The 57,671-nt window shown below is 35.3% G+C and carries 41 protein-coding genes (2 of these 41 only partly in view); 18 read left to right on the top strand and 23 right to left on the bottom strand.

Annotated elements, in window-relative coordinates; genetic code table 11:
• Together HM990_RS15250 and HM990_RS15245 are read left to right on the top strand one after the other, a co-directional pair.
• Window positions 1-548, top strand: partial view of a hypothetical protein gene (locus HM990_RS15250; protein WP_178989998.1) — the 3' portion only. The gene continues 211 nt to the left of window position 1, outside the view; 548 of the gene's 759 nt are visible here — the last part of the coding sequence; the start codon falls outside the window, past its left edge; its stop codon occupies window positions 546-548.
• 299 nt (window positions 549-847) lie between these two features.
• Entirely contained in the window at window positions 848-1,855 is a 1,008-nt protein-coding gene (locus HM990_RS15245; protein WP_178989996.1) for a hypothetical protein, read from the top strand.
• A gap of 69 nt (window positions 1,856-1,924) precedes the next feature.
• Here the strand turns inward: HM990_RS15245 and gldC are convergent, their stop codons facing one another.
• Together gldC and gldB are read right to left on the bottom strand one after the other, a co-directional pair.
• Window positions 1,925-2,263: a gliding motility protein GldC gene (gene gldC / locus HM990_RS15240; protein WP_178989994.1), complete on the bottom strand. Its 339-nt coding sequence runs from the start codon at window positions 2,261-2,263 to the stop codon at window positions 1,925-1,927.
• On the bottom strand, window positions 2,263-3,225 hold the full coding sequence (gldB, locus tag HM990_RS15235; protein ID WP_229719282.1) for a gliding motility lipoprotein GldB: 963 nt from the start codon (window positions 3,223-3,225) through the stop codon (window positions 2,263-2,265). The genes gldC and gldB overlap by 1 nt, the downstream gene beginning before the upstream one ends.
• A gap of 98 nt (window positions 3,226-3,323) precedes the next feature.
• Here gldB and nadE point away from each other — a divergent pair, with 98 nt between their 5' ends.
• Both nadE and HM990_RS15225 read left to right on the top strand, forming a co-directional pair.
• The gene (gene nadE / locus HM990_RS15230) at window positions 3,324-4,112 is read left to right on the top strand and encodes an NAD(+) synthase (protein WP_178989990.1); all 789 of its coding nucleotides are present in this window, start codon (window positions 3,324-3,326) and stop codon (window positions 4,110-4,112) included.
• Between the two features lie 134 nt (window positions 4,113-4,246).
• Window positions 4,247-4,876, top strand: a complete 630-nt coding sequence (locus HM990_RS15225; RefSeq protein ID WP_178989987.1) for a response regulator — start codon at window positions 4,247-4,249, stop codon at window positions 4,874-4,876.
• Window positions 4,877-4,880: 4 nt separating this feature from the next.
• On the opposite strand, the gene dnaG is transcribed toward HM990_RS15225, so the two are convergent.
• Window positions 4,881-6,845, bottom strand: a complete 1,965-nt coding sequence (gene dnaG / locus HM990_RS15220; RefSeq protein WP_178992029.1) for a DNA primase — start codon at window positions 6,843-6,845, stop codon at window positions 4,881-4,883.
• A 215-nt stretch (window positions 6,846-7,060) separates the two neighbouring features.
• Between dnaG and HM990_RS15215 the strand changes: the two genes are divergently transcribed.
• The gene (locus tag HM990_RS15215) at window positions 7,061-7,387 is read left to right on the top strand and encodes a DMT family transporter (RefSeq protein ID WP_178989985.1); all 327 of its coding nucleotides are present in this window, start codon (window positions 7,061-7,063) and stop codon (window positions 7,385-7,387) included.
• A 60-nt stretch (window positions 7,388-7,447) separates the two neighbouring features.
• Here the strand turns inward: HM990_RS15215 and HM990_RS15210 are convergent, their stop codons facing one another.
• The 7 genes from HM990_RS15210 to HM990_RS15180 all read right to left on the bottom strand — a co-directional run bounded on the left by HM990_RS15210 (window position 7,448) and on the right by HM990_RS15180 (window position 22,113).
• Window positions 7,448-7,639: a cold-shock protein gene (locus HM990_RS15210; RefSeq protein WP_020895249.1), complete on the bottom strand. Its 192-nt coding sequence runs from the start codon at window positions 7,637-7,639 to the stop codon at window positions 7,448-7,450.
• A gap of 137 nt (window positions 7,640-7,776) precedes the next feature.
• A complete protein-coding gene (locus HM990_RS15205; protein ID WP_178989982.1) occupies window positions 7,777-9,453 on the bottom strand; it encodes a SulP family inorganic anion transporter in 1,677 nt (558 codons plus the stop codon).
• A gap of 119 nt (window positions 9,454-9,572) precedes the next feature.
• On the bottom strand, window positions 9,573-10,130 hold the full coding sequence (locus HM990_RS15200; RefSeq protein ID WP_178992027.1) for a DUF4136 domain-containing protein: 558 nt from the start codon (window positions 10,128-10,130) through the stop codon (window positions 9,573-9,575).
• A 28-nt stretch (window positions 10,131-10,158) separates the two neighbouring features.
• Window positions 10,159-12,207 carry a urocanate hydratase gene (locus tag HM990_RS15195; protein ID WP_178989980.1) on the bottom strand — a complete coding sequence of 683 codons (2,049 nt, stop codon included), beginning with the start codon at window positions 12,205-12,207 and terminating at the stop codon, window positions 10,159-10,161.
• A complete protein-coding gene (locus HM990_RS15190) occupies window positions 12,207-12,392 on the bottom strand; it encodes a DUF5522 domain-containing protein (protein ID WP_178989978.1) in 186 nt (61 codons plus the stop codon). Before HM990_RS15190 ends, HM990_RS15195 begins: the two co-directional genes overlap by 1 nt.
• A 433-nt stretch (window positions 12,393-12,825) precedes the next feature.
• A complete protein-coding gene (locus HM990_RS15185; protein WP_178989976.1) occupies window positions 12,826-17,271 on the bottom strand; it encodes a CUB domain-containing protein in 4,446 nt (1,481 codons plus the stop codon).
• 408 nt (window positions 17,272-17,679) lie between these two features.
• Window positions 17,680-22,113, bottom strand: coding sequence for a fibronectin type III domain-containing protein (locus HM990_RS15180; RefSeq protein ID WP_178989974.1), 4,434 nt, complete (start codon window positions 22,111-22,113; stop codon window positions 17,680-17,682).
• 218 nt (window positions 22,114-22,331) lie between these two features.
• On the opposite strand from HM990_RS15180, the gene HM990_RS15175 reads away from it, so the two are divergent.
• The 3 genes from HM990_RS15175 to hemL are packed head-to-tail and all read left to right on the top strand — an operon-like array spanning window position 22,332 to window position 25,366.
• Window positions 22,332-23,252, top strand: a complete 921-nt coding sequence (locus tag HM990_RS15175; protein WP_229719279.1) for a 1-aminocyclopropane-1-carboxylate deaminase/D-cysteine desulfhydrase — start codon at window positions 22,332-22,334, stop codon at window positions 23,250-23,252.
• 5 nt (window positions 23,253-23,257) lie between these two features.
• Complete coding sequence (locus tag HM990_RS15170) at window positions 23,258-24,076, top strand: glucosaminidase domain-containing protein (RefSeq protein ID WP_178989972.1); 819 nt, start codon at window positions 23,258-23,260, stop codon at window positions 24,074-24,076.
• A 3-nt stretch (window positions 24,077-24,079) separates the two neighbouring features.
• The gene (hemL, locus tag HM990_RS15165; protein ID WP_178989970.1) at window positions 24,080-25,366 is read left to right on the top strand and encodes a glutamate-1-semialdehyde 2,1-aminomutase; all 1,287 of its coding nucleotides are present in this window, start codon (window positions 24,080-24,082) and stop codon (window positions 25,364-25,366) included.
• 32 nt (window positions 25,367-25,398) lie between these two features.
• Here the strand turns inward: hemL and HM990_RS15160 are convergent, their stop codons facing one another.
• Together HM990_RS15160 and HM990_RS15155 are read right to left on the bottom strand one after the other, a co-directional pair.
• Complete coding sequence (locus HM990_RS15160; RefSeq protein ID WP_178989969.1) at window positions 25,399-25,734, bottom strand: hypothetical protein; 336 nt, start codon at window positions 25,732-25,734, stop codon at window positions 25,399-25,401.
• A 103-nt stretch (window positions 25,735-25,837) separates the two neighbouring features.
• Complete coding sequence (locus HM990_RS15155; RefSeq protein ID WP_178989967.1) at window positions 25,838-26,281, bottom strand: hypothetical protein; 444 nt, start codon at window positions 26,279-26,281, stop codon at window positions 25,838-25,840.
• Between the two features lie 432 nt (window positions 26,282-26,713).
• Here HM990_RS15155 and HM990_RS15150 point away from each other — a divergent pair, with 432 nt between their 5' ends.
• Both HM990_RS15150 and HM990_RS15145 read left to right on the top strand, forming a co-directional pair.
• Window positions 26,714-27,592, top strand: coding sequence for an alpha/beta hydrolase (locus HM990_RS15150; RefSeq protein WP_178992021.1), 879 nt, complete (start codon window positions 26,714-26,716; stop codon window positions 27,590-27,592).
• Window positions 27,593-27,626: 34 nt separating this feature from the next.
• Window positions 27,627-28,394 carry an alpha/beta hydrolase gene (locus HM990_RS15145; RefSeq protein WP_229719278.1) on the top strand — a complete coding sequence of 256 codons (768 nt, stop codon included), beginning with the start codon at window positions 27,627-27,629 and terminating at the stop codon, window positions 28,392-28,394.
• 246 nt (window positions 28,395-28,640) lie between these two features.
• Here HM990_RS15145 and HM990_RS15140 read toward each other — a convergent pair whose 3' ends face one another.
• The 6 genes from HM990_RS15140 to HM990_RS15115 form a co-directional block, all read right to left on the bottom strand.
• Window positions 28,641-31,127: a zinc-dependent metalloprotease gene (locus tag HM990_RS15140; RefSeq protein ID WP_229719441.1), complete on the bottom strand. Its 2,487-nt coding sequence runs from the start codon at window positions 31,125-31,127 to the stop codon at window positions 28,641-28,643.
• 115 nt (window positions 31,128-31,242) lie between these two features.
• The gene (locus tag HM990_RS15135) at window positions 31,243-32,499 is read right to left on the bottom strand and encodes a fibronectin type III domain-containing protein (protein ID WP_178989963.1); all 1,257 of its coding nucleotides are present in this window, start codon (window positions 32,497-32,499) and stop codon (window positions 31,243-31,245) included.
• A 290-nt stretch (window positions 32,500-32,789) separates the two neighbouring features.
• Entirely contained in the window at window positions 32,790-36,875 is a 4,086-nt protein-coding gene (locus HM990_RS15130; RefSeq protein WP_178989951.1) for a CUB domain-containing protein, read from the bottom strand.
• Between the two features lie 455 nt (window positions 36,876-37,330).
• A complete protein-coding gene (gene lysS / locus HM990_RS15125; protein WP_178989950.1) occupies window positions 37,331-39,019 on the bottom strand; it encodes a lysine--tRNA ligase in 1,689 nt (562 codons plus the stop codon).
• Window positions 39,020-39,427: 408 nt separating this feature from the next.
• Entirely contained in the window at window positions 39,428-39,835 is a 408-nt protein-coding gene (locus HM990_RS15120) for a DUF1573 domain-containing protein (protein ID WP_178989948.1), read from the bottom strand.
• Window positions 39,836-39,944: 109 nt separating this feature from the next.
• Window positions 39,945-41,000 (bottom strand): response regulator transcription factor, encoded by a 1,056-nt coding sequence (locus HM990_RS15115; RefSeq protein WP_229719277.1) that lies wholly within the window; start codon window positions 40,998-41,000, stop codon window positions 39,945-39,947.
• 110 nt (window positions 41,001-41,110) lie between these two features.
• Here HM990_RS15115 and HM990_RS15110 point away from each other — a divergent pair, with 110 nt between their 5' ends.
• The 3 genes from HM990_RS15110 to lipB are packed head-to-tail and all read left to right on the top strand — an operon-like array spanning window position 41,111 to window position 42,786.
• Complete coding sequence (locus HM990_RS15110; RefSeq protein WP_083796616.1) at window positions 41,111-41,269, top strand: YqaE/Pmp3 family membrane protein; 159 nt, start codon at window positions 41,111-41,113, stop codon at window positions 41,267-41,269.
• A gap of 41 nt (window positions 41,270-41,310) precedes the next feature.
• Entirely contained in the window at window positions 41,311-42,078 is a 768-nt protein-coding gene (locus tag HM990_RS15105) for a hypothetical protein (RefSeq protein WP_178989946.1), read from the top strand.
• Window positions 42,079-42,081: 3 nt separating this feature from the next.
• On the top strand, window positions 42,082-42,786 hold the full coding sequence (gene lipB / locus HM990_RS15100) for a lipoyl(octanoyl) transferase LipB (protein ID WP_178989944.1): 705 nt from the start codon (window positions 42,082-42,084) through the stop codon (window positions 42,784-42,786).
• Window positions 42,787-42,864: 78 nt separating this feature from the next.
• Here the strand turns inward: lipB and HM990_RS15095 are convergent, their stop codons facing one another.
• The 5 genes from HM990_RS15095 to HM990_RS15075 form a co-directional block, all read right to left on the bottom strand.
• Window positions 42,865-43,812 (bottom strand): mechanosensitive ion channel family protein, encoded by a 948-nt coding sequence (locus HM990_RS15095; RefSeq protein WP_178989942.1) that lies wholly within the window; start codon window positions 43,810-43,812, stop codon window positions 42,865-42,867.
• Between the two features lie 308 nt (window positions 43,813-44,120).
• Window positions 44,121-44,402, bottom strand: coding sequence for a hypothetical protein (locus HM990_RS15090; RefSeq protein WP_178989920.1), 282 nt, complete (start codon window positions 44,400-44,402; stop codon window positions 44,121-44,123).
• 3 nt (window positions 44,403-44,405) lie between these two features.
• Window positions 44,406-45,455 carry a nucleoid-associated protein gene (locus tag HM990_RS15085; protein WP_178989918.1) on the bottom strand — a complete coding sequence of 350 codons (1,050 nt, stop codon included), beginning with the start codon at window positions 45,453-45,455 and terminating at the stop codon, window positions 44,406-44,408.
• Window positions 45,456-45,535: 80 nt separating this feature from the next.
• Entirely contained in the window at window positions 45,536-47,893 is a 2,358-nt protein-coding gene (locus tag HM990_RS15080) for a ribonuclease HII (RefSeq protein ID WP_178989916.1), read from the bottom strand.
• Between the two features lie 34 nt (window positions 47,894-47,927).
• The gene (locus HM990_RS15075; protein WP_178989914.1) at window positions 47,928-48,530 is read right to left on the bottom strand and encodes a ribonuclease HII; all 603 of its coding nucleotides are present in this window, start codon (window positions 48,528-48,530) and stop codon (window positions 47,928-47,930) included.
• Window positions 48,531-48,746: 216 nt separating this feature from the next.
• Here HM990_RS15075 and HM990_RS15070 point away from each other — a divergent pair, with 216 nt between their 5' ends.
• From HM990_RS15070 to HM990_RS15050, 5 genes are all read left to right on the top strand, one after another.
• Window positions 48,747-52,118: a SusC/RagA family TonB-linked outer membrane protein gene (locus tag HM990_RS15070; protein WP_178989912.1), complete on the top strand. Its 3,372-nt coding sequence runs from the start codon at window positions 48,747-48,749 to the stop codon at window positions 52,116-52,118.
• An 11-nt stretch (window positions 52,119-52,129) separates the two neighbouring features.
• Window positions 52,130-53,623 (top strand): RagB/SusD family nutrient uptake outer membrane protein, encoded by a 1,494-nt coding sequence (locus HM990_RS15065; protein ID WP_178989910.1) that lies wholly within the window; start codon window positions 52,130-52,132, stop codon window positions 53,621-53,623.
• 32 nt (window positions 53,624-53,655) lie between these two features.
• Window positions 53,656-54,624, top strand: a complete 969-nt coding sequence (locus tag HM990_RS15060; RefSeq protein WP_178989908.1) for a substrate import-associated zinc metallohydrolase lipoprotein — start codon at window positions 53,656-53,658, stop codon at window positions 54,622-54,624.
• 21 nt (window positions 54,625-54,645) lie between these two features.
• Entirely contained in the window at window positions 54,646-56,007 is a 1,362-nt protein-coding gene (locus tag HM990_RS15055) for a DUF4302 domain-containing protein (protein ID WP_178989906.1), read from the top strand.
• Between the two features lie 419 nt (window positions 56,008-56,426).
• Window positions 56,427-57,671, top strand: partial view of a putative porin gene (locus tag HM990_RS15050; protein WP_178989905.1) — the 5' portion only. Its footprint extends 747 nt past the window's final position; 1,245 of the gene's 1,992 nt are visible here — the first part of the coding sequence; its start codon is at window positions 56,427-56,429; its stop codon lies off the right edge, out of view.

Here is a 57,671-nt window from a genome sequence, read left to right as displayed (position 1 = left end):
ATGGATGGGCTGCACAAATCCCATTAAACGATATTCCAGAAGGCAAATTTGTTATTGAAGCTAAATTGGTTGATAAAGTTTTCATCTTTGGTATAATGCGATACGATGATCGCGTTGATAAAAACTCGAATAAAAATAATGATATAGCCGAAGGAAAAGGCATGATGTTAGACGAAAGTCTAAATGTGATAAAGAAAACTCCAAATACGAGTATAGCTTTAATTTTAAATGGTTCGAAACCAAAAAAACAGACCTCTGCAAACCAGAAATTTTATTGGGCTGTTACTAAAATTAATAATGAAAGCGGTTCTAGCAAAACCATGCAACTAGTGGATAAGAAAACTGTTGACAGAATGATTCTCAAACATAAGCTAGAGCTCAATAGTCCTTCGGGTAAACTGAACGAATTAATGGTTTGGGAAGTTTATGACACTACAAAATTTATGGAACACCAGGTTTCGAATCCAGACTTTTTCTATTCATTGACATCAGATTTATTTAATACCCAACCCTATTTTTCTACTCATAATAAAGTTGCCAACCTTTAGGGTTCACTTTCAATGCATCTTGTTTAAATGCCGCTATCTATAAGATTACATTTAAGTAATAAGTTATGAAAATCTTATTTGAACAAATAAAAGGTCTCTAAAATCAATATTAATTGCCCTTTTATACCGTATTTTTTGTGTTATAACGACCCTTAATACACATTAACCAAAAAACAAGTAGCGTGTCTGAAATATAAAACAGGATACAAAAAAGCGAATAACTTTGTCGTTAACATGTAAGCAGCCATAGTGGTTTGTTTAGTGTTCAAATTGTTTCCCAAAACAAAAACCTACTTATTATGAGACTACTGTATACACTCGCATTCGTGCTTTTGGCTTCTATAGCTTATGGTCAAAAATCTACCCTATACCAAAACGTAAATGTTAGAGCTAAAGAGCTAAAACATAACCTCAACAACACAGGAGATAACCTTATTTTAAAATGTGAACGTACCATTTATGAAGTCGTAATTTTTAATGACGATTTTGAGCGTGTTATAAAAGTTAGGGATAATGATGTGGTGATTCCAATTGCAGATGTCCCAGTGGGTAGATATATTGTTGAAGCACTTCTTAGCGACAAATTAATCGTAATTACTTTATTGAGAAATGAACCCTTCGGTTTTCGTGAAGCAGCACCTTTAATAACGGATAGTTCAGATCTTTTTGGTACAAAAACAGCTCCAAAAAAAGAGATCATTGCTGATGTTGAACCACCAAAAAGTGAAGAACCAAAATATGAAGCAGAAGTAAAAGTGGCTGTTGATACAAAGAAATCAACTTTACCTCAAAAAGAGACTTATGGGGAAGAAAGTTATATGAAAAAAATTGATTTAGCAGTCGCAGGTAAAAAAGCAACACCAGCTAAAAAAGAAATTAAACTTACTGAAAAAGAAACTATTGCTGAGAAAAAACAACCTATGATGAGCAGTTTATCTCTGTTTAAATCGAAAGCGAAAGTAACAAAAAAAACTGTTGAAGCTTCAATACCTGATATTGAATTAGCAAAATCAAATAGAATTTATAGTACCTATTGGGTAGTTTATAAAATTAATAATGGTCAGAGCTCTGAGAAAATACAAAAAATGAGTGACCAAGATGCGGTTGACCGATTGATTAAAAAGAATGAAATTGACAAGAAAACAAAAACAGGACGATTAAATGAACTTACCGTCTGGACCGTTTATGACCCAACTAAATTTGTGCAACACAAAAGAAAGAATAAAGAGGATTATATGAATATTGCTTCCGAAAGTTTTAAGATTGAACCTTATTACCAAACAGTACATGAAGCAGATAATTTATAAGTAATTGAATAATACCAACAGTAGACATATAAAAATCCCAGATTAAGTTTTAATCTGGGATTTTTTAATTTACTGTTTTTTTAATTCTAACTTTTCAGCAAAATAATCACAAAAATCTTTCATTGTAGCGGTCATTTTTTCGTCTTGTGTAGCTCTTAAAAAGGTATCACTCATAGTGACTAAGGTTTGATGAAAAAAGAGTTTCATCTCATCAACAGGCATATCTTTGGTCCATAAGTCAATCTTTAATGTTTCCTGAGCATTTCCATCCCACACCGATAACATTATGGCTTTCGCTTCTTCGTTGTTTACGCCACCATCTTGTGCAGACCAATTTAGTTTTTCTGGCACGCGGTTTTCATCGAGTTCAACGTTTAATACTATTTTCGATTTTATAACTTTAGACATTATTTTTTGGGTTTAAATTTAGCTTTGTTAAATATAATTTGTGGCTCTGTTTGCATTATGGTCATGATGTCTTCACCTGTTGTTTCAGCGTAAGCCTTTACAATTTGCCAACCTATATATTGTCCTAAACGTCCTGGAGACTCATTATCCAATTCTAAATAAAACTTAGAAAAAGGAGCATCTGCAATAAATCGGTTCGGTAATTTAGGATCTGTATCGTACAGCAATTCCTTTTCAATAAAATAGCTCCATATTTGACTTTCATTGGCTTCCGCCCATTTGATCTGAGCTTCGGAATAGCCTATTTTTTCAGCATCTGTTTTAAACGGAATCATTACATCTTTAAAGTAGAGTAACTTCCCGAAGTAGATCATTTCATCCAATAATGTTTTTCTATCGGTCTGAAAGACATATTTTTTGGCATAATTATCAGTCACATCAGATACAATTTGACTTTTACGCATATTTGCGGCGATAAACATGGGTATGTTCTGATAAAATTGGTGATCAGCTCCTAAATAATTATCTAAAGCAATGAGCACTAAAGAATCATTGACTATGGTTTTGTCTCTGTAAGCGACATCATTTGTCAATGTAATTACTCTTGGGGCAGTAAATGTTTTATCGTAATATTTTAAATGTTGGAATAAACCTTCCAATTCTTGTTTTGAAGTTTTAAAATCTGGAAACGTATTTTGGACTTCTGTTAATAATTCATGTTGTAAAGTGTCCTTCATTCTATGAATCACAATTGAATCTGGTATATGTTTGGAAAAAAAGAAGGGATATGCTTCTTTTAATTTCGGTAAATTTTCAGGTTTTGCTTCAAAAAAAGCCTTGTCAAAACGTTCAACAGTGAAATCGGTTTCAATATTTGCAATTTCTTTTGCAACTTTAGACTCTTCACTACAGGACAGAAACAGCAATCCGACAACTAATAAAACATAAAATTTAATTTGCATTTGGTAAAACATTTTTAATCCTAACACTATTGCGTTATTTTTGTTGTGCAAAGGTACACTTCTTTATAAATGAGTTCTAAAATAAAAAATTAAAAATTATGCAAACGGAAAAGGTAATAAATCATATTGTAGATTGGTTAAAAGATTATGCCACAAAAGCTGGGGTCAATGGTTTTGTTATTGGTATTTCAGGCGGAATTGATTCTGCTGTAACGTCCACACTCTGTGCGAAAACAGGCTTAGATCTTTTGTGTATTGAAATGCCCATCCATCAGGCCCCAAGTCATGTCACTAGAGCCCAAGAACACATTGCACAATTAAAAGAGCGTTTTCCTAATGTAAAAGACACGGTTGTTGATTTGACACCTGTGTTTGAAGAATTTAAAACCGAAGTTAGTTTAGAAGGTAAACAAACTACGGTTGATATGGCTTTGGCAAATACTAGAGCCCGTTTGCGAATGACTACCTTGTATTATCACGCTGGTCTGTTAGGCTTGTTAGTCGCTGGAACTGGCAACAAAGTTGAAGACTTTGGTGTTGGATTTTATACGAAATATGGAGATGGAGGAGTCGATTTGAGTCCGATTGCAGATTTATTAAAGTCTGAAGTTTACCAAATTGGAGCCTATTTAAAAGTGCCAGAATCTATTATGAAAGCGGCTCCTAGTGATGGTTTATTTGGAGATGCACGAAGTGACGAGGATCAAATTGGCGCATCTTATCCAGAATTGGAATGGGCTATGCAAATGAAAGATGAAGGTAAAACAGTTGAAGATTTTGAAGGAAGACAACGTAAAGCCTTTGAAATTTTTATGCGTTACAATACCTCAAACAAACACAAAATGACTCCAATACCGATTTGCGAAATTCCCAACAAATTAAAATAATATTTGCATTTTAGCAAATAATGTTACTAATTTATTTAATTTTTGATTATTTTTGTTTAACAAATCTCCACTGTTGTATTCAATTGCGCCTTTAATTATACATAACCCTAACCAAAAACCAAAATACAATTGTCATGATAAACATTTTGATTGTTGACAGTCATCCAATCGTTAGAACTGGATTAGAATTATTTTTAAATAGTAAACCAGATTTTAAAGTTATAGGCAGTTTAGGCAGTGGAATTGAGATATTTGAATTCGTGAGACGTCATAAAGTTGATGTTATTATATCTGAAATCGATTTACCAGAGCTTAATGGTATTACTGCGCTAAGAGCTATTAAAAAAGAAAATAAATCTGTAAATGTGTTGATGTTTAGCCATCAGCCAGAAGAAATTTATGCCATTAGTACGCTTAAAGCCGGAGCGTCGGGTTATTTGAATAAATCAGCTAGTGTTGAAGAACTAGAAGCTGCTGTGCGTAAAATCAGTACTGGAGAAACGTCACTAAGTGAAAAAATGGACAAACATTTTCGCTATGAAGATACACGCAAGAGTAGGAGCAGAATGTTCAAAAAGCTTTCAACTAGAGAAGTTGAAGTTTTAAAATTACTTTCCATTGGCCGTAAGAACAAAGAAATAGCTCAAGAGTTAGACATTAATGAAAAAACTGTGAGCACGTATAAAGCGCGTTTGTTTAAGAAACTTAATGTGACTAACATTGTAGATTTAATTCATCAGGCTAAGCATCATAACTTGGCATAAGCATTTAGCCAACAACTTTACCTAATTTACGGGACAATAACATTTTAAGACCCACATAGTCTTTCACATCTTCTATGATGGAACGTGTGTCGGCATTTTCGTTTAATGTTTCGTTTTTATATTCCGCTACTTTTTTATCGATAAGATGACAACGCAAACTCAATATGGTTTGACTTACCAATTGTGAAATAGAATCTTTTTTTTCTTTTGGGATAATCTGGTTACGTTGCCAATCATGTAAGTTATAGCGTTCATCCTCCATTAAAATACTGGTTACTGTACTTGCGGCATCTTGATCGAGTTGATTGACGAAGTTTTTAGTCGAAAAATTTTCATCTTGATTCAATTTATCAATAATGGAGTAGTAGAGGACCTTGAATTGTGGGTTAGAAAACTGCATTTCATCTTCCTGAAGGTCTAAGTATATTTTTTCGAAGACGCGTGTTTCGTGTTTTGTGGGTTCTAAAACCAGTTCGCCGGTGGACTCTTCTTCTGTTAGTATTAAATCCTCGAACTGTTCCGTTCTGTCACCATACAACATTAAAATTTCTATGATTTTGCGTTCCAATTCAAATTGAACATCAACTTTTTGCTTCGTTTGAGGTTCATTTTTTACAACTTGAAACGCTTTTTGATCCTGTTTAAAGGTTTTATTGGCATCTTGAGATTCTTTCTTATTGATCTGTGCTAAAGTGCTGAACAATACGTTTTCACTAATATCCATGATTCGTGCACACTCTTGGATATAAATTTCGCGTTTTATCTGGTCAGGGATTTTGGCAATACTATTGACGATTTCGCGAATAGTCTCGGCTTTTTTTATAGGATCATTATCCGCTTCTTTAACTAATAAAGATGCTTTAAACTGAATAAAATCCTTAGCATTATCATTGAGATATGCAGTTAGTTCTTCTAAAGTATTCGATTTTGAAAAACTATCGGGATCTTCGCCATCAGGAAACGTGCAAATCTTCACGTTTACGCCTTGTTCCAAAATTAAATCAATACCTCTAATAGATGCTCTTATTCCTGCAGCATCGCCATCAAAGAGAACGGTGATATTATTGGTGAGCCTGTTGATTAATCGGATTTGATCTGCAGATAAAGCAGTTCCTGAAGAGGACACCACATTTTTTATTCCAGTTTGATGAAACTGAATGACATCAGTATAGCCTTCTACCAAATAACAATTGTCTTCTTTAGCAATGCTTTGCTTGGCATGAAACAAGCCATAAAGCACTTTACTTTTATGGTAGATTTCGCTTTCGGGTGAGTTGAGGTATTTAGCCGCTTTTTTATCGTTGACCAAAATACGACCACCAAAACCGAGTATACGCCCACTCATACTGTGAATAGGAAACATCACTCTGCCTTTAAATCTATCGAATCGTTTGTCGCCTTTAACAATAGTTAAACCGGTCTGTTCCAGAAATTCCAGTTTATAGCCTTTGCCTAAGGCATCATCTGTAAAGGCTTGCCACTCGTCTAACGAATAGCCTAACTGAAACTTTTTAATGGTTTCTTCAGAGAACCCTCGTTCCTTAAAATAACTTAGTCCTATGGCTTTACCTTGATTGGTATGATGTAATACTTTCTGAAAATAGGTATTTGCATATTCGCTAACCAAATACAAACTTTCCCTGGTATCCGCTTGTGCCTTTTCCTCGTCGGTTCGTTCGGTTTCTTCAATCTCAATATTATATTTTTTGGCAAGGTATTTTATGGCTTCAGGATAGGTAAAATGCTCGTGTTCCATCAAGAAGGTGACTGCATTTCCACCTTTGCCACTTGAGAAATCCTTCCATATTTGTTTTACGGGAGAGACCATAAAACTCGGGGAACGCTCTTCGCTAAAAGGACTTAAGCCTTTAAAGTTACTTCCTGATTTTTTAAGTTGAACAAAATCGCCAATAACCTCTTCGACGCGAGCGGTTTCAAAAACTTGTGCTATGGAATTTTGTGAGATCATAACATTCCCCATAAAAATGGGGATCTTTTATATTAAGATATTTGTGATTTAGAAGTTTCCCACTTAACTGAAACAAGTTCAGCATACAATCGTAAAAACTAACGGTAAATTTAAGATAAAGAAATTGTTTTAAAAATTAAACGTTGAAAGTAATTTGATAATCTCCTTAAAAACGGCGAACTTCGTTATTAGAACATTGAATAAATTTCAAAAATATGAACTGGATATTACTGATCATTGCAGGTTTATTCGAAATCGCTTTTGCAGCCTGTCTCGGAAAAGCAAAAGAATCAACAGGTCCTGAAACCACCTATTGGTACATTGGTTTTTTGTTGTGTTTGGCAATAAGCATGTATCTACTTGTCAAAGTAACGCAAGAATTACCTATTGGGACGGCTTATGCAGTTTGGACAGGAATTGGAGCTGTAGGTACTGTTCTCGTAGGAATATTTGTATTTAAGGAACCCGCTACGTTTTGGCGTTTATTTTTTATATCTACTTTAATTATGTCAATTGTGGGACTTAAATTCGTAGCAAATTGAACAAAAAAAACCTATCTAAAAAGATAGGTTTTATACTTAAAAAGATTGTAAGATATATAATTATATAACCTTTACATTTACTGCATTTAACCCTTTTTTTCCTTCTGCTAAATCGAATTCTACATTATCACCTTCTCTAATCTCATCGACTAAACCAGAAATATGTACAAAATGCTCTTTGTTGTTTCCTTCTTCTGTTATGAATCCAAAACCTTTAGAGTCATTAAAAAATTTTACTGTACCAGTACTCATATTAAAATATATTAAATTAAGTGGCAAAGATAGTTTAAATAGTTGAATGTCAATTATTTTAAGGCGCTTATTTTAAAAATCAATTAATAGTTGTTAACTATCTAAGGCTTAGTTTATAATTTAGCTTAAAATGACGATTAAACATCGTACTCAGATAATGGCTTCGTAAATTTTTCAGGATCAGCCGCTAAATGGTAACGAGGATCGTCAATGGCATCAATAATGACCTCCTTAAATTTTGGACTGGCTTTGTACATTAAAGCCTTGCAATCTTCACTTAAATGCTTCAGCTTAATCGATTTTCCTTCAGCTTCATATTTATTGACCAGATTAAAGATAGCTTCCATTGCAGAATGATCACTCACACGAGACTCAACAAAGTCAATTTCAACTTTGTCAGGATCGTTTTTAGCATCGAATTTTGAATTGAAATTCTGAATGGATCCAAAAAATAATGGGCCCCAAATTTCGTAGGTTTTTGTGCCATCTGGCTGCATACGTTTTCGAGCTCTAATCATAGTCGCATTTTTCCACGCAAAAACTAATGCCGAAATGATAACGCCAGCAATAACGGCAATGGCTAAATCTTGCCATACCGTAATTGCCGAAACGGCTATTAATACAATAGCATCTGATAATGGTATTTTTCTTATGACTCTAAAACTACTCCAAGCAAATGTACCAATAACCACCATAAACATAACACCTACCAATGCTGCAATTGGAATTTGCTCAATTAAAGGCGCACCAAATAAAACAAAGCAGAGTAGGGCAATTGCTGCCACAGCGCCAGACAGTCTACCGCGACCACCGGAATCTACGTTGATAATGGATTGCCCAATCATGGCACAGCCTCCCATACCACCAAAAAGGCCGTTCAACATGTTAGCGCCACCTTGGGCTATACATTCCCTGTTGCCGTTTCCTCGTGTTTCGGTCATTTCATCTATGAGGTTCAAGGTCATTAGTGATTCAATTAAACCAACGGCTGCTAAAATAAAAGCGGTAGAGAGGATTAAGCTCCAATGTCCAGAAAGTGTGTTGAATAAGCCAAATATTTGATCTTGAAAAGTAGGAAGTCCGCCTTCTAATCCTTCGCCACCACCTTCAGCTATAAAAGAACCCACTGTACTTACTTCAATATGTCCAAAAATAGTAATACATGCTACTACAATGATGGCGATTAAAGCAGCTGGAATTTTCTTAGTCAATTTAGGCAAACCATACATGATTCCCATGGTCAACCCAATAAATCCCATCATTTTCCAGAATATTGCATTAGAAAAAAGAGCAGAAAACCATGCTGATGTGTTATCTAAAAAGGAAATATCTTTTGGAACCGCATTAGGAAACAAGCCTAATTGCGATAGGAAAATAACAATGGCCAATCCATTAACAAAACCCATCATCACAGGATGAGGTATTAGGCGCACAAATTTTCCAAGTTTAAAAACTCCTGCGAGAATTTGAATGCCACCTACAAATAGTAAGGTGATAAAAAGCCATTGCAAACCAAGGTTTTCAATAGGATTTTCAAGATTTAAGCCAACTTCATTTCCTTTTTGGATAAGATGCACCATAACAACTGCCATCGCTCCCGTAGCCCCAGAGATCATTCCTGGTCGTCCTCCGAAAAGGGCCGTTACAATACCCATCATAAATGCACCGTATAGTCCAACTAATGGATCTACGCCAGCTACAAATGCAAAAGCTACGGCCTCTGGTACTAACGCTAAAGCCACAGTTAATCCTGAAAGAATATCATTCTTTGGGTTTTGTGTAAAGTTTTTTCGGGTTTGTTGACCTAGTATCATAATATATGCTCTTAAAAGTCGGCAAAGATATAGTATTTAGATTTAAACACTATGCGAATGATAGAAACAAAAAGAGCATCGATTAATCGATGCTCTTTTTGTTGTAATTCAATTGTATATTATTGTGCTGGTGGAAATTGCTCCATTGTTTTAGATACAAATTCTTTGATTCTCGCTTCTTTCTTGTCAACATTTCTAGTTACCAAATAACCAGTACCAGAACCTTGCCAGACTAATTCTTTTTTATTGGCGTCTATAAAATCAATAAATAGCATTCCTTCAGTTGTAGTGGAAACATTGTTTCCTCCCCAACCCATACCAGGACCCCAGCCCCAACCCCATCGGTTGAAACCTCCCCAGCCCCAAGCACCAGCGCCCCAAGAATTGTTGTAGATATCAACACGTTGGTTCGATTTTGTAAAAATGCTCACTAGCATATCAGGATTTTCAGATTTTGTCATACCCTTTGCCATGAGCTCTGCTTCAATTGCTCTAAGGATTCTGCGCTTATCTATGTCATTAATTTCTGCTTTATCAATTCCTGGCTTAAAAAACGCAAAAGTTTTATAAGTATCAAAATTGGCTTCTCTATCATAATCCGCTGCAACTTTAACTGAGCTACATGATGAGAGCACCACCAATAAAAGTAGTGCAGGTAAAATTTTAAGTGGTTTCATTAATTGTTTCATATCGCTTTTTTTTTAATTATAAATATTCTAATAAATCATCATCCACATAATTTGGCAAGGTTACTTTTAAGTTAGGTTCTGATGCCATAGCACGTTTTATCGCAAATATGGCTCCTTCATTTCTCGCCCAACTGCGTCTTGAAATTCCGTTGTTAACGTCCCAAAACAGCATTTGTTTTAACCGGTTTGATGCCTCTTTAGTACCATCAAGAACCATACCAAAACCACCATTAATTACTTCTCCCCAACCAACACCTCCGCCGTTATGAATACTGACCCAAGTTGCGCCTCTAAAACTATCTCCAATAACATTGTGGATCGCCATATCTGCCGTAAAACGTGAGCCATCATAAATATTACTCGTTTCTCGGTATGGCGAATCGGTACCTGAAACATCGTGATGATCTCTACCTAAAATTACCGTTCCAATTTCATTATCTGCAATGGCTTGGTTAAAGGCTTCTGCTATTTTCATTCGGCCTTCGGCATCTGCATAAAGGATTCTGGCTTGTGAACCTACGACGAGTTTGTTTTCTTGTGCGCCTTTAATCCATTGAATATTGTCTGCCATTTGCTGCTGAATTTCTTCAGGCGAATTCTTTTTGATATCCTCTAAAACTTGGCAAGCAATCTCATCAGTTTTTGTTAAATCTTCTGGTTTTCCCGAAGCGCAAACCCAACGGAATGGCCCAAAACCATAATCAAAACACATAGGTCCCATAATATCCTGGACATAACTAGGATATGCCCATCTCTCGGTCTCTTCCCCAAGGGAAGAGAGGGTAGATTTGCTAACAAAATTTCCTGTTGAATCTTTGTAAATGGCAGCTCCTGCACGTGATGCTTCGAGTAGAAAGGCATTTCCATAATCAAAGAAATAAGTACCTTTTGCGGTGTGTTTATTAATCGCATCCGCATGACGACGTAAAGTTTCTTGAACTTTTTCTTTAAATAATTCGGGTTGACTTGCCATCATTTCATTAGCCTCTTCAAAAGACATGTCAACTGGATAGTAACCTCCTGCCCATGGATTATGAAGCGATGTTTGATCGCTTCCTAAGTCGATATGGATATTAGCTTCATCAAATTTTTCCCATACATCCACTATGTTTCCTAAGTAAGCAATGGAAATGGTTTCTTTTTCAGCTTTAGCTTTATTTACTCTTACAACAAGATGATCTAAATCGGTAATTTTTTCGTCAATCCAACCTTGATCTATTCGAACTTGTGTGATTTTAGGATTGACTTCTGCACAAACTGTGATACAACCCGCAATATTTCCAGCTTTAGGTTGGGCACCAGACATGCCTCCTAATCCTGAAGTTACAAATAAATTCCCTTTGGGCTCTTTGTTAATTTTCCTGAAACCATTTAGAACCGTTATTGTTGTACCATGTACAATGCCTTGTGGCCCAATATACATATAGCTTCCAGCTGTCATTTGACCATATTGCGTCACACCAAGAGCGTTGAATTTTTCCCAATCATCTGGTTTGGAATAGTTAGGAATCATCATGCCATTTGTGACGACAACCCTTGGTGCTTGTTTGTGAGAAGGAAACAATCCCATAGGATGACCAGAATACATCACTAAGGTTTGCTGGTCATTCATTTCCGCCAGATATTTCATGGTTAAGCGGTATTGTGCCCAATTTGAAAACACAGCACCATTCCCACCATAAGTAATCAATTCGTGCGGATGTTGTGCTACGGCATGATCCAAATTATTCTGAATCATCAGCATAATGGCTGCGGCTTGTTTAGATTTTGCAGGATATGCTGAAATTGGACGTGCATACATTTTATAATCGGGTCTTAAGCGATACATGTAAATACGACCATAAGTATCCAATTCATTCTTAAATTCTGGCAATAAGGTTTTGTGATGTTTTTTGTCAAAATAACGTAAGGCATTTTTTAAGGCTAATTTTTCTTCCTCTTCAGATAGAATAGCTTTACGTTTAGGAGCGTGATTTATTGAAACATCAAAAGGTTTAGGCTCTGGTAAACTATTAGGAATACCAGCTAGTATTTGATCTTTGAATGATAACGTTGTAGTCTGCATTACTTTTTTTTAAAATTATTGTTGCCTGTACTCAGCGAACCCGAAGGATTGAAATCATATGGACAATGTCTGCAACCGCTTTCGCAACAATACCCTCGTTTTAAATGGTATTGTTCCGTAAAGCAACGGTAACCTTCTGGTGTTAGATAGAAGTCTCCGTCTTCAATTGGGACGTATTTTTTCATATATAACAAAGATAATGTAAATTCGAGAAAGAATTCCTTGCCATTGTCAAGGTTTCCATTCTGCAGTCATTCTCATGAAAATGAGAATGGTTTGATTTTTGAAACGAACAGGTTATGATCTTAATTTCTAAATATATGGTGCCGAAAGGGTATTTGGGTTTAACAATTTTTCCTTTTATGTTTTTAAAGTTTCAGGGGTTGAAGGAAAACAAGGTATTGATAAATCATGAAAAAATCCATTTAAGACAGCAACTTGAATTACTCATAGTGCCGTTCTTTATCCTTTATATAGTTGAATTTTCGATTCGATTGATTAAGTATAAAAATTGGCAATTGGCCTACAGAAATATTTCCTTTGAACGGGAAGCTTATAAAAACGAAAAAAACCTTGACTATTTAAATTCAAGGCCTTTGTTTGCGTTTGTAAATTATTTTAGAAAATTAGCTTAGCTATTTTTTGTTGGCCATCGACTAATTTTATTTTTAAGAATAAGGTTGCTGTTTTTGGGCTGATACCTTCAATTGAATAATGACTATGGTTGATTGAGGTATTGGTAAAAAGATCTCTGCCTAATAGATCGTAAACCTGAATGGACTTAATAGTTTCAAAATCAGATTTAACTACAATTTGATCCTCTTTCTTAAATACTTTGATGCCGTTTAAAGTATCTATATCTTTTACACCAAGTGTATTTGTTGTATATCTTAGGATAAATCGATCTTCTATTTCGCCGATTTCACTTGTAAATATGTAGGGAGCGTTATTAAGATTATGTATCATTCCTGTGACGAGATCTTCAATATAAATTTGTTGGTCTGTTTCATGGAATAATCCGTCTAATGTATTAATGGCTATGGTCTGTATGCCGGCTTGGGTAATATTAATGCCTAGTGGAACCGTATCTGAATCTACAAATGGTGTTTGTCTGCCTTGAATAATATAGGCATCATCATTTATTATGGAATAAAGGTTCAAACCATCGCCTCTAGTGATTTTGGCATCAAACATTCTATCTTTCAGATTTGTTGCACCATCAATATATCCGACCAGTGCGGTGTTGGTACCTCCAGAAGGATTAATGTAGTCTAACCAAATTCTATGTTTGGTATCTGAGTCTTCATCAGATGTGGTTGTGTTTCTAAAGAATTGATCATTTCTATAATCGAAATTCCGCATGCTGTTTTCAAAAGTTACCACTTGACTAGGTAATCCTGTATCTAACATTAATACAAAAAAGCCTTGTCCTGCACCAATAAAACCTTTATAAGTTTCTGGAATTGAATTTCCCGTGGCATTAACGGCCAGGTAATCCGCTCCGCTGTAAGAATAAGCAAATTCATCATAAAAAGATTGCCCGTTTCCAGTACCAATATCCGTACCATGGGTCCATATATAAGCGGTACCATCTACATTGGTATTGGCTGTTAAAAAGTCTATGCAATGTAAGGCGGAAGGGTATGGATTTCCTATTAAATTCCAGTTGTCATCGTCACTAGTTACGGTAAGTGTTGCAGACCCATTTGGAATATACGTATAGGGAGTACCAGTATACGTTCCTCTTTCAATAGATTGAGTGATGAAGCCGTTGTTTGGTGTTCCTGAAAAGGTTGCTGTGTAAGGAGCAGGTGTGCCACCATGTCCAGTAGGCCCTTTTACAATATAGCCTTTACCTATAGCCATGATTCCTGTGTTGGTACTTTGCCAATCTCCATAATCGTTAGGGACAAAATCTGGTGCAGGTCCAGGAAAACGAGTACCTACTGTTGGTAGCCATCTATATTTATATCCATTGGGAGTTCCTGGTGAAATAGCTTCAATATTAAAAGCCGTTACAGGTGACGACCAGTACACGTAATCGTTTTCTATGATGTTGGCTGTTCTTTGCATCGTAAATGCACCATCAACTGTGTTAGCCACATTGTCTATTTGTATTAAACTCGCACTATCTTCCATCTCATAGGTGCCACCAGTACTAACTAAAATGTTGTTCACTACAGTAAGCGTGGAATTCGATTCTTGATTTAGAATGCCGCCAGCATTAATAGTTAAATTTAGACTGGTTCCATTATCACCTGAGTAAAGTATTGGGTTATTCAAAGTATTAGGTATAAGCACACAATCTGTAGCAGAGGGTATAGTACCACCGGACCAATTGCCAGCATTCATCCAATCAACAGGGTCAGTATTAGGAGCTGTTGTATCTCCACCAATCCAAGTTTTAAGGTCTATAATGACATCTACGGTATCCGTACAGCTATTCGAAGTGTCAGTAGCCGTATAAGTTGTGGTGCTATTAGGGGTTGCAAATACAGTTTCGGCAAATCCACCTGAATATACTGTTGTCAATGATGCATCGGTAAATAAATCTGTAAGTGGAGACCAAGTAATTTGTCCGCCAGATGGAGGTCCATCTCCAGTAACCAATACATTGTCTATTGCCCAATTAAAAAAGCCATATGGCATTCCGGTCATTCGAAATCGAATTTGTAATGTTGTCCCGGATAAAGTGGATAAATCAATGTTTGGGATGTTTGGACCTACATCTCCAGTTGGTGTCATTGAACTTTGTCCAATCCATGGGCCACTATCTAAAGATGTTTCAATAAAAATTGAATAAGGATAATTCGTAAAATCAAAATCTTCTAAAAATTGATAATAACTTAATTCCAAGTTTGTAATTCCATTTATGGTTATTACTGGGCTTGTTAAACTCCATGTTCCGTTACTATTTCGATTTCCTCTTAACCAAGCCAAAATAAATTCATTAGCATCACCACCAGCATTTGATGAATTGCTAACATACCATTCTGTATTATTAGGACCATTGTCGATAGTCCAACCCGAAGGCGTACCAAAAGCCTCAAAATTCTCAGAAAAAACAACGTTGTCACTCACAGAAAGTTCTGTGTATATAGGGTTACATGAAGCTCCATTTGGAATGTCCCTAATGGATAGATTACATGGCGACGTGCTGCATGTAATGTCTGCTGCCCAACCGGCTCGATTTTGACTATTATTACTATTAAACACAAAAGTTAATGCACCAGACGCATCTGATGAAGTAAAAGGCCCAAGGGTTATATTTCCAAAATAGACACCTAAAGAAGGATATGTAGCATCTGGACCATCAAAAACCTCAAGATTATCTGGAGATAATCTAGTATTAAACGATGTAAATGTAGCTGTAACAACATCACCAGGATTATCTGGAAAAAAGGTTGTAGTTACATCATTTTGATTATTAGAATAATTTCCACCCTGTCCACCATCATCATAAAAAGTTGTGCCGCATGAACTCAGCGGATCAACACAAGTTATTTCAATATCCCAACCTGAAGACACATTGCTGACATCACTGGAAAAAACAAATGTTAAAGCACCTGAGGCATGTGTAGATGTAAACGAGGTTGGAATAGTGGTGCCAGTATATGAACCAATTAAAGTACCATACTGATTTGGACCATCAACTACGTACAATATGTCGAAACCATTTTCTACGTTAAAAGTATTAACCGTTGCAGTAACCAAGTCACCTGGAGTATCTGGGTAAAATGTATTAATATTATATTGATTGTTAGCGTAATTTCCAGAGCTACCTCCTGTATCATAAAAGGTTATTCCGCAATCGGAAGTTGGGATGGCACAAGTAACGTCTGCGGACCAACCAGGATAATTGCCAATATTATCACTAGAGAAAAGAAATGTTAATGCACCTGTTGGATGCGTTGATGTAATTGAGCTTAAAGCCAATTCATTGCCCCAGAATGTTCCAATTAAAGAACTTGCTAATGTATTTGGGCCATCATAAACATTCATATAATCAAAAATAAATTCAATATCAAATGAATTAAAGGTAACAGTAATCACTTCGCCAGCCGAATCAGGGTAAAACGTTGTGATATTATATTCATCATATGAGTAGTTGCTTCCAATGCCTCCACTATCTGTAAATGTAGTTCCACAAACTGGAATCGGTGGAGGTTCCGTACAGGTGACGTCGGCATCCCATCCTGAAGCAACACCAGAGGCGTTGCTATTAAAAACAAAGGTTAATGCGCCAGAGGGATCTGTCGACGTGAATGGGCCAGGGATTGAGGTACCTGAATATGTTCCTACTAAAGTCGTTGCGGTATCTCCATCATAGACGGCAAGTGTGTCACCTGCGTCTGCTAAATCAAAAGAATTAAAAGTCACGGTTACTATACCTCCAGCAACATCAGGGAAAATCGTAGTGGTGTCGTTTACTTCATTATTAGCGTAATCAGAAGTTTGTCCTGCGTTGTCATAAAAGCCCGATCCGCAAATAGGAATACCGCTACAACTTGTAGAACCTGTTCCAAACGTTTGTTGAATAGAAATATTCCCTGGAATATCATCATAATTAGTAATTAGAACGATATAGATTTCTCCAGCCATGGCATTAGTGATACTCAAATTTTCTATTGGAGCGGGATCATAACTACAATCTACTATATTGTCACTTGCGTAAGGATAGAAAGTTGGATCAATAGTATTGTCTGGACATGCTGTTGGAGTACATGGTACTAAATTAATAGCTGCGTCAGCTGCAGCAATAGACGCGAAAGGTCCCCAAGCAATGAAATCTACATCTATTGGTGTACCACCTAGATCCGTTTGTGATATAGTAAAAACCAAATCACCTGGACGATCTGTTTCCAAAAAATAATAGGCGGCATTTGGTATACTGCCTAAGCAACCAACTGTAGTTAGATTAGGTGACCCAGTTATATTGTTAAATACCAATTCTCCACCACCCGAACAAAAGGCTTCTGCATTAGCGACAGAATCTCCTTGTGCGTTTAACTTGGCTACTATTAAAACTGTAAATAGGACTAACGAAAGTAATTTTTTCATCATACTTATATAATAAGGGAATAAATATGAATATAATTTACAATATATCAATTAGTTAGAATGATATGATTGCCCGCTTTTCGACTAAGCACATAATTTGAACGCTAAAATCACTTTTTTACCTTTTGAAATGAGCTCATTCTTTTTAAAAATCAGTAAGTTAAGCGTAGTTATTGTGTTGGTTATTGATGAAAATCTAACTTTAATAATGGCGACTTGAAATTCACTTTTTTTCCTATTAATTAAGTCCAATCTAAACATAAGAATTTATATCCCTTGAATGGAGTACGTATGTTAGTAATTGGTCTATGGAAATATAACTATTGAAGGAGCAGTGTATAAAAAAAGAAAAAGACCTTGATTTCAAATAGTCAAGGTCTTTCTAATAAAATTAAATATATAACTTATAATCTAAATGATCAATTTTTTAGTTTTAGTAACGCCATTATCAAGGGTGACGGTAACCACATAAGTTCCACGACTAAGATTATGAGTTTCGTAGCTGTAATTTGCGCTCTCAACTTTTAGGTTTTTATGAATTACACGACCAGTGATATCAAACAATTCAAATGTTTTAATCGTCTCTCTTGTAGATGTGGCCTCAATGGTATTATTGTGGTTTCTAATCGTTAAATTCATTAATGCCTCCTGATCCTTAATGCTTAAGGTTTCGGAAGTAAACCTAAGTAGGAAACGATCGTCAAATGCGCCTTGATCTGATGTGAACACATAAGGGTTAGCTCTTAAATCGTGAATCAAATTCATCATTGTATCTTCTAAATAAATACCTTGATTTGTTAAGTCAAATACACCATCTAAATTATTGATTCCAATGGTTAATTGTCCTTGTGCAGGTGCTTTATAGCCAAGAGGAATCACATCCGTATCTTCAAAAGGTAAAGCACGTCCGTTAATAGCCAATTTATTGTCCTTGATAGGATCTTCTACAATTGAATAGAATTGATAGTTGGTATCGTTTAATAGATGACCATCATATAATCTGTCAATAGCGTCGGTTGCACCAGTGGCATAACCAATCAGCACCGATAATGCTGTATTGTTTTCATCTATTAAATCTAACCAGATTCTATGTTTTTCGTTGGCTTCAAATTCACCATTTGTAGCAGAGCTGGCCGATCTATAGAATCCACTGTTGTCATAAACGCCTCTCATGGAATTATTAAAGACAATTCCTGTGGATTGCGAAGCGGTGTGGAGTAACTGTACAAAAAAGCCTTGACCAGCAGCAATGTAATCACTAAAGCCAAAAGGTGTTGAGCCTAAACTATTGGCGCTTAAATAATCATTGGCCGTATAATTATATTGGTAACCTTCATAAAAAGGGTCTGTTGTTGAAGTGCTTGGAGCCGAGTTATGTCTCCAAAAATACAACGTACCATCAATGTCTGGATTTGCGGCCGTAAAATCTGCCAATGATATCGCTGAAGGATATGGGTTTCCTATTAAATTCCAATTATCATCTTCTGCGGTTGCTATATTTCCTATACCTGCATAATTAGCACCATTATAAGTCCCCCTTTTAATAACATGCGTTATCTGTCCATTGTTTAATTTACCTTCAAATTGTGCAATGTCAGGTATTAAAGTGCCTCCTAAATCTCTAATGGCATAACCTTGTCCAATGTTCATGTTACCAGATATTGTGGTCCATTCTCCGTGATTTCCAGCGGTACCGTTATTTACGGTTGGTATCCATTCGTATCTGCCACCAGTTGAGGTGCTTGGGGAAATATCGGACACGTCAAATATTTCAACAGGTGATGACCAATACACATAGTCATAAGTATTTAACCCTGTAACCTCTCTTTGGACTTTTGCAGTACCAGTATTTTCATTGGTGGCGACATCGAGAACCTGAATTAGATTTGCACTATCCCTAATTTCGAACTCACCGTTGTTGTTTATAGTAATTTTATCTTCAATGGTGAGCGATGAATTGGATTGTTGTGTTAAAGTGGCACCATCTGCAATCTCTAAATTATAGCCCTTACCTTTAATTACTCCGTTAATAATGGGGTTATTTAAAGTAGGAGGAATAAAAACACAGTTAGTACTAACAGGTACACCAGATGGTGTCCAATTATTTGCGGTATCCCAGTTAGAATTGATTGAACCATTCCATATTTTCCGACCAGAAATAGTAACTGTTGTAGCATCTGTTGTTACCAGTGTTGGGCCATCACAAACATCATAAGAGACTTCTGCAATATAAGTGGTAGTATCAGAAGGTGTTACAGTAATTTGCCCATCGTTATCTGTGTCAATAATTTCATTGGCAACTGAAATAGAATTTTCGTACCATTTTAAACTCGTTATCGACGGTCCAGATGGTACAAATCTCCAAGCTTCTTCACTTACTGTCCAATTGGCGTCTAATGCATTTCTGTTAGGGGCAACAACACCTTCTGTGCCATCTCTCTGAAGTCCAATAACTGCATTACCATCGTTCCAGGTGCCATCGATATTTTTCTCCTTTATGTAAACCTCTATAATATTGGTGGCTTCATAAAATACCATCATTCCTGTATATATTATAGAATTATTTGCATACATTGGTACCTGATACCACGAAGCTACGAGCGCTTGGCAACCAGAGTCTAAGGTAATTAATTGGTATCCGATTTCGCCACCAACACTAGGATCCACATCATGGTGAGCCCCATAAATAGATGGTCCGAAATATCCGGCATCACTATTTGTGAAACTAGGTAAGCCTGTGGTAATTTCCCAACCAGAATAGGAATCAGCCAAACTTGTATCAAAAGATATGACGCCATTTGAACCGATCACACAAGAATCGTATGTAGTGCCATAAAAGCAAAAATCAAAAGGTAAATCTATAACGTCGGACCACCTGTCATCTATATTAACACTTACAGGATTTTCAAGACATCCATATTGAAATGGCGGATTATAATCAATGGTTTCAACATCATAACTTGATGTATCTCCTAATTCTAGGAATTGTGCTTCTAATGTTGTTGTATATGAATCGAAACAATTTAAGTTTACATCCAATCCATTTAATCCTGCGCCGCCTGCATCTACGGATGGACACCCTAAATCTGATGTTCCTAAGGCGTTAGATGTAGTACAGAATTCGAAAGTGGCGTTGTTTCCTAGTAAAGGATTTGAAAATAAATAATCCGGTCCACCACTACAGTTGTCGTTAAAAGCGAATATAAAGAAATAATAGGTTGTGTTCGGAGAAAGGGAAGATAACTCAAATGTTGTGGTGTAATCATTACCGATAACTCTATTATCTTGATAAATAATTGCTCCGCCAACATAATATGGTTGTCCATCATTAATTGTAGGTATATTTCCACTTGTATTATAAACGACCAAAAAACCATCTGCAGTACTTGGTGCAGGTGTGAAATTCATAATCATAGAGGTTTCAGTCGTACTATTGAAGGTCATATTAGAAGGTGGGTCAATAGGTTCGGTACAAGGGGGGTTAGGAGCCACGTTTAAAATATAATCTTCTGCTTCCCCTCCAAAACCACTAATACTGCATGAGCTTGGCGTAGTGTCATTCCAATCTGCAACTATACGCAAACGGTAACTACCTAAAGCGGTTCCATTTGGGATTGTAAAGGTATCACTAATTGGGTCGCCGTAAAAGCCACTCAGGTAAACCTCTTCCCCTGTATCTGTAAAATCGCCATCGTCATTGAAATCTACCCAAATACCAAAGCCATGGGTGCCACCTTGAAAGTTTGCAGTAAAATCGATATCTAAACCAGCCTCTTGAGTCACAAAATTAGAAGTAAAATCACCATAACCATCAGTCGAAAAACCAGAATTGTTATTGGTAATATTAGCCGTGCCTCCTGTTGTAGAAAAATCATCAATATATCTACTGGTATTAGTACTGCTAGGCGTACAATAGAGTTCTGTTGTTTCATTGCCAATTAAAGGAGAGCTCGTTAGATAATCTGGTCCACCACTACAGTTGTCATTAAATGCGAATACAAAGAAATAATAGGTTGTGTTTGGAGAAAGGGAAGATAACTCAAATGTTGTGGTGTAATCATTACCGATAACTCTATTATCTTGATAAATAATTGCTCCGCCAACATAATATGGTTGTCCATCATTAATTGTAGGTGTATTTCCACTTGTATTATAAACTACCAAAAAATTATCTGCTGTACTAGGAGCAGGTGTGAAATTAACCGTCATTGAACTCTCAGTTGTATTACTAAAAATTAGATTAGAGGGTTGGCTGGTTGGTTCAATACAAGGGGTACTGCCACCAGTAATATTGATGTCGTCTATATATACATAATCTCCATTACCACTAGCATCACAACGAATCCTGAATCTTGAGTTTGTACTGAAGGTATATGCACCTGAAGTTAATGTTATCGACTCCGAATAAAGCGTATCATTATTAAAGTGAGTTCCTCTTATATAGTTCGCTATTGTTGAGTAACCACTCCCATCATTATACTCTACAAAGAAATTTTCTCCATTTTCCATACTTACTGGATAAAATAGAAAACTAAAAGTTACCGAAGAATAGGATGTTAAATCAATAGTATTGCTAAATGTGGATGAGTTGGTTCCACTGTCGTCTCTCAGTCTTACCGTATCATTACCATTGATATATCCATTATTGTCTAAGTTACAATCATTTCCTCCATCGTTCCAATTTCCCCAGCCAGATTCAAAATCATCAAATTGAGGTAGTTGCGCATGAACCAAGCTGCTCGTGAACAGCAAGGCTATAAATAATAATAAAACAAAAGGCTGTTTGTCGAATATTAAACAATTGTTAAATAGACGAAATAACGGAGAATGTAGTTTATTCTTCATAATAAGTAGGTTTTAGATGAGGGGAAATCTAAAAGGATATACGTAATTTGTTCTATATCGATTTTATTTAGGGCTCAAATATTCGTCAAGTGTAGTGAATAAAAACTAAAAATAATAATTTTTTATCGATAAAACGACTAAAAACATCGATAAATTACTTTAAATATGAATTTACTTACAAATATTGAGATCAATTAATTAAATTGAGTTGCCTATTTTTGCAAAAAAAAAAATTGCTCAATTTTCAAAATCTTAATCAAAACCTGTCAATTGAAAATTCTTCAGTAAATATTACCATTAAGCGAGAGGATTTAATTCATGCCTTCATTTCTGGAAATAAGTACCGAAAATTAAAATATAATATAGAGGAGGCCAAACGGCTTGAAGCAACATCATTATTAACGTTTGGTGGTGCATTTTCAAATCATATTGCCGCAGTTGCTTATGCAGGAAAAGCAAATGGATTCAAAACTATTGGTGTTATAAGAGGTAAGGAGCTGGGTGCAAAACAAGAATTAAACCCAACGTTACTATTTGCAAAGACTCGTGGCATGCATCTTGAGTTTATTTCTAGGGAATCGTACAGAAAGAAAACCAGTGACGATTTTATAGGAAAATTAAAAAAACGTTTTGACGATTTTTACTTACTTCCAGAAGGTGGAACTAATGATTTAGCCGTTAAAGGTTGCGAAGAGATTTTACAAACAGATGATTTTAATTTTGATTATATCTGTTGCGCCGTAGGAACTGGTGGTACAATTTCAGGAATAATCAATGCTGCGCAAAGCCATCAGAGCATATTGGGTTTTCCTGCTTTGAAAGGTGAATCTTTACAACAAGATATTCGTAAATTTGCAAACCAAGACCATTGGGATTTAATAACGGATTACCATTTTGGCGGTTATGGTAAAATAAAGCCTGAATTGATTGCGTTTATAAACAGATTTAAGAAAGATTATGGTATTCCATTAGATCCTATTTATACAGGCAAAATGGTATTTGGTGTATTTGATTTAATTGAAAAGGGATTTTTTCCAAAGGATTCAAAAATATTGGTCATACACACTGGAGGTCTGCAAGGTATCGCTGGAGTTAATGCCATGTTGAAACGTAAAAATCAACCTTTAATAGAAGTGTAAATAAAATGAAGTTTAGATATATAATCATATTAATAGTGTTGTCTGCACTTAGTTGTGGTCCCAAAAAGGGTATTGTAACTAAGAAGAAAAACGAAAGTAAAAATAAAACGGTCGTTGTGAAGGAGCGAGAAGAAAACACAGAAAAACCTGTTGAAAAGTCGAACGATCCACCGAGCACTGTAGATCTTTATATTGCGCTTTATGCAGATATAGCAAAAGACAAAATGCGAACGCATAAAATTCCGGCGAGTATTACACTGGCTCAAGGTGTTTTGGAATCTGGTGTTGGTCGAGGACGATTAGCGGTAAAGGCGAATAATCATTTTGGCATTAAATGTCATGGTTGGAAAGGCGCTAAAATTTATCACGATGATGATCGCTCCCAAGAATGTTTCAGAAAATACCCAAAAGCGGAGATGTCTTATGAGGATCATTCAGAATTCTTAACAGGACGTAGTCGTTATGCCAGTTTGTTCCAATTAAAACCAGATGATTATAAAGGCTGGGCCAAAGGCTTGAGGGCTGCAGGTTATGCTACCGATAGAAAATATCCTCAAAAATTGATTGGTTTAATAGAGCGTTATCAACTTTATAAATATGATTATGAGGTTCTTGAAGGAACAGCATCTAAAACCGCAAGAAAATCAACTACAATAATCGAAGGAAATAGAAAATCAGTCACAAAAAAACATACGGTTACAAAAGGTGATACTTTATATTCCCTTTCTAGATTATATAAAACTACCGTTGACGCCATTAAGGCGGAAAACAATTTAAAATCAAATAACCTAACTATAGGTCAACAACTTATTATTCCTAATTAATTTATGTTATATCAAAGAAGTAGTGCATTGTTTAAAGAAGCGCAAAAGGTTATTCCTGGAGGCGTAAATTCGCCCGTAAGGGCATTCAATGCCGTTGGAGGCACTCCAATTTTTGCAAAATCAGCCAAAGGTGCATATGTTTATGACGAAGATGGAAATCGTTTTATAGATTATATAAATTCTTGGGGACCAATGTTATTAGGTCATGCATTTCCTCCTGTTGTGGATGCCGTAATTGAAAAAACAAAACAAGGTACCTCGTTTGGAATGCCAACAGCCATTGAAACCGAAATTGCGGAATTGGCCGTTTCCATGGTGCCAAATATTGATAAAATTAGGTTTGTGAATTCTGGGACAGAAGCTTGTATGAGTGCCATTCGATTGGCAAGAGGATTTACAAAAAAAGACAAAATCATTAAATTCGCTGGCTGTTATCATGGTCATAGCGATTCGTTTCTAATCGCTGCAGGAAGTGGTGCCATTACTTTTGGGACACCAAATAGTCCTGGAGTAACCCAAGGAACGGCGAAGGATACCTTATTGGCGAGATATAATGATATCGATAATGTAAAGAAACTCGTTGCATCCAATAAAAACGAAATCGCCGCTATTATTATTGAGCCTGTTGCAGGAAACATGGGATGTATTCCGCCTGTCGATGGTTTTCTTGAAGGGTTGAGAACCTTATGCGATGACCATAATATCTTATTGATATTTGATGAGGTAATGACTGGTTTTAGACTGGCCAAAGGTGGCGTGCAAGAGCTAAAGAATGTCGATGCAGATATTGTTTGTTTTGGTAAGGTCGTTGGTGGAGGCTTGCCAGTAGGCGCCTTTGCTGCTCGAAATGAAATTATGGATTATTTAGCACCAATAGGGCCTGTTTATCAGGCTGGAACATTGAGCGGGAATCCTTTGGCGATGGCAGCAGGTTTGGCCATGCTTAAAACAATTAATTCAGATAAAGGATTGATGAATAGGCTAGAAGAGAAAACGAAATATCTTCACGACGGTATTTCGGATGCGTTGAATAAAAATAATATAGCACATACCATCAACAGAATTGGTTCTATGATATCTGTTCATTTTTCTGAAACAGCAGTAGTAGATTTTGATTCAGCTGCCAAAGGAAATAATGAAACCTTTAAGACATTCTTTCATGGTATGCTGAACGAAGGCATTTATATTGCGCCGAGTGCTTTTGAAACTTGGTTTATAACCGATGCGTTAACTTATGAGGATTTGAATACTACGATTTCGGCAGTAGAAACAATAGCCAAAACATTGTAATAAAAAAGCCTCGCAGTGCGAGGCTTTTTATTTTATCTTTTTAAATTATACGTCTTGAAAAGTTCGTATTGCTCTTTCGATAAAGCTTCTTTAATTGTTTCGTTATATACTTTTTCCAATTTTTCGATAGATTCATCATTCAATTTACCTTCGTAAAGTGCTTTTGAAGCGCTATAAATTTGATTACGTTGAGTTTTATTAGCTTTAACAAAATCGCAAACTGCCGACACGTGTTGGCGCATGTCTTGTTTTGAGCTGAAGGTTTTAGTTTTGATCTGTGTATTGTCTACCGTTTGTTGTGCCATTACTGAGTTCGACCCAACAAGAAGCGCAAAAACAAATAAACATAGCGTAAATACTTTTTTCATTTTGGATTGTTTAATTAAATTCAGGTACTAAAGTAATCATTTTATTCAACAAAATAAAAAAGTATCGGAGAACCGATACTTTTTATTGAATAAGAAGTTTGAACTAATCTTTTTTACTGCGCTTTCCTCTTTTTCCTTGTTTTTTAGGTTTCATTTTCTCAAACTTGGCATATTGATCTTCAGTTAAGATTTTTTTCATTTCTCGCTTCATTTCTATTTGCGCGTCCAATCTTTGATTATGCATCTTTAGCATTTCTTCCTTAGATGGTTTTTCTCTTTTTTCGCCATCTTCTATTTTAAGAGCAGCTCTTTTACTTTGTCTCGTTTCGGCCTGTTCTAAAATCAGTTTATGCACTTGCTTTTGTTGCGCATCCGTAAGATCTAATTCTAGGGTTAGGTGTTTTGATTTTAAATCTGCAATTTCAGAAGGAGTCATATCTTTTCTCAACTCGGTCCTATTTTCTCTGTCCATTTTTTTATTTTCCTTTCGTTGAGCGAAACCGTTCAGGCTCACAAGGGCTAGGGCAATAATTACTAATTTTTTCATCTTTTTATAATTTATGTTATACTGGTTTAGACAGATGACGATCTGAAACGTTTAATAAGTCATCTGTTTTTAACAATAAATTTAACATTACGGATTTAGTAGTTCTAACGTTGTTACAGATATCCTAATTTACGCTGGCTTTGGTCAACATATATGATATACAGCTACAAAAAAATTTCAGAACATATGATTTTCAATTTTCCTTAAGCTAATCTTACCACTGTGATTAATGTGTGGGATTTTTATATTGGCTTTATTCTATGGATATAAATTTAAAAGCAAAGAAAATATATGTGCATGGGTTTGTTCATAGATGGCTTGGCGCCTTAATTTATTATATGGTCGTTAATCAAGATCCTTTTGCTGATGTTTTTATGAAATATGTATAAGCATTAATTTTTGTTATCTTTAAAAAAGTATTCTGATATTGATATGACGTACTGGATTTCAATCATAATCTTAATCTTAGCCATTTATTTAGCGATTAGCATTGCGCTTTATTATCTGCAAGATTATATGCTTTTTAAGCCCGAAAAACTGACTAAGGATTTTCAATTCGATTATGAAAACCAAGATACCAAAGAGTATAATTTAGAAACAAGGGATGGCGCCATTATTAACGGTTTACGCTTTTTTCCTAATGGTGAAAGTAAAGGTGTGGTGTTGTATCTCAAAGGAAATTCAAAAAGCATCAAAGGTTGGGGAAAGTTTGCGGTCGATTTTACGAGACATGGTTATAATGTGTTGATGGTAGATTATCGTGGTTTCGGAAAAAGCACAGGGAAGCGTTCTCAAAAAGCCATAAAGCGCGATTTACAATTGGTTTATGATGAAATTAAAAAGCAAACCACTGAAGACCGAATTATCCTTTATGGTCGTTCTTTAGGTTCTGGTTTTGCGGCGAAGTTGGCATCCATGAATCATCCAAAACTATTAATTTTAGATGCGCCTTATTATAGTTTAACCAAAGTTACGGCACGCTACATGCCCTTTATGCCATTGTCCTTATTGATTAAATACCCGTTGCCAACTTACAAATGGCTAAAATATGTACAATGCCCAATTCATATTATTCATGGTACGCACGATAAGTTGATTCCCTATAAATCGAGTGTAAAATTAGCACAGATTAACCCAAAGCTTACAAAAATGCATACGGTTATTGAAGGTGGACATAAAAATTTGAATAATTTTGAATCTTATCACAATATGCTAGATGATATTTTGAATAGCGAACCCAAAACCATCGACTTAGAAACCACAAGTATCAATGTTATCCACAATTCGAAAACCACTAAAAAGAAGGCTTAAAAAGTTCATCATTGTACTTTTGGGTTTATATATTATGATAGCATCTGCACTTTATTTTTTTCAGGAAAAGTTATTGTTTTTGCCAACGACTTTAGAGCAAGATTACAACTATCAGTTCAATCATAATTTTGAAGAGTTATTTCTAAAAACTGATGAGAACACAACGATAAACGCCCTTCATTTTAAGCTGGAAAATCCAAAAGCCTGCCTGTCGGACAGGCAGGGCGTTATCCTTTATTTTCATGGAAACGCTGGCGATTTGAGTCGTTGGGGAACCATTGCCGAATATTTTGTGGACTTGAATTACGATGTGCTGATTATGGATTACAGAACTTACGGGAAAAGTACCGGAAAGTTAAGTGAAGCGGCACTTTACAGTGATGCCCAGTTTTGTTATGACTATTTGTTAAATCACTATGCTGAAAAACAAATCACACTTCACGGAAGATCTTTAGGAACAGGAATTGCATCATATTTAGCTTCAAAAAATAATCCAAAGCAGCTGATTTTAGAAACACCTTATTACAGTATTCTGGATGTGGCGAAAGATCGATTTCCTATACTTCCTGTAAAACAATTGCTGAAGTATCATTTTCCTACCCATCAATATTTACTCAAAACAAAATGTCCAATCACAATTATTCATGGCACTGATGATGGCGTCGTGCCTTACGCTTCTGGAAAGAAACTTTCAGAATTACATATTGAAAACTTAAATTTTATAACGGTTGAAGGTGCTGGTCATAATAACCTCATAGAGTTTGAAGATTATCATAAAACGATAAAAGCAGTTTTATTTTAAGGTTTTTAGTCTTTACCTATAGAAAAAATGGTATCACGCATCGAAAATTGCTAATCACTGATATAGTCTTCTTTATGCAGAACAATCATCATACTTTAATTATACTATTCCTTGTCTGAAATTTTTGTATTGGAAAAATCGGCATTTTATGGCGGTATTTCAAATTAGTAATTGAATTAAATTATTGAAAGCAGAAAAGGCTTCAAAATATTATCTTGAAGCCTTTTTTATGAATTATAATTTGGATTACTTAGGATCCAAAATAAGATTAATACGTTCAATAGCATCTGCAATATGAATTCTACTCATAGCATCGCCACCACGTGCATTTCTAAGTTGAGATCGTAGCGTTTTTAATTCAGCTCTAACAACCGCTCTGATATCGGATTGGCTAGTGTTAACAGCAGTCATTTTTACATAAGGACTTCTAGATCTTCCGCTTTGATCTTTTGCCGTCATCAAGTAGGCCATTCTATCGATATAAGCACGTTGCAAATTACGTCTGTACGTGTCAATTGATTTTCCAGAACGCAATTCGCTCCAAACGCCTTTACGTAAATCGCTCATCATATCTGTTAAAGAATAGCTCGCGCTATCGTAAGTATGCGCTTCTGTTAATCGCTGCATTTTACCTAAGCTCATGATATTATTAAGCGTTCTTGCTTGCAGTCCTCTAAGGCGCTCCACCGAACCTGAAAACTCTATACGATCAAAAATTTCTTTGTCAATTAACCATTCCGGCGTTTCAAATAAATTATCTTGAATGAATTTCATGGCTTCCTTTTGATGTGCTTTTGGGACCGCAGTATAAACCGCACCATCTTGATCTGCCGTTTTATAATATTCGTAAACACCACCAATATTATTGGAAACATGGCCCATATAACGGTTAAATTGGGATAATACATGACCGTACATTTCCTCTAAATCATCATAATCCTCACCAGCTTCTGTAGTCCACTCAATTAAGTTAGGCACAATTCGCTTTAAGTTTTTAATTCCATATGCACTGGCCAAAATAGCATTGTCCCCTAAATCTTCAGTTTGTGAACTAGGATCTACAACATCACCTGCTTGCTGATGTCCAAAGCGATACATTGGGTCTCCAGCATGTTTGGTAATCCATTCATTAAGAATTGGTTTTTCTTCTTCTGCCGTTTTATTTAAAATCGGTCTATAACCCCAAGCAATAGCATATTTATCGTAAGTGCCGATGTCTGGCATTAAAGCCACACCTTCGTCACCAGGTTGTGCCACATAATTAAAACGAGCATAATCCATTATGGATGGTGCAGTGCCGAATTTTTTAGTGAATTCTGCATCACGCAGTTTTTCAACAGGATAAGCCACACTGCTTCCCATGTTGTGCGGTAAGCCTAAAGTGTGACCTACTTCGTGAGCAGATACAAAACGAATTAAACGTCCCATAACTTCATCTTTAAACTGTGGACTCTGGGCATCAGGATTAATCGCTGCGGTTTGTACAAAAAACCAACCACGTAATAATGACATCACGTTATGATACCAATTAATATCACTTTCTAAAATCTCTCCCGTTCTTGGATCACTTACGTGAGGTCCATTGGCATTGGGAATCGGAGAGGCTAAATAACGAACCACTGAATAACGTGCATCTTCTGGGCTCCATTCAGGATCTTCCTCAACAGTTGGCGGATCCTTAGCGATAATAGCCTCTTTAAATCCTGCAGCTTCAAAAGCCACCTGCCAATCTTCAATGCCTTGCTTAATATACGTTCTCCATTTTTCTGGTGTTGCCCTATCGATGTAGTACACAATTTGTTTTTTTGGGACTACTAATTCGCCACGTTGAAACTTCTCGATGTCTTCATCTTTAACTTCTAATCGCCAACGGTCCAAGAATTGTAAAGATTTACTTTTTTGATCTTCCAAACCATAATCGGTTTGGCTACTTGTAAACCAGCCGACACGTTCATCAAAATAACGACGCTTCATTGGGTTGTCTGGCAATAGAACCATAGAATTATTAATTTCTACTGAAATTGTTCCAGTGCTGGTATTTGATGGTGGATTTCCGGCAGCATAGGTTTTTACGTGTCTTGCCTCAATATTTCTTGGGTAACTTTTAATGCTTTCAATAAATGATTTATCGCTTTCCAAACGTGAGACTTTATAGGGTGTTCTTGCTCGTTGCGACAATCCCAATGACTTTACATCTTTTTCAAATAGAGGAGTAGCATCAATTACGGTACTTGTAGAATCCTTACCGTATGCTGCAATAGGGAATGTGAATAAAACAGGCTCGAAATTAGAATTTAAAACTGCTTCGTTAACAGGAAGTGAATCAGCAGCTACGACATTGTAAGATACAACTCTAAGGACTACTTTTTTACCTTTCTTTTCCCATCGCAATACTTGCTCGTTCATTTTACCACCTCCAAAACCAAGTCCTGAAGCTGTTTTGGAAATACGCGTCACCATCAACATCTCCTTATTAAAAAGAGAATCTGGGATTTCATAAAAGAACTTATCATCTAAATTATGGACGGTAAATAAGCCTTTATCACTTTTAGCCTCTTTAGTAATGACTTTGTCAAAAGGTTTTGGGTCATTTTTTCCAGGTTTTTTTCCTGAAGGTTTTGCCATTGCTGTGGCATCATTTTTTGATTTACCAGCTTTTTTTGCAGTTGAGCATGAAAATGCAATTAAACCTAAAACTACAAAGAATAGTTTGATGGATACGTTTTTCAAAATCGTCGTTTTTATTAAATTTCGACGAAAATACAGTTCTGTTAAGAATCTGTCAATTTAAATAGCGATTTTAGTGTTTTTTTAACGTGATTCTTAAAAACATACTTCGACCTGAGACTTAAAGGGAATTCATATACTCTTGAATCATATCCAAGCCTTCGGCATGACGCATGGTAGTTCCAATAAATGGCATACTTACGCCTTCTGAAAAGAATGAAACTCTATAATCAATTGAGACACTTTGCTCTACAATGTTACTCTCTTCTAAAGGTGTTTCAAGTGCGAAATTTAAAGAAGATTGGTCTGCACAAGTGCCTCCCGGAATATGGCAATGCGCACAGTTAATGTCCATGTAAGCTCTTGCTCTGGTTTCCAAGGGAAGCGAGATGTCTTCCCAATTTGGAAGTACTCTAACTGAGGCGGTATTTTCTAACCCTGTTAAGTGTTGGTTACTTATAAATTGCTCCAATTGATTCACGCCATTGATATCAAAATTCATTGACCTTAATTTTGGACCTATAGGAAATATCTCCTCATTATTGGCATGGCATGTAAAACAATCTGTATTTGAAGGGATCTTATAGTTTGTTGAATTTGAATTCCCAGCGGCATCAATCCATGTGACAGGCAATGTGCTTCCTTCTAAATCCAATACGGCTTCAGTTTGTGCCTCGTTCCATTTATAATCTCCGGTTTCCCAAATACCATTTAACTTAATTAAAATCCGAGTTTCAATAATTTGTCGCCCTAGGCTAAGATCACGTTCATCTATATTGTAGTAGAATGTTTTTGCAATAACCGTATGGTCTGGAAAAATGGGTAAACCATCGCCATCAAATTCCATGCTTGTGCCTTCTGGTAAAGCAATTATACGTTGTTTGTGGGCATAATCTGTGAACAAGGCAGAATTCAAGTTATATTCAAATGCTTTTGGGCTGATATTGAGTGCATTCAAACTGCCAGTAAATAAATTCAGTTCAGAAAGATTGGTCTCAAAAGCTGCAACGACATTTGGAACTAAGGTTGTAAAACTATAAACATCTGAATATGCGCTAGTGTTACTTGCGCTACAAATCGTTTGAATATAAAAATCATATGGTGTGTTGGCTTGTAAACCTGTAAGTTCAATGGCTGTATCAGATTCAGAAACTGTTGTTCCGTTACCTAAGGCAAATCCGGAAATGCCATATTCTATTGCATAAGAAGCTGCGTTGTCTGAAGTATCCCAAGTAATTATTGCTGAGTTGTCGGTAACTGAATTTGACGATAAGTTGGTTACGGTGTTGCAGTCAGGTACTGGTATTAAGTCATCAGTATCATTACCACAGGAAACCGTTAAAACTATACCAGCCAATAGTATAAAAATCTTTTTCATAATAATGGAATGTTTCATTATTTATAGCAGATGTGAAAATACTAAAAATGTGGCAATTATTTTATGTTTCCTATTTTTTTGACCTTGTAATGATGTAAAACACGGTACGTTATAGGCATAGTAAATGCTTGTCTGATTAATAGAAACGCATGATCAAGATGACTAAATGTTTTAAGAAATTGGACTATAGCTTAAAACAATATCATTTTAGAACGAAGCTTTGGAAAATTAAAATGACCTCAACTATTAGATAATGAGGTCATTTTTGTTTTATTTCGATAACCTAAAACTCAATACATAATCTTTTGAATTTTCTGCCTACCATCATTTAATATGGCTTTAACAAATAGAACACCGTTAGTAGGACTTAAATCCCGAAGCGCATAGTGGAAACTATTAATTGTACCTGTTTCTATCAAGGTTTGTCCTAAAACATTATATACTTTCACAGACTTAATAGCTTGTGTTTCAGATTTTAGTTGAACCAATTCGTCTTCGATATAGATTGTTAAATTCGAAGTGTCTTCAAATGTATTAACACTCAAAGTCTCGTTAGTGTATCTTAATAAAAACCTGTCACTATAAGTGCCTTCTTCTATGTTAAAGGAATATGGGCTATTTCTTAAATCATGAATAATGCCAGTAGTCGTGTCTTCTAAATAAATGTCCTGACCATTTTCTCCTTCAAATAGACCGTCTAATGCAGCAATACCTATCATATAATCTCCACTTTCTGGAACATCTATCCCTAAAGGCACTTGGTCGTTAGAATCGAATGGTAATTGACGTCCTTGTATAGACATACTTTTATCTTCTATTTTCGAGTAAATACTTAAAGTGTTGGATTCAAAGGTGTAAGCATCATATAACCTGTCTTTTGCTTGTGTAGCTCCTGCAACATAACCGACAAGAGTACTTGAAGAATTTTGGTTTGGAGCAATTAAATTGAGCCAAATCCGATGGCGTTCAATTGTACTTGTTTCATCCTCCTCATCATCTGAGCTAGTTCTATAAAAATCACTATTATCATACCCATTACTTCTCATAGAATTATTAAAAGTCACGCTGCCAGTCTCATTGTCATTAAGGGAAAGTACAAAGAACCCTTGACCAGACGCAATTTCGCCAGCAAATGTTGGGTTAGGATTGGTAACACCTGTTAAATTATATGTGATGTAGTCATTTGGGTTATAACTCTGATCAAAATCATTGTAAAACGAATCGGTATAGGTGCCAAGAGCGCTACCGTGCGTCCAAATATGAACAGCGCCTTCAATTATTGAATTTCCAGGGAAAGACAAGAAATCATCGGCACTTATGGCTGATGGGTATGGGTTTCCGATTAAATTCCAGTTATCATCCAAAGGCGTTACGGTTAGAGGTGTACCGTTTGGAATATGGGTAAAATTGTTATTGAGTATGTTATTATTTCCGCTAATTATGGCTTGTGTGATAACACCATTATTGGCTGTACCTGTAAATGTAGCTGTTGCAACTGCTGGTCCTGCGGGATGGCCAATTGGAGCTCTTGAGATATAACCTTTACCTATATCCATATTACCTGAATACGAAGCCCAGTCACCAAAACAGATTGGGGTAACTGGTGGAGGTGTGTTTCCAGCTGGTATGGTTGGTATCCATTGGTAAGTGTAATTTGGAGTATTAGCACCATAAATGTTAGATAAACTGAAGTTAGAAACTGGTGAAGACCAATAAACATAATCATTCTGTCTTATCATGGCTGTTCTGTCCATTGTAAATGTACCATCCACCGTGTTATTAACATTATCAATTTGTATAAGACTAGAACTGTCTTCCATAGTGTATAAGCCACCAGTTTGCACCGTAACCGTGTTGTCAATGGTTAGTGTAGAGTTAGATTGTTGTGTAAGTGCTGCATTATTTTCTACAGTTAATGTATAGCCAAAGCCATCAGTGGTGCCATTAATAATGGGATTATTTCCACCAGTATCTAGAATTACAACACAATTTGTAATAACGGGTACACCATTAGGTAGCCAATTAGTAGCGGTGTTCCAATCTGTATTACCAGGAGTGCCATTCCATATTTTCTTGTTAAAGGTAACAGTTACGTTATCAGTACAGCCAATTGGATATTCAGCAGTATAAATTTCAACACCATTTGGTGCGGCATATACTGTGCCGGCAAAGTTACCCAAAACGTAAGGTGTGGTTAATGCGGCATCTGTATAAAGGCCATCTGCAGGAGACCAGGTTACTTGTGGTGGTGATGGAATGCCGTCTGCAGTAATTATTATATCATCGATTGACCAATCAATTAAATATGTGGTATTACCAGACAGCCTAAATCTTATATATAAATCAGTATTACCATCTAAAGCTGAAATGTCAATATTTTCTGTACTAATTACATCTGCAGAAGGGTTTAAAACGGAATATTGAGTTGTCCAATTTGTGTTATCAGTAGAGGTTTCTACATAAATGCCTATCATTGTGGGAGATGAAACAACATTAAAATCCTGTCTGAAACCAAGATGGAGATTTGTTTGACCAGTAATGTCAATAAGAGGAGAACTTAACCTCCAAGTGCTATTATGGCTTCCACCTGTCCAATCTAACATCGCTTCATTTGCTGTTCCTCCAGCATTAGTTGTATTGGAAATTATCCAATTGGCACTAGCTGCTCCATTCACTCTTGTCCATCCAGCAGGAAAAGCTCCTCCACTAAAATTTTCAGAGTATATGGTGTTGGTTGGCTCTGGTATAGGAGCATTTGTGGTGAGTTCTATATAATCAAGTGTGCAATCGTCAGCACCTAATGGATAAATAGTGTCTGTAATTATGAGGTTGCAATTGTTTACACAGGTAATATCGGCTTCCCATCCAGGGTCAGTAATTGAACCATCACTTGTAAACACAAAGGTTAGCGCGCCACTTGGGTCTGAAGAAGTAACAGTGCCTGGACTATTTGTGTCAGTGTAAGTTCCTATAAGTGGGAATGTATTGTTAGGACCATCATAAATGTATAGAAAATCATAGTTGTCTTCTATTTCGAAAGCTGTAAAAGTTGCAACCAAATTAGTACCAGGTACATCTGGAGTTAATGTTGTAGTTGTATTTTCATCATTAAAGTAGTTACCTCCACCACCACTATCGGTAAATGTAGATCCGCAGATTGTTGGAGGGACATAAGGTGCGCATGTAATATCGGCTTCCCATCCAAGGTCAGTAATTGAACCATCACTTGTAAACACAAAGGTTAGCGCGCCACTCGGGTCTGAAGAAGTAACAGTGCCTGGACTATTTGTGTAAGTGTATGTTCCTATAAGAGGGAATGTATTATTAGGACCATCATAAATAAAGAGAAAATCATAATCTTCTTCTGTTTCGAAAGTTGTAAATGTTGCAGTCACGGCATCACCTGGTGTATCGGGATAAATAGTTGTCGTTTCATTTTCATTATTACTGTAGTTACCGCCTAAACCTCCACTATCGTAAAATGAATCGCCACATCCTGGTAGTGGTATTGGGCAATTTAAAGTAAAGCTAACATTACCTCCAGAATTGTCTTCCGAATCAAGCAAGATATAATAGGTTGTTCCGGCCACCAAGGTAAAAGTACCACTTGTTTCATTATTGCCAATTAAATCATCAATACATGTCCATCCTGTTGGTGCACAATTCGTTTGATACAAATAATTAATATGACCGAAAGTTGAGATCTGGGTAATCGAATAATTGCCAGTTACTGTTGGTGTAAATGAAAAAACAGCTTCGTCACCTGGAACGTCAAAACAGCTTGAGTCATTAAATGCGCCAAACCCTGAAGCTATTGTGGTATTTATGGCTGTAGTTCCACAACTGGGTATATTGGTTGTGTTGTTGCAAGGATCTTCAATCTCTGAAGCACAAATATTAAATGCACCTTCGTCATTGCCTCCCCAATCCCAAACACGAATATAAACCCTTGTATTAGGAGTAAGTCCATTTAAAACACTAATATTGGCTTCAAGTAAACCAGAACCCGAATCGTCATCACATGCAACAATAGTTAAAGTTCCACTACAATTACCAGTATAAAGCGCAACAACACCATCATCAAAATTAGACGTTCCAATGTGAGTTAAGTCTATTTGTATGCCTGTAGTAGTAGGCCCAAGATCTATATAAAACCAAACATCAGCACCATTGTAGTTTGCGCCATATGGCCCACACCCAGTAGGAGAATCAATATTTGCGTTGCTTGAATCTGTTGCCCCAGTATTATCTCCTATAATATATGTACAGGAACCAACAGCACTTAATGGTAAGGGCATAGCATTACATGGGTCATCTTGCGAAAAAGAAAAATTCACATAAGTAAAGAATAGTATTAGTAGTAAAACTCTTGTCATAATCTATTATTTTTGAAGCACAATAAAATCATTACACGCACATTAATGCGGTAGGAAGTTGAATAATAGATATGTAGGGGATGTATTTTACAATATATAAAAAAACATAGTTATTTTAACTTTATTTTTGATGTTTTGTTTAAAAATTAGGTATAATGTTGATTAATGTGAGTTTAAAGCGTGTTCAAATTAATAATCAGGTCTTTGTAAAACCAGAATAGCTTATCAATCCTTTTGTCTTAAGGAATATAGAAAACTGAAATACAATGTTCTAGAGGTAAAGCATCTTAATTTCGATACTAAATTAACTTTTTGTGGAGCATATTTGGACCATATTATAGCTACTGCATTGGAGAGAAAAGAATGTCATATTAACGATAGTTGATTTTTAATTTAAATCATAAAAAAAGTGCTAATTTGAGATTAGCACTTTTTAAAATTAATGTAGTTCTAAACTACAATATCTCAACAAACAAACCATCACCCGTTTTTTCAACTTTTGTTAAACCATGTTTACCTAAACCTTTTATACCCTTGTCCCATCCTTTATTACTCAATCCAGATTTCGATTTTAGGCCATTTAGGTCCATTCGTTTTTCAGGTTTTAGAATTTCTAAAATGGCCTTTTCATTATCGCTAAGATCAACTTTTTTCTTCTCTGGTCGCATCTGCGGGAAGAACAATACTTCTTGGATACTCTGATTGTTAGTTAGGAACATAATTAAACGGTCCATACCAATTCCCATTCCAGAGGTTGGTGGCATGCCGTATTCTAGAGCTCGTAAAAAGTCTTCATCTATAAACTCTGTTGCTTCGTCGTCCCCTTTTTTAGCTAATTTTAATTGGTGCTCAAAACGGTCGCGCTGGTCTATTGGATCATTTAACTCAGAATAGGCATTGGCAATTTCCTTACCACAGACCATCAATTCAAAACGTTCCGTCAATTCAGGGTTTTCCCTGTGCTCTTTGCATAACGGACTCATTTCTTTTGGATAGTCGGTAATGAATGTTGGCTGAATATAATTTCCTTCGCATTTCTCACCGAAAATCTCATCAATCAGCTTGCCTTTACCCATGGTTTCATCCACGTCGATATGCATACCTTTTGCTGCTGCTCTAATGTCGTCTTCAGACTTATTATAAATATCAAAACCTGTGAATTCCAAAATTGAATCACGCATCGTAATACGCTTGTATGGCGCTTTAAAATTAATTTTATGCTCACCAAAAGTAGCTTCTGAAGTTCCGTTAACGGCAGTAGCACAATGCTCCAATAACTGCTCGCAGAAATCCATCATCCAGTTGTAATCTTTATAAGCGACGTAGATTTCCATGGCCGTAAACTCTGGGTTATGGGTTCTGTCCATACCTTCATTACGGAAATTTTTAGAGAATTCATAGACGCCATCAAATCCGCCTACGATTAAACGCTTTAGGTATAATTCGTTTGCAATTCGCATGTACAACGGAATGTCTAAACTATTGTGATGTGTTACAAACGGTCGTGCTGCTGCACCTCCAGGAATAGGTTGCAAAACTGGCGTTTCCACTTCAAAATAACCAGCGTTATTAAAGAACTGGCGCATCGCATTAAACAATTTTGTACGCTTTACAAAGACTTCCTTCACGTGTGGATTAACCGCTAAATCGGCATAACGTTGTCTATAGCGTTGCTCAGGATCCGTAAACGCATCATAAGTTTTCCCATCTTTTTGTTTTGGGATTGGTAAAGGTTTCAACGCTTTACTCAACAATTTAAAATCTTTTACCATAACCGTTTTCTCACCAACTTGCGTGGTGAAAAGTGTGCCTTCAATACCAACAAAATCGCCTAAATCCAATAATTTTTTAAAGACATCATTGTATTTAGATTTGTCTTCGCCTTCGCAGATTTCATCCCTATTAAAATAGACTTGAATACGACCTTCGCTATCCTGCAATTGTGCAAAAGATGCTTTTCCTTGAATGTTAATGGCCATGAGACGACCAGCAATAACGACCTGTTTACCTTCTTCATAATTGGATTTTATCTGTTTCGAAGTATGGTTCACTGGATATAAATCCGCTGGATAAGGATTAATACCTAAAGCTCTTAGCTTTTCTAACTTTTGGCGTCTTACTAATTCTTGTTCTGAAAGTTGCATTCTTATTATTTTAGAATTCTGCCTTTTTCGGCAGACCGATGCAAAATTACGTTATTTCAGAAAATTAGCGAACACCTTTTTACATAGATTTTAAAGCCGCAATATTTTTATGAATTTGCCTATTTTCAGAATCTAATTTCTGCGCTTTTTGAGACTGTTTCACTATTTTTAAATTATTGCCGTAGACATAGCGTTTTGTTCTTAAACTGAATTAAGTTTTACTTTCTTTTGGGTTGAAAAAATGTTCGTTTTCATTTCTTGATGAGATGATGATTTAAGAAAAAATTAAATTTGTTGTCATTTCGAGCAAAATCGAGAAATCTCAGTTATAATAGTTTCAAATGAGATTTCTCGTCACTCATGCTTCAGTCTGTCGAAATGACAAAGTATTGAATTAATTCACAGCTTTTACTCAGCCGTCACAATTGTCCCTTTGATTTTCAGAATTTTGTTTCCACCTTCAGCATTAGACATCACAGTTATGGTCTTTGTAAAAGCACCAAGTCTTTTCGTGTCGTACTTAATGTTCAATTCTCCAGTCTCCCCTGGTAAAACGGGTACTTTAGAATATTTTGGCACTGTGCAGCCACAAGTGGTTGTTACTTTTGTTATAAGTAAAGGTGCGTCACCTGTATTGGTAAACGTAAAAAGTCGTGTGCCATCAGAATTTTGGATAATGGTGCCATAGTCAAGAACTTCGGTTTTAAATTTTATAACGGCGACTTTAGAATCGTATTTGTCGAATTCTGTTGGTGCGGCATTAAAAAAACTTAGTGTTAAAACTAATAGAATGGCAATGTTTAATGTGCGTTTCATAATAAAAAATTTTATTGATTAATATTGAAACAAACATCAAGATTAAAGATGTGAATTTTGAATAAACAGGGTTGGAAATCGGTACTAGTACCAAGGTTGAATTTTGTAACTATTTGATAAATAGGGATTTTGCGTCATCCCTAGATTGTACATTTAATTTCTTGTAAATGTTGTTTGTATGCGTTTTAACCGTACTTACGCTTAAAAAAAGGGCTTCTGCAATGTCTTTATTGGATTTGTCCAAGAGCAAATGCTCTAAAACGACTTGTTCTTGTTTTGATAATTTGGCTTTTAAATCCTCTATTTTAGATTGGTTACGTTTCCAAAATTGGAATAGAAAAAATAAATTCAGAATTAAAGAAAGGCCTAAAAAGATGTAGAGTAGAACACGCCAGTTGGACGGCGAGTTTCCATCTGAAGCGGCTAACATGTAACGGTCGGCTTCTAATTCGTTAGTGTATTGTTGGGTATAGCTAGCGTTTGGATACGTGGTTTCCAAACGTGATTTGAGATGATTATAATAATCATTTTGTTTTAAGTCTTCGACATAATAACTGTGCAAATCACTACTTCTATCCGATAAATAGGAATAAATGTAGAGTTCTGCAAGCGGCTCATTCAAAGCTTCTCCGAAAGATTGAAGGGTTTTAAACCACTTTTTGTTGTTGAGTTTACGGTTGGCTTCGCTTCTAAATTCGCCATAAGCAAAACGCATATCGTTTTTCAACGAGTCGATTTTTACAAACGCATTGGCTTTGGGATTATTGGATTCTACACTACAAAAAACCTGATTGCCAAACGATAAGGGCAGCTTCAAACTGTCCGTATTTTTGGCAATAAACAACAGTGCTTCGCTATCATTACAATGCCCATTAAAATGATTGATATCTTGTTGGACTTCAGAACAGCGATCCACGTGAATACGATAGATTCGGTTTTCGGCATCGAGCATATTGCCCTTAAATTCAAAATAACCAGTAGAATCTGCGGTTGTTTTTGCGATGATTTGTTCAGAATATACGCCAGACATTTTTCGGTAATCTTCAACTATAGAAAGATATACAGACCGATCCCATTCTTCGGTATTGGTATAGCCCGAAAATGAATACTGTGCTTTACAAACTAAAGACATAACTAAAAAGACCAAAAGAATCAGTAGTCGCATGTAACGAATCTACATAATTTTATTCTTATTTCAATATATAGAAATCACAAAAATTGTAACATTTTGATCGAATTAACGTCCTATAAATACATCAAATCAAAAATCGAATTATGAGTATCTGGCGTGTTATCCTTTCTATTATTTGTCCACCCTTAGCTGTTTTAGATAAAGGTTGTGGTTCTATTGTTATTACTTTTTTATTGTGGCTTTGTGGTTGGGTTCCAGGAGTTATTGCCGCTTTGGTTATATTAAATAATCCTGAACGATAAATTCTTATCTTTGACACTTAAGAACCAAATAAAATCTAAAAATGAAAAATGTCTATATAGTGCTGTCTTGTTTGTTCGCTGTGTTACTTACAAACTGTCAGTTTTCTGAAAATATCTACATTAATGAAGATGGTAGCGGTAAAATGAAGTTTTCTTTAGATGCTTCTGAAATGATGCAAATGGTGTCGGAAATGGGCGATGGAAAATCTTCTGAAGATCTTGAAAAGGCTATGGATTCTACAATAGTCTTTAAAGATTTTATTGAAGAGTATAAAGATAGTATCGCTACTTTATCTCAGGAAGAACAGCAAAAAATTAAAGCCCTTGAAGATTTTAGACTGCATATGGTTATGGATCCTGAACAAAATTCTATGACTATGGATTTGGAAACGGATTTTAAAGATGCTAATAGCTTACAGGATATGTTTAAAGCCATGAATAGTTTTAGTAATCTCCAAGGTAAAGGTGGTGCATCTCAAAATACACCTTCAAGCCCTTTTTCTAGTATGGCAGACGATGGTTCTACAACTGTAAATTACGCTTTCGACGGTAAAATTTTTAAACGAAATGTTGAAATTGTTGATGTAGAAAAACATCAGCAATCTATCGATAGTTTGGGGCAATCTGCCATGATGTTTGGAGGCTCCAACTATAAAATTAATTATCATTTTCCCAGAGCTGTAAAATCATTTTCAAAAGAAGGTGCGATGTTTAGTGAAGATAGAAAGACAGTTACCTTTGAAGTTGGATTCATCGATATGCTGAAAGATCCAAAATTATTGGATTTTGAAGTTGTTTTAGAAGATTAAGATTTGAACAAAACCATAAAATTCCAAGATTTAGGAACTCAAGATTTTAAAGACACTTGGGATTACCAAGAATCACTTTTTAAAGCTATTTTAGATACTAAAATTAAGAATAGAAGGGAAGACACTGGGTTAGAAACCGATAATCATTTTCTTTTTGTAGAACATCCACATGTTTATACTTTGGGCAAAAGCGGTGACCTATCTAATTTGTTACTTTCTGAAGCGCAATTAACCAACAAAAATGCGACCTTTTATAAAATAAATAGAGGAGGCGACATCACTTATCATGGACCAGGACAGATTGTGGGTTATCCGATTCTGGACTTGGATAATTTCTTTACAGATATCCATAAGTATTTACGATTGTTAGAAGAAATGATTATTCTCACTTTAGCTGAATATGGACTTAAGACGGAACGCAGTCCAGGCGAAACAGGGGTTTGGTTGGGTGTTGGTACACCGTTTGCTCGAAAAATTTGTGCCTTAGGCGTACGAGCAAGCCGTTGGGTAACGATGCATGGCTTTGCGCTTAATGTGAATGCTGATTTAGGTTATTTTGACCATATTATTCCTTGCGGCATTAAAGGAAAGGCAGTTACGTCTTTGAATGTTGAATTGGGTGTTGAAAAAATTGACGAAGCAGCGTTGAAAGAAAAACTTTTAAAGCATTTTGAGAAGCTGTTCCAAGCTAAATTTGTTAGGACATAATTTGGTAATGGAATGGTGTGAATCAACATATCTCATATGGCAGTTGAAACAGCTTTTAAATGTGTGTGTTTAAGATCGCTATTCAACTGATTTAGTATCAGGCTTTGTTTTATCATCTAACAAAATACGTGTTTTTGGTAAACTTTCAGGATAATTCTTTTGTAAGAATTCAATCATTTTTTCACGGACATGAACACGTAAATCCCACGCTGTAGGTGAGTTTTTTGCGCTTACTAAGATTCTGATTTCTACGGAGTGCTCTTTTGCATCTGTAACTTGTAATACCTTCACTTCTTTATTCCATAAATCGGTATGCTCTAAAATGCGGTCTAATTCCTCTCGCATCGCTTCAAAAGAAACGGTGTAATCGGTGTGTATAAAAACAGAGCCAATGATATTTGCAGACGTTCGCGTCCAGTTTTGGAAGGGCTTTTCTAAAAAATAGTTTGAAGGTAACACTAATCGTCTTTTATCCCACAGACGAACTACGACATAAGTGAGGTTAATTTCTTCTATCCAACCCCATTCATTTTCTACCACAACGGCATCGTCAATTCTAAAAGGCTGTGTAATAGCAATTTGAATTCCGGCCAATAAAGCGCCAACTACTTTTTGAGCTGATAGACCAATAATAATTCCTGCTAAACCTGCGGAAGCAAATATACCGTAGCCTATTTTTTTAATGCCATCAAAAGACAGTAATATAAAACCGGCCGCAAAAAGAACGATAAAGAAAATTATGATTTTTTCCAACAGATTAATTTGGGTATACATTTTTCTCGCATCTAAATTATCTTCTGCCGAAAGATCATATTGTTTCAAGAAAATCCGTTTTCCCTTGCGTAAAAAAATAATTAATAACCAAGCCAATAATGCAATTAAAAAATTTTCTCTTTGTGGAATAAGGATAGAGCTTTCCCAATTTTCAAAACCTGCGAAATTCTTGACATAATTCACAATTGGTTTAACAAAAAGGAAAAACAATAAACCTAAACCACAAACGATTAATTGAACAAATCTTCTCATAATATTCTATTGATGTTCTAAATTATTTGTTTAAATGTTTAAATCCAAATAAAAACAAGTGTCATACTCAAATGACCGCGTTTTTTTTTTTTTTTTTTTTTTTTTTTTTTTTTTTTTTTTTTTTTTTCTCTCATTATTTCAAGACTTTCGGTCAAAATGACCAATAGCTAATTTTTTAGACGAGGGCTGATTGTTTTGAATATGTTTCGATGTTTTATATCAAAAGTTACTGAAACAAATTCAGCACATATAAACGAAGTTAGCCTTTTGTATTTAAAAAGTCAGGCTATAACTAAGTTCTAATAGTTTTACTGTTTTGAACGTTTCAGTAATTTTTTTAACATAAAAACAACAAGTGCTTGGATGAGCGCATTAAAAAGAATCACGAGCCAAAAAACATTTGTAGACTTTGCGTAAATCCCTTGATTGGGCACTAATCGATTCCATAAACTAATAGGGAAGGAAATAATTTCGTCAATTATTTCAAATATAAAATTTGGTTGATCCGAGCCAACGATATAGGACATGGTAAAACCTAGAAGTATATCCACTAATAAGACAATTATAAATATTTTTATAAATGTTTTCATAGTCTAGCTCTCATCATTAAAAAAAACCTTATAAAAGTGCATTTTTTTCTCTTCATCGTAACCGCGTTCCAAATATTCTGCAGAAGCATCTGGTGCATCAACATCGAGTCTTATTTGGATGTTTGTGTCTAGTTTTATTTCGGTTTTAATCTTTTGTTTTTGCTTTTTTAGGGCAATTTCAGAAACATCGAACTGGTTCCTGATGAGGACTTTGTTATCGGATTCGTACGTTTTTTTATAATCTTCAAACAGTTGAATTTTGTCTTCTTCATCAAAGACCTCTTCTTTAAAAGTATCGATATTTATGATTTCATTTTCTTTGAAAAAATCAACCGTTTTTGCCAAGAAATTACTTTGTTCTTGGCCTCCAAAATTGGGTTGCAAAACTTCTTTAGAAAACTCCCTACATAACTCAATACAATTTTTGGTGTGTTGATTACTATCGTCTGGGTATTTGATACTTAGGAAACTTTTTATCCAATATTGCGTATCGTAAGTATTGTTATCGACGCTAAACACAATCTTGCCTTCCATATCAGAGGTATTTAAGATTAAACAACCCTTATCCACCTTTTTAGCTTGGATGCCTTTTTGAACTAAAATATCGTAGTTATTATCTTCTAAGTAGGTCTGAAAAAACTCCGTTTTATTTTCAATTTTAAAGATCCCTATGGCATCTGTAAAATAGTCTTCATACTGCACGTTTTCAAAATGGCAGATAAGTACATCGCCAGTTTTGATTTGAGCCGAATTACTTTGCTCAAAAAGGTGTGTAACGATGTGTTTGGAAACTTCTACAAAATCTACATCATCTTTAAATAACTGTTCACTGTAGGTGTTGATTTCATTGAGTCCGACGTCGCTGTGATGGTGAAAGCGATAACTTTCTGCAACACTTACGAAGGGCTTTAAAAGATATGGTAACATTAAATTATAAGTCGCTTCATCAAAATGCACAATAGCATCCGAAAAGGCATTTTTAGTGCCGTTAAATTTGTTGCCGACTTTGTGGATGATACAACTTTTTATTGAGGCTTTATGTCTTTTTATCATGAGTAAATTATTGGTCTTAATTTTTGAGAATATCAGATTTCAAAATAGAAGTCTTTCTTCAAGAAAAATAGAGAGGGTTTTTAGTGTAATTTGTAAACGACTATCGTTTTATCGTCGCTTTGTGAAATGAGTTCTAAGCCGCGTTCGCCATCCAGTTTTTCCAGTGTTGCGCTTGCTGTGCCGAAAACGGGAAAATTCGGGATGGATTTTGCTTGGCTATCAAATAGATACACTTTTTTGGATTGTAAATCTGTAGTGGTTACGTAGATTTTGTCATTCAAATAGAAAATGCTTGGCTCGGTATAATCGCCATAATCTAAGTCTATAGTTCTAGATTTGATAACCAATCTATTTTCGCGCAAGGAAACCAGAGTTTTGCTTGTTGTTGTAATTTGGTGTTTATTGGTTAAGTTGAGGTTTTCTGTGCTTAGTTTTCCTTTTGTATCGACCTGAATAAGTTGACCAAGCGTATTAGTAGTTGTGAACTTATTTTGGTATAAATAAATGGCATTGCCGGAAAAGCGAACTTTATCTTTCACGTTGATTCTCACATTACCTTGTCGGTTTAAAACCTGAAGATTTTCGCCTGCTCCAAAAACAATATAATCTTTTGAGCCTATTCTAAAATGTTTGGGTTGTGTGTTAATATCAGAACCATTAGATTTATACTTAAAACCATCAACAGATTGGCCTTTGGCATTATACATTAACAGGTTTTTGCCTTGAGTAACCAATAATCTGTAATCTTTTCGTTTATCGTAATCAAAAACGGAAAGTGGATGCGTAATAGCATCATTGAATTTTAGAGGAAACGGTGATACATCTTTGCCATTTCTGTCCAAAACGTACAACCGGTTTGGTGTTGTAAAAGCCAGTTGCAACCTGCCGTTTTTATACATGTCAATCTGCTCAATTTGACCCAAGACTTTTCCTTGTATCTGTTTTTTCCAAAGTATATTTCCTGAACTCGAAATAAGATAAAGCATGTTGTTTACGTCTTGCACCACAATATCATGGGAATTGGTCACATGGTTTTTAACCGCTTGAGGTGATGCTAAAATCGTAGCGTCAATCTTGGTTGTAAATGTTTCGGCCACTGAATTTGAAGCAGCTCTCTTTTTGAATTTCTGAATAACACCATTAATATGCGTATAGTTGTCTTCGTGTATAAACTGAACGGCATTGGCATTATAACCTATCATGTTTTTGCCCAAAACATCGGATAAACCTTCCGAATTTTTAAAGATAAATAGTGAAGCTTCATCGCTTAAATTATCATTAATACTTTGGAAAGCTTCCGTATTTGACAAGGTATTGTTGTTTAATGCATCAGTTAAAATTGATTTTAGGGTTTCCGTAGAACTGGCAAAAACCATAAAATTTTCGAAAACTGCAAAGTAATTGGCTTTTTCAAAAGTTATAAAAGGTTTTAGATTGGATTTGAAGACGTCTGAATCACCAAATTCATAGATGTCTATATCTCTAAACGACTCGATATTAGATTTATCTTCAATGGATTCTAAAATCAAATTCGTGTCTAGTGAATGAAGGATAATAGCGTCGTCAATAAGCGCAATTTCGTTGGTGAAGTTCAGGAAGGTTTCGGAAGTAGCTGTTGTGCTATCTTTTAACAGATTTCTATTGAATGCCGAAAAATCATCATAAGCAATACTAATTAAAGAACTTGCATTATAGGGTGCAATTGAAGGCGTATTGATTTTTTGTGGAATCGTGTTTTTGAAACTATTGAGAACATTGGCACTTGAATCTTTGGATGTCAAAATTCCATTGTAATTTATGCCTTTGTCAGAATAACCAATATCTAAAATTGTAAAGTCAGTATTGTCTTTAGCTACCGCGTCTGAAAATAACAATTTAGAATAATTTGGTGCTTTTGAATTGAATAGAATAGAAGCGACCGATTTGTCATCCGTAGTTTCAATTAATTTACTGAGCGCTGCGTTTTCATTTTCATAATCCAGAGTTTTTAAAAGTTCTAGATCGTTTGATCCGGCAAAAGTGTTTCCGATAATCTTATGGTAAACGACATTATCATCTATTTGAGTCTTTTCAATTTTTAAATCCACTAAAGTTTCCGAAATATGATTCGAAATAGAATCTATAACAAATAACGTACTGTCATTTTTAGTGAGCATTAAATAATTTGAATGGGTTGAATCAGCAAAGGCTATATAAATTGGATTGGTAGTATTGAAGTTTTTTAGAATTTTGGAAGCGTTTTTTAACTCCTTATTATATAAGTCTGTTAGAATTTCATTGTTTTCTATGCTGTTGAGGAAATCATTGAGTTCGTTGATTTTAATAATAGCATTCGTTTCTGTTGGAATAAATTTATAAGGTAATTTGGTTTTGTTATAGTCTCTTTGACAGGACAATAGGGTGATAATAAAAATAGATAAAAAAACCAGTCGTTTCATTTATATAGAATATTAAGACTGCAAATATAAAAAGTTATACATCCAATTTGTATTGCTGAGGTAATAATCTAAATGATTTTCTGTGGTATTTGGTGATACCGTATTTTTTAATAGCAGCTCGGTGTTCTTTTGTTGGGTACCCTTTATTTTGTTTCCAATTGTACATAGGGAATTCGTTATGGATTTTTGCCATATAATCATCTCGGTATGTTTTTGCCAATACAGAAGCAGCTGCAATACTTAAGTATTTACTATCGCCTTTCACTATAGTGGCATGTGGAATTGATTGAAAAGGTTTAAAACTATTTCCATCTACTATAATGTATTCAGGACTTGGGCTTAATTGGGAAATAGACCCTTGCATGGCTTTTATGGATGCATTTAATATATTTATATCGTCAATTTCAGGCTCTAAAATATGTTGAACTCCAAAAGAAATACATTCATTTTCGATGATAGGTTTCAATAAATATCTGTTTTTTTCTGAGAGCTGTTTGGAATCATTTAATATAATATTTTCAAACGTAGGCTGTAAAATAACAGCAGCTGCAGTAACGGGACCTGCCAAACAACCTCTACCTGCCTCATCAGTACCACATTCTAAATCGTAAGAAGAATATCTATTTTTTAAGGACAATATGTTAAATTTTTGAACAAAGTTAAAATTTTAACGCAACCCTTGTGTAGTTTTCGCATCTAAAAGACGAATTAGTGCCTAAAACGTTAAAGAATAAGGGTTTTAGCGAATCTTTGGAAAGCCGTAGCATAGTTAACATTTTTTTAGCATAAACGCTTGCTTATTCAATATTAAATTAAGATGTTTGCAGCTAGACTAACTCAAACAATTGTTTTTATGAAATTAAGATTAACATGGTTATTGACGCTTTTTATGGCCTTTGTTATGCAGTTTTCTTTTGCGCAGGATAAAACTGTGACGGGTACTGTAACAACGGCAGCCGATGGTTTGCCACTTCCAGGGGTTAACGTTTTAGTAAAGGGTACTAGTAGAGGTACTCAAACAGATTTTGACGGTAAGTATTCTATAACCGCTAGTACTGGCGAAGTAATAACGTTTAGTTATTTAGGCTTTGGAAAACAGTCCATAACTGTTGCAGATAATACGACCATTGATGTGGCAATGAAAGAAGATGCTGAAAGCTTGGATGCGGTGGTTGTAACAGGATATCAAACTATTAATAAGCAAATATTTACAGGTGCATCTCAAACTATAAAAGCTGTAGATATTAAAATGGACGGTGTGCCAGATATATCTCAAGCTTTGGAAGGGCGTGCTGCAGGTGTAGCTGTTCAAAACGTGACAGGAACATTTGGTGCTGCACCTCGTATAACAATTAGAGGGTCTTCGTCAATTTTAGGTGATACAAAACCTATCTGGATTGTTGATGGTGTTATCCAGGAGGAAATAGTTAATATTTCAGTAGCTGATTTGGTGTCAGGAGATCCAAATACGCTTTTAAGTTCTGCAATTGCAGGATTAAACCCGTCGGATGTTGAAAGTTTTGAAATTTTAAAAGATGCTTCGGCAACTGCCTTATATGGTGCACGAGCACTAAATGGTGTTGTGGTGATTACTACAAAATCTGGTAAGAAAAACCAAGCGCCAAGATTTAATTATAATGCTGAATTTCTTATGCGAGACAGACCGAGATACAGTCAATATGATTTATTAAATTCCCAAGAAACGATTTCTGTTTACAGAGAATTAGAACAAAAAGGGTTTTTAGATTATCCATCGGTATTACAAGGTAGAAATGGTGGTGTTTATAATATTAGAGCACAGGCTATAAATACATATAACGAGACTAATGGGACTTTCGGGATTCCTAATACGCCTGAGGCAAAAGCCGCTTTTCTTCAGCCTTATGAATTGGCAAACACGGATTGGTTTAAAGAATTGTTTAACATGACGCCAACGCAAACCCACAACATTAGTTTTTCTAGTGGTAGTGAAAATTCTACCACGTTTGCGTCTTTGGGTTATTTTACTGATGGAGGATGGACTATTGCCGACAGGGTTAGAAGAATAACATCTACAATAAGAAATGATTATTACTTAAGTGATGATAAGTTGAAATTATCATTTCTTTTACAAGGAAATATTAGAGATCAAAAGACACCAGGAGCTCAAGACAGACAACAGGATGTCGTTTCAGGATCTTTTAGTAGAGATTTTGATATAAACCCATTTAATTATGCTTTAAGTACAAGTAGAGCATTAAGGCCGAGGGATGAAAATGGAAATTTAGAATATTATAGAAATAATTGGGCGCCTTTCAATATAATAAATGAGGTTGATAACAATTATCTTAATATTAAAGTGTTTGATATCAAATTTCAAGGTCAAGCAGAATATGACATCAGTGATGATTTAACATATACCTTTTTAGGATCTGCGAGATATGTTACATCTAATGGAGAGCAAGGTGCTACTGAAAATTCAAACGTTGCCGGAGCTTACAGAGCAGATGAAACTTCAGTAGTAAGAAATGCAAATACGTTTTTGTTTACGGATCCTGCAGATCCCAATGCACTGCCAAGAGTAGTATTGCCATTTGGTGGTATTCTTACCGAATCCAAAAATACACTTACAACTTACACATTTAGAAATTCATTGAATTATTCAAAAGTATTCAATGATGTTCATGGATTAAATGTTTATGCTACACAAGAATACAGACATGCTGATAGATCACAATCCTCATTTACAGGTTATGGTTACCAATTTTCAAGAGGTGGCGCCATATTTACAGATCCTGATATTTTGAGAAAAGCCGTTTTAGATGGTAATGATTATTTCTTTTCGCAGGAAACGCGTCAAAGAGAAGTGTCTTTAGCAATACAAGCTAGTTACGATTATGACAAAAAATATGTTTTAAACGTTACTGGGAATTATGAAGGCTCAAATAGAGCAGGACAATCATCAGAAGCAAGATGGTTACCAACATATTCTGTAGCTGGTCGTTGGAATATACATAAAGAAGGTTTTCTAGAAGATTCTGATCTTATATCTAGTTTAGTGTTCAGACCAAGTTATGGTGTTTCTGGTTTAATTGCAGATGCCGCAAGTAACAATCTAGCCGTATTCCAAAACTTGGTTACAGATAGATTAAGTCCAGATGACAGAGAGAATTATATAGATATTGTAGATCTTCAGAACAGCGACCTGACCTATGAGCGTACTAAAGAATTAAACTTAGGTTTTGAATTAGGCTTATTTAATCAGCGCATACAAATTGTCGCCGATGTATATTCTAGGAAAGGTATTGATTTAATAGATTTAATTAGAACCTCTGGTATTGGAGGGGAAGCTTTAAAGCTAGGTAACAATTCTGAAATGGACACTAATGGTGTTGAATTTCAGGTAAACACTATAAATATTGACAATAGTAATGGTGGTAACCTTAGATGGTCTAGTGGTTTTAATATCTCTCATATAAAACAAGAAATCACTAAATTGAGACAGCAGACTAACGTATTTGATTTAGTATCAGGTACTGGTAGAGGTAACGCTATAGGTTATGCTCCAGGTTCAATTTTTTCTTTTGATTTTAAAGGATTAAACGAGTTTGGTTTACCTACATTTAATTTTGGTGAGGGTGTTGATGAATTCGGCGGTGTTGATTTTCAAGATACTGATAATGTAACAGATTATTTGGTACACGAGGGTTCAACGCTTCCTACTTTAACTGGTGGTTTGTCAAATAATTTTAATTATAAAAATTGGGATTTTAGCTTTTTTGTTTCTTTTTCAGCTGGAAATAAAATTCGTTTAAATCCAACATACTCTGCTTTTTATTCTGATTTAAGTGTTTTTCCTAGAGAATTTGTAAACAGATGGTTACAGCCTGGTGATGAGAATTTCACTAATATTCCTACTATTGCGAGTAATCAACTTATCGAGACAGATGACGAAAGTAGAAATAGGGTTATTAGAGCCTATAATGCTTATAATTATTCTACAGAAAGAATTGCAGATGGTGATTTTATAAGAATGAAGAATATAACTTTAGGATATACATTTCCTTCAGAAACTGTTGAAAAAATTGGACTGTCAAATTTAAGATTGGCGTTACAAGGAACTAATTTATTTTTATTATATTCTGATGATGACTTAGGAGGCCAAGACCCTGAATTTGCTAATTCTGGTGGTGTCGCCTATCCAATTACAAGACAATTTACTTTTACTCTAAGCGTTGGCTTTTAAAAATTTATACTATGAAAATGTTAAATAAAAAATTATCAAAATTCTTTTTTCTTATAATTCTAGCAGTTTCCTTTTCATGTGATGACGTGTTAAGTGAAATACCTGATAACAGAACAACTATTGATTCTGAGGAAAAAGTAGCAGAACTACTTGTTGCCGCTTATCCGCAAGCTGCCTACGTATCTTTTACGCAGCCTATGTCAGATAACGCTGCAGATAAGGGACCTGATGCAATTATCAATCCGCGAATAAATGAAGAGATGTATTTTTGGAGGGATATTAATGACACAGATTCTGATACACCAACAAATTATTGGAACGAAGCATATAAAGCTATTGCCCAAGCTAATCAGGCTCTAGAGTCTTTAGAAGGTCTGCCTGACACTGGGAATAAAAGTGCTTTAAGGGGTGAAGCATTAATTTGTAGAGCATATGCGCACTTCATGTTAGTAAATATTTTCGCTAAAGCTTACGATCCTAACACAGCGAGTACAGACTTGGGGATTCCTTACGTCACAGAGCCTGAAGAAACGTTACTTCCAGCGTACTCTAGGGCTTCTGTTCAAGAAGTATACGATTTAATTGAGCAAGATATTGTAAATGGTTTACCTTTGATTGAAGATATTTATGATGAACCAGCTTATCATTTTACAAGAAAAGCAGCTAATGCCTTTGCTGCAAAATTTTATTTGAATATAGCCGAATGGCAAAAAGTAATTGACCACAGTTCCTTGGCCTTAGGTGCTTCTGGAGCTAATGGACTTCGTGTTATCAATACGGATGATTATTTAGCACAAACTTATGATGAATTAAGTATAGGGTATTTCTCATCTACCGAGCCTGCAAACCTATTGCTTGTTGCTGGTAATTCCACATATGCAAGAGATTTTGCCTTACTTCGTTATAATTTGAGTCCTGGATTAACTAATGTGATTTTTGGTGGTAATAATGGTACCAATTCAACTTGGGCTTACAGGGTATTTGGAACTGATATTGCAAACAATGTTCCTAAGTATGAAGAATATTTCAGAGTAACAAATCAGGCTGCTGGTACTGGCTTTGCTTTTACCACTTTCGTTTTGTTGAGCACAGATGAAGTCTTACTTAACAGAGCAGAAGCGTATGCAATGCTTGGTATGAAAGACGAAGCTTTAGCAGATATCAATTTATCGTATTCTGTTAAGACCGATGATTATGGTCCAAGTAATGTACTGTCTCAATCAGATCTCGAAACGAGATTTGCAATTGATGATCCTAATATTTATACCCCATATTATTCCATACCTAGTGATGTTTTACCATATATTAATGCTATTTTATATATGAAAAGAGCTATGTTCCACGACGAAGGAGTGAGATGGTTTGATGTTAAGAGGCATCACATTGAAGTTGTACATTTTGATTTTAGTGGGAATTCTTATACATTAGGTAAAAACGATCTTAGAAGAGCGATACAAATACCAACGGATGCGCAATCATTCGGTATTGAAGCAAATCCAAGATAATTTAAAATTTAGATAAATTAAATACAAATATTATGAATAATCGTTTTAAAATATTACCATTAGTTTTTCTAACGGTCTTTATAACTCTATTAGGGTGTGACGGCTCAGAAGATAATGTGTCCGGTAGCCAAATAGACACTTCTACTCCTATACTTAATGAACTCGATATATGGCTTCGAAGCAACTTTGTAGCCCCATATAATATTGATATTCAATACCAATGGGATGTAAATGATACCAGTGTGAATAGATATTTGCACCCGCCATTTCCTGAAAATGCTGAAAAAATCGCACAGGTTCTTTTAGATGTTTGGATAGAGCCATACAATGCTGTTGGTGGAGAAAATTTCATAAAAAATATTGCCCCAAGAGAATTTGTTCTTGCAGGTGGTTTTAATTATAATCCTGGTGTGCCAACAATAACTTTAGGTATTGCTGAGGCAGGTGCTAGAATTACACTTTTTAATTTAGATGAGTTAGATTTCTCAACTATTGCTTACGAAAGTGATGTTATTGGTGATTCTGACGATTTTGATGTTCAAAGAAGTGTAGTTGGTCCAATTAGTACAGTGCATCATGAATATGGTCACATTCTAAATCAAACCATACCATACAATACAGCTTTTGATGTTATCAATCCTGGAAATTATACGGCACAATGGTTTAACCGTACTAATGAAGAGGCTAGAAGTTTGGGTTATATTACTAATTATGCGTCTAACCAGTCTGGTGAAGATTTTGTGGAGATGATTGCACAAATGCTGATAAGATCTAGAGAACAATGGGATGATTTAGTAAATAATATTGGTATATATGATCCAGATACTCAGGACTACGAATTGGATGTTGACGGAAATAGAATTATAAATACAGAGGCTATTAATATTATTAGAGAAAAAGAACAAATAGTAGTTGAATATTTTGCTCAGGATTTTGGTATTGACCTTTATGAACTTCAGGCACTAGCTCATCAGGCATTGTTAGATTCAATAGACGACTAATCACGATTTAAAAAAGTTATTATGAAAAAAAATATTTATACACATTATTGGATACTATCATTATTGTTTCTATTTACCTTTTCATGTAATGATGATATTACTGAAGAAACATTCGATAGCCCACCAGCACTTAGAATCCAAGAAAGAGTAGATGAACTTAGACAATTGTTGGTTTCGCAACAAGGCTTTAAGGCAACGTATTTCACCAAGGATGATGAAAGAGGAGGGTTTACATTTTATATGCAATTTAACGAGGATGGCTCGGTAAGGCAAACTTCAGATATTCTAAATGGTGATTTTGATTTTCAAACGTCCTCTTACGATGTGAGATATAATGTAACTACAGAGCTTGTATTTACAACACGTAATCATATTACTGAAGGTACTAATCCAGATGCAGTAGACCCAGATGGTAATCCTGTACAAACAGGTACTGGCTATGCAGGCACTAATAATTTTCAATACTTTAGTGTAGATGAAGATGGTGTTATTTATTTCAGGGATGTAAGAAATAGAAATACAGCCTCGTTAACATTAACGCCTACTAATTTTACCGATTTCGATGCAGAAAGTTTGGCAAGCGTTCAACAGAGTTATCAGAGAAGACTTGATTTTAATGATTGCTCATCGGGAACTTTCTCATTTATGGAGATTACCTCTAGTACAGGTACGCAAGGTTATAATCTTAACTATAATGGTTCTACCTTATTCGCTGAACCTAGATTTGTTGGATTAGATGGATCTTTCGATGAATTCGATTTAGGTATACTGTTTACTGAAAACAGTATATTAGTAAGTCCTGGTATAGAGGTTGACGGTGAACTATTAGAAGAGTTCTTTTTAGATGAGACTTCAGAAACAATACAATATGTAGCTTCACAAAATGGAGTGTCAGCTGTTATAGGGTATTCTGTAACCCCTGTTCTACCTATTCTAGGTTACTCGGAATTAGGAGAGTTTCTTATTTTACATCATCCATTTTTAAATACTTTGGGCGATGATTGGACTCCAGATTTAACTAACCAATGTTTCGTAGATTTAGTAAATGACTTAAATGCCTCTGTAGCTCTGTTTGATGTTACAAGGATTGATTTATATGACTTGAATTTAGATACAGGTCAATTGTATATTGGATCAACCATTGGTGGTGCATTTTATGATATCAGCAAAGAAATTGTAGATGACAAGGTTTATTTAACGATAACGGGAACCACAGTTCCAGCGTTTTTTACAGATGCTGTGCAGCCGCTTATAGATGTTATAGCAGATCCTGAAGGCTTATATGTAGATCAACCTACTACCCTTAATGCATTTAGTAATCAAATATTTACATTTACCCCTGCAAGTAATACAACCATTAGGTATAGTGCAGTTTCCCTATAAATTTTAGTAATAATAAATATATTTTAAAGAGGTCGTCTAAATAATTTTTAGACGACCTCTTTTTTTTCATATAGACTTTGAGACTGATTAATTTTCGTTAGAGGAAGATTAAAAGTGTTTTTACTTCTTAAATTTTATGAAAAGCTATTATTTTGTGAAATATTTATAACAAACTCATTTAAACTTTTTAATCTTAGCGAATTCAATAGTTCAAGAGAGTTCAACATCTTGCTTTTTTGAATAAAAATTAAAAGGGACAAAAGAAAATGGATTCCTTCGTTAAAAAAGTTATGTTTTATTAGCAAGTTAGATTTGTTCTTTGCCAACAAATTTCGGGATTAGTAACAAAAATGACTAAGGCCAAACATATTGATATTAGTGTTTTTGTTTCTTTTATCGGATAATAATGATAAATAGTTATGAGATTTTTTCCATTATACAGTGTGCTTTTATTTGCGGGTCTATTAAACGCACAGGTTCCGCAAAAGCAAGTTAGAGATTCAGAAAATGATTTAAATAGCCCGAGTCAATTAAATAATAATCGATTGAATGAAGACTCCACTTCCGTAAATCGTTCAACAGGTTTCAAAAAAGTTGCAAAGATAGATATGTACTTACAATTTAATAGTCAAGTAGATTCCATAGCAACCGATACCACACTATCCATAAAAAAAGATTATAAATTCAACTACCTACAAAAAGATAATTTTGGTTTGATGCCATTTTCTAATATTGGGCAGACCTATAATACACTAAGCTTTAATGCTTCAGAAAATAAAACCCAACCTAGTTTTGGTGCAAGAGCGCGTCACTTTAACTATTTAGAACATGAAGATATTCTGTTTTATGAAGTACCGACGCCGTGGACAAGACTAACTTATAAAACCGCTTTTGAGCAAGGACAACTGTTAGATGCTTTTTTTACGGTTAATTTATCTAAACAGTTTAATTTTTCCTTAGCATATAAAGGCTTAAGGTCCTTAGGAAAGTATCAGAATATATTAACAAGTTCTGGCAATTTTCGTTTCACTACAAATTATAACACCAAGAACAATAGGTATTTTGCCAAAGGGTACATAGTAATGCAAGATTTACTAAACCAAGAAAATGGTGGAATAACAGATGAGGACCTAGAAAATTTTACCTCTGGAAACGAAGAGTTCAAAGACCGATCTGTATTCGATCCAAATTTTGAGAATGCGGAAAACATATTAGAAGGGAAACGTTTTTATTTTGAACAGTCTTATAGAATAACCAAAGAAAATGATTCTTTAAATAGCAATGTTATTTCGTTGATTAACAAAGTTTCTTTCGAAGATAAATACTATCAGTATGACCAGACTGCTGCCGCGACCGCTTTTTTTGGCGATGTTTTTACCAATAGTATTAATGATAAAGTAACCTTAGAGAACTTTCAAACATCGCTTGGCTTTAACTATTCTAATAATACATTGGGTCAAGTGGGTTTTGCTCTGAACTATACCGATATTAATTATGGTTATAATAGTATCGTGTTATTTCCAAATCAGCAAACTATACCCAATAGAATTATATCTAATTTCCTCGGCATTGAAGGAACATACTCTAAGACCTATAAAGGTTTTAATATTTCTGGCAAAGGTGGCCTAAATCTATCCGACACATTTGTTGGTAGTTTTTTAGAT

The organism is Winogradskyella schleiferi (genome assembly GCF_013394655.1).
In the GTDB taxonomy this organism is placed as follows: domain Bacteria; phylum Bacteroidota; class Bacteroidia; order Flavobacteriales; family Flavobacteriaceae; genus Winogradskyella; species Winogradskyella schleiferi.
The sequence above is the reverse complement of the archived record's forward strand: the minus strand, read 5'-3'. Positions and strand labels throughout refer to the sequence as shown.

Excerpts from the sequence above, each read along its gene's own strand:
- HM990_RS15245 (WP_178989996.1), top strand. The coding sequence starts at position 848 with ATGAGACTACTGTATACACTCGCATTCGTGCTTTTGGCTTCTATAGCT.
- gldC (WP_178989994.1), bottom strand. The coding sequence starts at position 2,263 with ATGTCTAAAGTTATAAAATCGAAAATAGTATTAAACGTTGAACTCGAT.
- gldB (WP_229719282.1), bottom strand. The coding sequence starts at position 3,225 with ATGCAAATTAAATTTTATGTTTTATTAGTTGTCGGATTGCTGTTTCTG.
- nadE (WP_178989990.1), top strand. The coding sequence starts at position 3,324 with ATGCAAACGGAAAAGGTAATAAATCATATTGTAGATTGGTTAAAAGAT.
- HM990_RS15225 (WP_178989987.1), top strand. The coding sequence starts at position 4,247 with ATGATAAACATTTTGATTGTTGACAGTCATCCAATCGTTAGAACTGGA.
- dnaG (WP_178992029.1), bottom strand. The coding sequence starts at position 6,845 with ATGATCTCACAAAATTCCATAGCACAAGTTTTTGAAACCGCTCGCGTC.
- HM990_RS15215 (WP_178989985.1), top strand. The coding sequence starts at position 7,061 with ATGAACTGGATATTACTGATCATTGCAGGTTTATTCGAAATCGCTTTT.
- HM990_RS15210 (WP_020895249.1), bottom strand. The coding sequence starts at position 7,639 with ATGAGTACTGGTACAGTAAAATTTTTTAATGACTCTAAAGGTTTTGGA.
- HM990_RS15205 (WP_178989982.1), bottom strand. The coding sequence starts at position 9,453 with ATGATACTAGGTCAACAAACCCGAAAAAACTTTACACAAAACCCAAAG.
- HM990_RS15200 (WP_178992027.1), bottom strand. The coding sequence starts at position 10,130 with ATGAAACCACTTAAAATTTTACCTGCACTACTTTTATTGGTGGTGCTC.
- HM990_RS15195 (WP_178989980.1), bottom strand. The coding sequence starts at position 12,207 with ATGCAGACTACAACGTTATCATTCAAAGATCAAATACTAGCTGGTATT.
- HM990_RS15190 (WP_178989978.1), bottom strand. The coding sequence starts at position 12,392 with ATGAAAAAATACGTCCCAATTGAAGACGGAGACTTCTATCTAACACCA.
- HM990_RS15185 (WP_178989976.1), bottom strand. The coding sequence starts at position 17,271 with ATGATGAAAAAATTACTTTCGTTAGTCCTATTTACAGTTTTAATAGTA.
- HM990_RS15180 (WP_178989974.1), bottom strand. The coding sequence starts at position 22,113 with ATGAAGAATAAACTACATTCTCCGTTATTTCGTCTATTTAACAATTGT.
- HM990_RS15170 (WP_178989972.1), top strand. The coding sequence starts at position 23,258 with ATGAAGTTTAGATATATAATCATATTAATAGTGTTGTCTGCACTTAGT.
- hemL (WP_178989970.1), top strand. The coding sequence starts at position 24,080 with ATGTTATATCAAAGAAGTAGTGCATTGTTTAAAGAAGCGCAAAAGGTT.
- HM990_RS15160 (WP_178989969.1), bottom strand. The coding sequence starts at position 25,734 with ATGAAAAAAGTATTTACGCTATGTTTATTTGTTTTTGCGCTTCTTGTT.
- HM990_RS15155 (WP_178989967.1), bottom strand. The coding sequence starts at position 26,281 with ATGAAAAAATTAGTAATTATTGCCCTAGCCCTTGTGAGCCTGAACGGT.
- HM990_RS15150 (WP_178992021.1), top strand. The coding sequence starts at position 26,714 with ATGACGTACTGGATTTCAATCATAATCTTAATCTTAGCCATTTATTTA.
- HM990_RS15145 (WP_229719278.1), top strand. The coding sequence starts at position 27,627 with ATGATAGCATCTGCACTTTATTTTTTTCAGGAAAAGTTATTGTTTTTG.
- HM990_RS15135 (WP_178989963.1), bottom strand. The coding sequence starts at position 32,499 with ATGAAAAAGATTTTTATACTATTGGCTGGTATAGTTTTAACGGTTTCC.
- HM990_RS15130 (WP_178989951.1), bottom strand. The coding sequence starts at position 36,875 with ATGACAAGAGTTTTACTACTAATACTATTCTTTACTTATGTGAATTTT.
- lysS (WP_178989950.1), bottom strand. The coding sequence starts at position 39,019 with ATGCAACTTTCAGAACAAGAATTAGTAAGACGCCAAAAGTTAGAAAAG.
- HM990_RS15120 (WP_178989948.1), bottom strand. The coding sequence starts at position 39,835 with ATGAAACGCACATTAAACATTGCCATTCTATTAGTTTTAACACTAAGT.
- HM990_RS15115 (WP_229719277.1), bottom strand. The coding sequence starts at position 41,000 with ATGCGACTACTGATTCTTTTGGTCTTTTTAGTTATGTCTTTAGTTTGT.
- HM990_RS15110 (WP_083796616.1), top strand. The coding sequence starts at position 41,111 with ATGAGTATCTGGCGTGTTATCCTTTCTATTATTTGTCCACCCTTAGCT.
- HM990_RS15105 (WP_178989946.1), top strand. The coding sequence starts at position 41,311 with ATGAAAAATGTCTATATAGTGCTGTCTTGTTTGTTCGCTGTGTTACTT.
- HM990_RS15095 (WP_178989942.1), bottom strand. The coding sequence starts at position 43,812 with ATGAGAAGATTTGTTCAATTAATCGTTTGTGGTTTAGGTTTATTGTTT.
- HM990_RS15090 (WP_178989920.1), bottom strand. The coding sequence starts at position 44,402 with ATGAAAACATTTATAAAAATATTTATAATTGTCTTATTAGTGGATATA.
- HM990_RS15085 (WP_178989918.1), bottom strand. The coding sequence starts at position 45,455 with ATGATAAAAAGACATAAAGCCTCAATAAAAAGTTGTATCATCCACAAA.
- HM990_RS15080 (WP_178989916.1), bottom strand. The coding sequence starts at position 47,893 with ATGAAACGACTGGTTTTTTTATCTATTTTTATTATCACCCTATTGTCC.
- HM990_RS15070 (WP_178989912.1), top strand. The coding sequence starts at position 48,747 with ATGAAATTAAGATTAACATGGTTATTGACGCTTTTTATGGCCTTTGTT.
- HM990_RS15065 (WP_178989910.1), top strand. The coding sequence starts at position 52,130 with ATGAAAATGTTAAATAAAAAATTATCAAAATTCTTTTTTCTTATAATT.
- HM990_RS15060 (WP_178989908.1), top strand. The coding sequence starts at position 53,656 with ATGAATAATCGTTTTAAAATATTACCATTAGTTTTTCTAACGGTCTTT.
- HM990_RS15055 (WP_178989906.1), top strand. The coding sequence starts at position 54,646 with ATGAAAAAAAATATTTATACACATTATTGGATACTATCATTATTGTTT.